Annotated in this window: 35 protein-coding genes, 1 tRNA gene and 6 pseudogenes; 28 read left to right on the plus strand and 14 right to left on the minus strand. The window is 61.7% G+C overall.

The features are described from left to right. Nucleotides 1-373: 373 nt before the first annotated feature. The 10 genes from H6851_10245 to H6851_10290 all read left to right on the plus strand — a co-directional run bounded on the left by H6851_10245 (nucleotide 374) and on the right by H6851_10290 (nucleotide 10,601). Nucleotides 374-1,633 carry an ABC transporter substrate-binding protein gene (locus H6851_10245; GenBank protein MCB9943987.1) on the plus strand — a complete coding sequence of 420 codons (1,260 nt, stop codon included), beginning with the start codon at nucleotides 374-376 and terminating at the stop codon, nucleotides 1,631-1,633. 112 nt (nucleotides 1,634-1,745) lie between these two features. After that, complete coding sequence (locus H6851_10250; GenBank protein MCB9943988.1) at nucleotides 1,746-2,681, plus strand: sugar ABC transporter permease; 936 nt, start codon at nucleotides 1,746-1,748, stop codon at nucleotides 2,679-2,681. Beyond that, nucleotides 2,681-3,511, plus strand: coding sequence for a carbohydrate ABC transporter permease (locus tag H6851_10255; protein MCB9943989.1), 831 nt, complete (start codon nucleotides 2,681-2,683; stop codon nucleotides 3,509-3,511). The genes H6851_10250 and H6851_10255 overlap by 1 nt, the downstream gene beginning before the upstream one ends. A gap of 31 nt (nucleotides 3,512-3,542) precedes the next feature. Further along, a complete protein-coding gene (locus H6851_10260) occupies nucleotides 3,543-5,168 on the plus strand; it encodes an alpha-glucosidase (GenBank protein MCB9943990.1) in 1,626 nt (541 codons plus the stop codon). Nucleotides 5,169-5,196: 28 nt separating this feature from the next. After that, nucleotides 5,197-6,297, plus strand: a complete 1,101-nt coding sequence (gene ugpC / locus H6851_10265) for a sn-glycerol-3-phosphate ABC transporter ATP-binding protein UgpC (GenBank protein MCB9943991.1) — start codon at nucleotides 5,197-5,199, stop codon at nucleotides 6,295-6,297. Between the two features lie 240 nt (nucleotides 6,298-6,537). Next, nucleotides 6,538-7,116, plus strand: coding sequence for an HNH endonuclease (locus tag H6851_10270; GenBank protein ID MCB9943992.1), 579 nt, complete (start codon nucleotides 6,538-6,540; stop codon nucleotides 7,114-7,116). Nucleotides 7,117-7,253: 137 nt separating this feature from the next. Beyond that, a complete protein-coding gene (locus H6851_10275) occupies nucleotides 7,254-8,108 on the plus strand; it encodes an ABC transporter permease (GenBank protein MCB9943993.1) in 855 nt (284 codons plus the stop codon). After that, complete coding sequence (locus H6851_10280; GenBank protein ID MCB9943994.1) at nucleotides 8,101-8,922, plus strand: ABC transporter permease; 822 nt, start codon at nucleotides 8,101-8,103, stop codon at nucleotides 8,920-8,922. Before H6851_10275 ends, H6851_10280 begins: the two co-directional genes overlap by 8 nt. Next, nucleotides 8,919-9,998, plus strand: coding sequence for an ABC transporter ATP-binding protein (locus H6851_10285; protein MCB9943995.1), 1,080 nt, complete (start codon nucleotides 8,919-8,921; stop codon nucleotides 9,996-9,998). The genes H6851_10280 and H6851_10285 overlap by 4 nt, the downstream gene beginning before the upstream one ends. Before the next feature lie 108 nt (nucleotides 9,999-10,106). Continuing rightward, entirely contained in the window at nucleotides 10,107-10,601 is a 495-nt protein-coding gene (locus H6851_10290; GenBank protein ID MCB9943996.1) for a hypothetical protein, read from the plus strand. Here the strand turns inward: H6851_10290 and H6851_10295 are convergent. From H6851_10295 to H6851_10320, 6 genes are all read right to left on the minus strand, one after another. After that, nucleotides 10,591-11,655, minus strand: a complete 1,065-nt coding sequence (locus tag H6851_10295; protein ID MCB9943997.1) for a Gfo/Idh/MocA family oxidoreductase — start codon at nucleotides 11,653-11,655, stop codon at nucleotides 10,591-10,593. The genes H6851_10290 and H6851_10295 overlap by 11 nt on opposite strands. Nucleotides 11,656-11,752: 97 nt before the next feature. Next, nucleotides 11,753-15,229, minus strand: a complete 3,477-nt coding sequence (metH, locus tag H6851_10300; protein ID MCB9943998.1) for a methionine synthase — start codon at nucleotides 15,227-15,229, stop codon at nucleotides 11,753-11,755. A 91-nt stretch (nucleotides 15,230-15,320) separates the two neighbouring features. Next, nucleotides 15,321-16,238, minus strand: coding sequence for a methylenetetrahydrofolate reductase (locus H6851_10305; protein MCB9943999.1), 918 nt, complete (start codon nucleotides 16,236-16,238; stop codon nucleotides 15,321-15,323). Continuing rightward, a complete protein-coding gene (locus tag H6851_10310; GenBank protein ID MCB9944000.1) occupies nucleotides 16,235-17,254 on the minus strand; it encodes a metalloregulator ArsR/SmtB family transcription factor in 1,020 nt (339 codons plus the stop codon). Before H6851_10310 ends, H6851_10305 begins: the two co-directional genes overlap by 4 nt. 76 nt (nucleotides 17,255-17,330) lie before the next feature. After that, nucleotides 17,331-21,020, minus strand: coding sequence for a toll/interleukin-1 receptor domain-containing protein (locus H6851_10315; GenBank protein MCB9944001.1), 3,690 nt, complete (start codon nucleotides 21,018-21,020; stop codon nucleotides 17,331-17,333). 178 nt (nucleotides 21,021-21,198) lie between these two features. Beyond that, the gene (locus H6851_10320) at nucleotides 21,199-21,669 is read right to left on the minus strand and encodes an IS630 family transposase (GenBank protein ID MCB9944002.1); all 471 of its coding nucleotides are present in this window, start codon (nucleotides 21,667-21,669) and stop codon (nucleotides 21,199-21,201) included. A 10-nt stretch (nucleotides 21,670-21,679) separates the two neighbouring features. Between H6851_10320 and H6851_10325 the strand changes: the two are divergent. Then, nucleotides 21,680-21,946, plus strand: a pseudogene (locus H6851_10325) (transposase). A gap of 24 nt (nucleotides 21,947-21,970) precedes the next feature. Here the strand turns inward: H6851_10325 and H6851_10330 are convergent. Beyond that, nucleotides 21,971-23,569 (minus strand): transposase, encoded by a 1,599-nt coding sequence (locus tag H6851_10330; GenBank protein ID MCB9944003.1) that lies wholly within the window; start codon nucleotides 23,567-23,569, stop codon nucleotides 21,971-21,973. Nucleotides 23,570-23,681: 112 nt separating this feature from the next. On the opposite strand from H6851_10330, the pseudogene H6851_10335 reads away from it, so the two are divergent. Further along, nucleotides 23,682-23,912 (plus strand): annotated as a pseudogene (locus H6851_10335) (IS630 family transposase). A gap of 533 nt (nucleotides 23,913-24,445) precedes the next feature. Here the strand turns inward: H6851_10335 and H6851_10340 are convergent. Both H6851_10340 and H6851_10345 read right to left on the minus strand, forming a co-directional pair. Then, a complete protein-coding gene (locus H6851_10340; GenBank protein MCB9944004.1) occupies nucleotides 24,446-24,877 on the minus strand; it encodes a type II toxin-antitoxin system HicB family antitoxin in 432 nt (143 codons plus the stop codon). A gap of 243 nt (nucleotides 24,878-25,120) precedes the next feature. After that, a tRNA-Pro gene (locus H6851_10345) sits at nucleotides 25,121-25,197 on the minus strand. Nucleotides 25,198-25,443: 246 nt separating this feature from the next. On the opposite strand from H6851_10345, the gene H6851_10350 reads away from it, so the two are divergent. The 3 genes and pseudogenes from H6851_10350 (at nucleotide 25,444) to H6851_10360 (ending at nucleotide 26,204) form a co-directional block, all read left to right on the plus strand. Continuing rightward, a complete protein-coding gene (locus tag H6851_10350) occupies nucleotides 25,444-25,740 on the plus strand; it encodes an IS1 family transposase (protein ID MCB9944005.1) in 297 nt (98 codons plus the stop codon). Then, nucleotides 25,677-26,003, plus strand: a complete 327-nt coding sequence (locus H6851_10355) for an IS1 family transposase (GenBank protein MCB9944006.1) — start codon at nucleotides 25,677-25,679, stop codon at nucleotides 26,001-26,003. Before H6851_10350 ends, H6851_10355 begins: the two co-directional genes overlap by 64 nt. Before the next feature lie 9 nt (nucleotides 26,004-26,012). Next, nucleotides 26,013-26,204 (plus strand): annotated as a pseudogene (locus H6851_10360) (transposase). A gap of 106 nt (nucleotides 26,205-26,310) precedes the next feature. Here H6851_10360 and H6851_10365 read toward each other — a convergent pair. Beyond that, a pseudogene (locus H6851_10365) lies at nucleotides 26,311-26,484 on the minus strand (GIY-YIG nuclease family protein). Beyond that, nucleotides 26,477-26,836, minus strand: a pseudogene (locus H6851_10370) (DEAD/DEAH box helicase). Before H6851_10370 ends, H6851_10365 begins: the two co-directional pseudogenes overlap by 8 nt. Between H6851_10370 and H6851_10375 the strand changes: the two are divergent. Continuing rightward, nucleotides 26,835-27,290 (plus strand): annotated as a pseudogene (locus H6851_10375) (IS630 family transposase). The pseudogenes H6851_10370 and H6851_10375 sit on opposite strands and share 2 nt — an antisense overlap. Before the next feature lie 410 nt (nucleotides 27,291-27,700). Here H6851_10375 and H6851_10380 read toward each other — a convergent pair. After that, a complete protein-coding gene (locus H6851_10380; GenBank protein MCB9944007.1) occupies nucleotides 27,701-30,493 on the minus strand; it encodes an AAA family ATPase in 2,793 nt (930 codons plus the stop codon). A gap of 1,121 nt (nucleotides 30,494-31,614) precedes the next feature. Between H6851_10380 and H6851_10385 the strand changes: the two genes are divergently transcribed. Further along, on the plus strand, nucleotides 31,615-31,968 hold the full coding sequence (locus tag H6851_10385) for a hypothetical protein (GenBank protein ID MCB9944008.1): 354 nt from the start codon (nucleotides 31,615-31,617) through the stop codon (nucleotides 31,966-31,968). Here the strand turns inward: H6851_10385 and H6851_10390 are convergent. Next, nucleotides 31,965-33,605: an N-6 DNA methylase gene (locus tag H6851_10390; GenBank protein ID MCB9944009.1), complete on the minus strand. Its 1,641-nt coding sequence runs from the start codon at nucleotides 33,603-33,605 to the stop codon at nucleotides 31,965-31,967. The genes H6851_10385 and H6851_10390 overlap by 4 nt on opposite strands. 585 nt (nucleotides 33,606-34,190) lie before the next feature. Between H6851_10390 and H6851_10395 the strand changes: the two genes are divergently transcribed. The 3 genes from H6851_10395 (at nucleotide 34,191) to H6851_10405 (ending at nucleotide 36,486) form a co-directional block, all read left to right on the plus strand. Then, nucleotides 34,191-34,721, plus strand: coding sequence for an antirestriction protein ArdA (locus H6851_10395; GenBank protein MCB9944010.1), 531 nt, complete (start codon nucleotides 34,191-34,193; stop codon nucleotides 34,719-34,721). A 460-nt stretch (nucleotides 34,722-35,181) separates the two neighbouring features. Further along, nucleotides 35,182-35,700, plus strand: coding sequence for a DUF2285 domain-containing protein (locus H6851_10400; protein MCB9944011.1), 519 nt, complete (start codon nucleotides 35,182-35,184; stop codon nucleotides 35,698-35,700). Nucleotides 35,701-35,937: 237 nt separating this feature from the next. Further along, nucleotides 35,938-36,486, plus strand: coding sequence for a GNAT family N-acetyltransferase (locus H6851_10405; GenBank protein ID MCB9944012.1), 549 nt, complete (start codon nucleotides 35,938-35,940; stop codon nucleotides 36,484-36,486). Between the two features lie 13 nt (nucleotides 36,487-36,499). Here H6851_10405 and H6851_10410 read toward each other — a convergent pair whose 3' ends face one another. Further along, nucleotides 36,500-36,787: a DUF2285 domain-containing protein gene (locus tag H6851_10410; protein ID MCB9944013.1), complete on the minus strand. Its 288-nt coding sequence runs from the start codon at nucleotides 36,785-36,787 to the stop codon at nucleotides 36,500-36,502. 460 nt (nucleotides 36,788-37,247) lie between these two features. Between H6851_10410 and H6851_10415 the strand changes: the two genes are divergently transcribed. The 8 genes from H6851_10415 to H6851_10450 all read left to right on the plus strand — a co-directional run. Further along, nucleotides 37,248-37,517 carry a helix-turn-helix domain-containing protein gene (locus H6851_10415; GenBank protein MCB9944014.1) on the plus strand — a complete coding sequence of 90 codons (270 nt, stop codon included), beginning with the start codon at nucleotides 37,248-37,250 and terminating at the stop codon, nucleotides 37,515-37,517. After that, nucleotides 37,518-38,594, plus strand: coding sequence for a replication initiator protein A (locus H6851_10420; GenBank protein MCB9944015.1), 1,077 nt, complete (start codon nucleotides 37,518-37,520; stop codon nucleotides 38,592-38,594). It begins immediately after the preceding gene. 58 nt (nucleotides 38,595-38,652) lie between these two features. After that, on the plus strand, nucleotides 38,653-39,171 hold the full coding sequence (locus H6851_10425) for a DUF2840 domain-containing protein (GenBank protein ID MCB9944016.1): 519 nt from the start codon (nucleotides 38,653-38,655) through the stop codon (nucleotides 39,169-39,171). Continuing rightward, a complete protein-coding gene (locus H6851_10430; protein MCB9944017.1) occupies nucleotides 39,168-39,713 on the plus strand; it encodes a S26 family signal peptidase in 546 nt (181 codons plus the stop codon). The genes H6851_10425 and H6851_10430 overlap by 4 nt, the downstream gene beginning before the upstream one ends. A 33-nt stretch (nucleotides 39,714-39,746) precedes the next feature. Continuing rightward, entirely contained in the window at nucleotides 39,747-40,082 is a 336-nt protein-coding gene (locus tag H6851_10435; GenBank protein ID MCB9944018.1) for a DUF736 domain-containing protein, read from the plus strand. Further along, entirely contained in the window at nucleotides 40,079-41,011 is a 933-nt protein-coding gene (locus H6851_10440) for a lytic transglycosylase domain-containing protein (GenBank protein MCB9944019.1), read from the plus strand. Before H6851_10435 ends, H6851_10440 begins: the two co-directional genes overlap by 4 nt. A 313-nt stretch (nucleotides 41,012-41,324) precedes the next feature. Beyond that, nucleotides 41,325-43,379 carry a relaxase/mobilization nuclease and DUF3363 domain-containing protein gene (locus H6851_10445; GenBank protein ID MCB9944020.1) on the plus strand — a complete coding sequence of 685 codons (2,055 nt, stop codon included), beginning with the start codon at nucleotides 41,325-41,327 and terminating at the stop codon, nucleotides 43,377-43,379. 216 nt (nucleotides 43,380-43,595) lie between these two features. Continuing rightward, nucleotides 43,596-43,810: chloramphenicol/florfenicol efflux MFS transporter FloR (locus tag H6851_10450; GenBank protein MCB9944021.1), on the plus strand; the 215-nt coding region annotated here is incomplete at its 3' end.

The raw sequence follows: 43,810 nt of genomic DNA on the forward strand, positions 1-43,810 counted from the left end.
TTCAAAGAAAGCAATCATAAGGTAAATATAAATAGTTTTCAATCATCTTGAGCGATTGATACCGTTTCGGTGATCGCAATTGCCTGATGTAAGAGTTTGCGACATTCGCGGTTTCGGGCGAACTTTGCCAAGGTTGAAACCTGTGTGCTTCATGGACTGCCGTCCAATGGCGAAGTGCGGCGATCGTCACATGACGTCGCGAGAGGCGGGATCCGGCTCTCCGGTCCGGGGCAGTCCGCCGGTGCGGGACGACACCCCGCAATATCCGCCAACGATCCCGAGAGTGAAAATATGGGGTGGCCAACGCGAACAAACGCTACTATGCATTCCAAAGCGCTTTGGAACATATAAACAGGTTGCGAAAGGGAGGAACATGAAAGGTTCGCTTCGCACAAGCCTTCTTGCGTTGATGGCCTTTGGTGCCGTTGCCGGATCAGCTGGCGCGGCCCAACTTTCGGTTGTCAGCGGTGCCGTCGGCAATGACATTGAGGAACTCCGGCGCCAGCTCGACATTTTCGAGGAGAAGACGGGCAACACGGTCGAAATCGTGACCATGCCCCCGTCGACCACTGACCAGTTCTCCCAGTATCGACTGTGGCTTTCCGCCCAGAATTCCGACATTGACGTCTATCGCACCGATGTCATCTGGGCGCCGCAGCTGGCCGAGCATCTTGTCGACCTGACCGAGGCGGCGGCCGATGTGACCGGCGAGCACTTCCCGGCGATCATCGAAAGCCAGACGGTCGATGGCCGTCTCGTCGCGATGCCGATCTTCACCGACGCGCCTGCCCTCTACTACCGCAAGGACCTTCTCGAAAAGCACGGCAAGGAACCGCCGAAGACCTGGGACGAGCTCGCGGAGACGGCCAAAGCCGTGGTCGAAGGCGAGGGTTCTGCCGACCTGTTCGGTTTCGTCTTTCAGGGGGCCGCCTACGAGGGGCTGACCTGCGACGCGCTGGAATGGGTGAAGTCGAACGGCGGCGGCCAGGTCGTCGAGGCCGATGGCACGATCTCGATCAACAACGAGAACGCCGCAGCCGCTCTCGATCGTGTCCGGAGCTGGATCGGGTCGGTCGCTCCCGAGGGCGTCCTCGGTTACAAGGAGGAAGACAGCCGCGGTGTCTGGCAGACCGGGAATGCGGTCTTCATGCGCAACTGGCCTTATGCCTATGCGCTCAGCAATGGCGACGACAGCGCGGTGAAGGACAAGTTCGACGTTGTGCCGCTGCCGGCGGGCGATAATGACGGCGGCAGTGCGGCGACGCTGGGCGGCTGGAACCTTGCCGTTTCGCGCTATTCCGACGAGCAGGAAGCCTCCATCGAGCTGGTCAAGTTCCTGGCCTCGGCGGAGATGCAGAAGGAACGCGCGATCAATTCGTCGCGTCTGCCGACCATCGCATCCCTGTATGAGGACAAGGATATCCTCGCCGAGCAGCCTGTCATCGGCAAGTGGTTGCCGATCTTCCAGCAGGCGGTTCCGCGTCCCTCGGCACCGACCAAGGGCAATTACAACCAGGTCAGCCAGGAGTTCTGGACAGCCGTCCACAAGACCCTTTCCGGAGAAGGTTCCGGCGCCGACAATCTCGCCGACCTGGAAAAGAAGCTGAAGCGCATCCGCCGTTCGGGCTGGTGACCGCAAGCGTCGTCCGACCGCAATAGCGCGTGACGGCGGGGCGCCGGTGCGTCCCGTCGTCACTGCCCATCATGAAATCGCCTGAGGCGGATAGCGTTGGGGAGGGTTAGTCATGGCCGGTCAATCGCAATTGACCCAAGAAAAAGTCCGGGCAGCGTGGCTGTTCCTGCTGCCGATGATGGTCATCCTGGCCGTCGTGGCAGGCTGGCCGCTGCTGCGAACGATCTACCTGGGCTTCACGGACGCGAAGCTGTCCAGCATCAACAGCGCGCAGTGGATCGGTTTCGAAAACTACCTTTTCTATCTGGACTATGGCGATGGCGAAGGTGAGTGGATCGGTCTGCTTGCCGATCCGACCTGGTGGAGATCGGTCTGGAACACGGTCTACTTCACGATCATCTCGGTCACGCTGGAGACGGCACTTGGGCTGATCGTCGCCCTTGTCCTCAATGCCCAGTTCTTCGGCCGTGGCTTCATACGGGCGGCGATCCTGGTCCCGTGGGCCATACCCACCATCGTTTCGGCCAAGATGTGGGCGTGGATGATGAACGACCAGTTCGGCATCCTCAATGACCTCCTCATGAAGATCGGCCTCATCAGCCAGCCGATCGCCTGGACGGCTTCGCCGGACACGGCAATGATCGCGGTGATCATCGTCGATGTGTGGAAGACCACGCCGTTCATGGCACTGCTCATCCTTGCCGGCCTGCAGATGGTTCCGGGCGACATCTACGAGGCGGCGAAGCTCGACGGCGTCCATCCGGTGAAGACCTTCTTCAAGGTGACACTGCCGCTCATCCGTCCCGCGGTCATGGTGGCCGTCATCTTCCGGGCGCTCGACAGCCTGCGCATCTTCGACCTGATCTACGTGCTGACGCCAGGTACCGAATCGACCAAGACGATGTCGGTCTATGCCCAGGAAAACCTCTTCGCCTTCGACAACTTCGCCTACGGCTCGGCCGCATCGACGCTGCTGTTCCTGATTATCGCGACGATCACCATCGCCTACATCAAGATCGGCCGTCTCAATCTCGGTGGAGACAAATGATGACCAGGAATCCCCTGCATTTCATCGGGTTGTGGCTGCTGATCATAGCGATAGCGCTGTTCGCGCTGTTCCCCTTCTACTATGCCGTCATCACCTCGTTCAAATCCGGCTCGCAGATCTTCAAGGTCGACTATCTGCCGGTGTCGTTCAATTGGGACAACTATTTCACGGTGATGACGCAGGGGAGCTTTGCCCGGAACCTGCTGAACTCGGTCTTCGTGGCATCGGTGACCGTCATCATCTCGCTGCTGCTGGCCGTCACGGCCTCCTATGCCCTCGCTCGGGTCCGCTTCCGTGGTCGCGCGGTGCTGCTGTTCACCATTCTCTCGGTGTCGATGTTCCCGCAGATGGCCGTGCTGGCCGGCCTGTTCGAGATGATCCGCGGCCTGGGCCTGTACAACACGCCCTTCGCCCTGATCCTCTCCTACATGATCTTCACCCTGCCATTCACCGTCTGGGTGCTGACCACCTTCATGCGCGACCTGCCGGTTGAACTGGAGGAGGCGGCGATCGTCGATGGTGCGAAACCATGGAACATCATCTTCCAGGTGTTCATGCCGCTCATGTGGCCGGCACTGGTCACGACGGGCCTGCTGGCGTTCATCGCGGCGTGGAACGAGTTCCTGTTTGCCCTGACCTTCATCTCCAACGACAGCCAGCGGACGGTTCCGGTCGCCATCGCATTGCTCTCCGGCGCATCGGATCAGGAGATTCCCTGGGGTCCCATCATGGCCGCATCGGTGATCGTGACCGTGCCTCTGATCGTTCTGGTCCTGATTTTCCAGCGAAAGATCGTTGCAGGTCTGACTGCTGGTGCCGTGAAAGGCTGAGATCTTGCTCACCTTCGAACCTTCCATTCACCTGACACCCAGGGTCGGGCCCCGGTCCGACCTCTGGTGGAAGGGGGCCGTGATCTACCAGATCTATCCACGCAGCTTCGTCGACAGCAATGGCGACGGCGTGGGCGATCTGTCCGGCATCACCTCCAGGCTGGATTATGTCGCCAGTCTCGGTGTGGATGCGATCTGGATATCCCCTTTCATGAGGAGTCCGCAGGCCGACTACGGATACGACGTGTCGGATTACCGCGACGTCGATCCGATGTTCGGCACGCTGGCGGATTTCGACGAGCTGGTGGCACGGGCCCACGGCCTCGGGCTCAAGGTGATGATCGACTTCGTGCCGAGCCACACGTCGATCCGGCACCCGTGGTTCGCCGAGAGCCGCGCCTCGCGGGACAACCCCAAATCGGACTGGTATGTCTGGGCCGATCCGAAGCCCGACGGCACGGCACCCAACAACTGGATGTCGGTGTTCGGAGGGCCCGCCTGGGAATTCGACACGAGACGTGGCCAGTACTATCTGCATAATTTTCTCAAGGAGCAGCCCGATCTCGATTTCCACAATCCGGATGTGATCGAGGCCCTGTTGGCGCAGGCGGAGTTCTGGCTCCAGCGCGGTGTCGACGGGTTTCGCATCGATGCCATCGATTTTGGCGTCCATGATCCCGAACTCCGGGACAATCCTGCCCGACCGCCGGTGACCGACCAGCACGGCGCCACCACCCCCTTCAACATGCAGTACCAGTTGTGGAACAAGGCCCGGCCCGAACTGTCGGAGATGTTCTTCAAGCCGATCTTCAGGCTTTCGCAGCGCTATGGCGCGACATGCCTGCTGGGCGAGATCAGCGGCGACACGTCGCTTGAGCGCATGGGCGACTACAGCTCGGGCGGCGGTCTCGACATGGCCTACAGCTTCCAGCTTCTTTCCTGCAAGCTCGCGGAGATCCGGGGGCACATCGAGGAGGCGGAGGCGTTTCTCGGCGATGGCTGGGCCTGCTGGTCGTTCTCGAACCACGATTGCTTCCGGTCCGCAACGCGTTTCGGGGGCGCGCATCCGGATGACCGGTTGCGCAAGATGATCCCGCAACTCCTGTGTTCCCTGCGCGGCTCCATCTGTCTGTATCAGGGCGAGGAACTGGGGCTTGAGGAAACGGAGCTCACCTATGACCAGATCCACGATCCGGTCGGCAAGACCTTCTGGCCGGCCAGCAAGGGACGCGATGGCTGCCGGACCCCCATTCCCTGGAAGGCCCAGTCCGAGCATGGCGGGTTCACGACCGGCGCACCGTGGCTGCCCGTGGGATCCGTCAACATGGCGATGGCCGTGGACCGGCAGGAGGCCGACCCGCATTCGGTCCTCGGTGTCACCAGGACATTCCTGCACTGGCGGCGGGAGCATGACGCCCTGCGCACCGGCGACATCGAGTTCGTCGATGCGGGCAGGGGTATTCTCGCCTTCATCCGCCGCACGCCGGGCGAGACGCTCCTGAGCGCCTTCAACATCACGGACACGGATCGCTGCCACGAGATCGAGCTCGTTGCAGCGGATGCCGGATGTCCGACCGCAACCGGTGAGTTCAAGGACAATCGCCTGAGCTTGCCCCCTTATGGTGTGTTTTTCGGAAGAATCACCGACGCCTCATGATGGATCGTGTGATGGGAGGGAGAGAGCCATGGCCGCAATAAAGCTCGAAAACGTCAAGAAGTCCTTTGGCAATGTGCATGTCATCAAGGGTGTCGATCTCGACATCAAGTCCAACGAGTTCATCGTGTTCGTCGGTCCGTCCGGATGCGGGAAGTCGACGCTCCTGCGGCTGGTGGCCGGACTGGAGGACATCACTTCGGGTGAGCTTTCGATCGACGGAAAGGTCGTGAACAGGCTGGCTCCGTCGGATCGTGGCATCGCCATGGTGTTCCAGTCCTATGCACTCTATCCGCATATGACGGTCTACGAGAATATGGCATTCGGTCTCAAACTGGCCAAGACAGATCCCGGTGAGGCTGACGGGAAGGTACGGAATGCCGCCCGTATCCTGCAGCTCGAACACCTGCTGGAACGCCTGCCCAAGCAGCTTTCCGGAGGCCAGCGCCAGCGTGTCGCCATCGGCCGGGCGATCACCCGCGATCCCAAGGTCTTCCTGTTCGACGAGCCGCTGTCCAATCTTGATGCCGCCTTGCGCGTGCAGATGCGTATCGAGATTGCCAAACTGCACCACTCGCTCAACGCGACGATGATCTACGTGACCCATGATCAGGTCGAGGCCATGACGCTGGCCGATCGGATCGTCGTGCTGGAGGCGGGCTACGTACAGCAGTTCGGCTCGCCTCTCGATCTCTATCATCACCCGCAGAACCGTTTCGTCGCCGGGTTCATCGGCAGCCCGAAGATGAATTTCCTCCCGGCGGAACTGGTCGCCACCGAGAGTGATCGGGCCCAGATCCGCACCCATGGCGGCGCGACGCTCTCCGCTCCGATACGCGCCCATGGCTCGGTCAAGGGGAATGGCTACGAACTGGGAATCCGGCCCGAGCATCTTGTCGAGGGCGGCGGCGGCGATGCCCAGATTTCCGGCCCGGTCGTGGCGGTCGAGCATCTCGGGGCGGAAACCTACCTTTATGTCGACATGGGGCAGGAACTGCCGCTGACGGTCAAGTCCGCCGGCAACAGCACGACGCGCCCCGGCGACACCATCCAGATCGGTATTCCCAGTGGAGCCTGCTATCTGTTCGACAAGGACGGTAAGGCGTTCGACCGGCAGGCGTATGATGGCTGAGTGGTAACCTCCCTGCCACTCGGTTAGCGGCCCCCGTGACCCCATATCCGGGGGCCGCACCATTTCAAAGGGACAGGCTTCCGGCACGGGAGGAATCTTGCCGCCCGGCTCTGTCTTGAAAGCGTCATGGAACTCGTATAGTTTTCTACCTGTCAATATCATCCATTTGGTGAATGGATAGCCTGTGGAGGGCGAGGTCTTGAGATTTCCTGTGTTCATATTCCTGAGTACGAGAGCCTGATGTACAGGCCGGAGCGTCATACGTTGTCGCTTTCGGCCTTTCCCGCACTGGTGCTCAATGCCGACTACCAGCCATTGAGCTATTTCCCGCTGTCTCTCTGGAACTGGCAGGAATCGGTCAAGGCGATCGTTCTCGATCGTGTTGATGTCGTATCATTATACGACCGGACCATTCGTTCGCCGGGGAGTGAATTGTGCCTGCCGAGTGTGGTGGCGTTGAGAGAATATATTCCACAAAGCCGCCGCCCGCCATTCACGCGCTTCAACCTGTTCCTGCGCGACCGGTTCACCTGCCAGTATTGCAGGCAGCCTTTCCATGCGACCGATCTGACCTTCGATCATCTGATCCCGCGCAGCCGTGGCGGGCGGACGTCCTGGACCAACATCGTCACGGCATGCAACCGGTGCAACCTGCGCAAGAGCAACCGGTTGCCCGGGGAATGCGGCATGCACCCGATGCACCGCCCGGAGATGCCGACAACCTGGCAATTACAGCAGAACGGCCGGGCATTCCCTCCCAATTTTTTACATGAAAGCTGGCGGGATTACCTCTACTGGGACAGCGAGCTTGAAGAGTGAAGGGGAGGCCATGCGGCTTGCCGGGCCGCATTGACAAATCCCGGTTGAACCGTTCATCTCGTCGCAGGAGACTCGCCGAGGGATAACCGGACTTGGAAAGTTGGCGTGAACAACCGTGGGTTTTTGTGGGCTTCGTGATGCCCGCCTTCATCTGGTTGTTGCTGTTCTTCCTGGTTCCTCTCGGGATGGTCTGGGTGCTGGGTTTCGGCGAGCGGACCGGACCGGTCGACATCCAGATTACCTGGACATTCGGCAATTATATCAAGGCGTTCGATTCGATCTATCTGTGGTTGTTCGCCAAGACGCTCCTGATTGCCGCAATCGCCACCATTCTTTGTCTCATTGTCAGCTTTCCCCTTGCGCTTGCCATCAGCTTCGCCACACCGGCAACCAAGTCATTATTGCTCATGTTGGTGATCCTGCCATTCTGGACCAATCTGCTGATCCGCACCTATGCGTTGATCGCCGTGTTGCGCAGCAAGGGCTATGTGAATTATGGGCTCGAATATCTGTGGCTGGGCGCAAAGTCCATCGCGGCTCCATTGGGACTGGACGCCTTTCTCGGTGCCCGCTTCCAGCCGGTCGAATTGCTTTACAGCAATACAGCCGTCGTTTTCGGTATCGTCTATGTCTACCTGCCCTTCATGGTGCTGCCGCTCTATGCCTCGCTGGAACGCCTCGACCGCTCCCTGCTCGAAGCCAGCCTCGATCTGGGCGCGAGCCAGTGGCGCACATTCTGGTCCGTCACCGTGCCGCTGGCCGCCCCGGGCATCGTTTCGGGCATCATACTGGTATTCATTCCCGCTCTGGGGACCTTCCTCATTTCCGACCTGCTTGGTGGACCCCACAGCGAGCTCATCGGCAATGTGATCGAGCGACAGTTCAAGGCGGCCAACAACCTGCCACTGGGCTCGGCCATGTCGTTCATCCTGCTCTACCTCACCTTCGCGGCGCTGATCCTCCGGGCGCGCTGGAGCGAACGCGATGGCTGAGCGCAAGGGCGTTCTCGACTATGGCCGCCAGTGGTGGGTGCGGATCTGGATGCTCTGCGTCTTCGTCTTCCTCTATGCGCCCATCGTCATCCTCGTCGTGTTCAGCTTCAACGACAGCAAGCGCAACATCGTCTGGCGCGGCTTCACCCTCGATTATTACTACAAGGCGATTTCCAACAGTTCGCTGATTGAAGCATTCACGAACAGTATCTTCATAGCGATCATCTCGACGACGGTAAGTACCGCGATGGGTGCATTGATCGCCCTGGGCTTGTGGCGCTTCCGGTTCCCCGGCCGGTCCGTGCTGGAAGGGCTCAACGCATTGCCCATCGTCATTCCGGAAATCTGCATGGGTGTGTCGTTGCTGGTTCTGTTCAACCGCATCGGCTGGCCCAACGATCTGCCCTGGCCGTTCAACCTCGGCCCCATCGTCATAGGCCATGTCGTCTTCAGCTTTCCCTTCGTCGCCGTTGTCGTCCGTGCGCGCATGGAGGGATTCGACCGCTCGCTGGAGGAGGCGTCGAAGGATCTGGGCGCATCGGAATGGCAGACCTTCCGGCGCGTCACCGTGCCCTACATGAAGCCTGGACTGGTCGCAGGCGCATTGCTGGCGATGACCCTGTCGCTGGATGATTTCGTGATCACCTTCTTCACCAGCGGTCCCGATACGCTGACATTCCCGATCAAGGTCTATTCAATGGTCCGGTTTGGTGCGACGCCGGAGGTCAATGCCGCGTCCACGGTGCTGATCCTGATCACGCTTCTGCTCACCGTGGTGGCGATGCGCCTGCAAAAGCCGGAGAAAGTCGCATGATCGTCCGGATCGAGGATCTCACCAAGAGCTTCGGCACGTTCAGGGCGGTCGATCATGTGAGTCTGGATATTCCCGAGAAGTCCTTCTTCGCCCTGCTGGGGCCGTCGGGATGCGGGAAAACGACCCTGTTGCGGATGATTGGCGGTTTCGAACATCCCACATCCGGCCGCATTCTCATTGACAGCGAGGACATGGGCAGGGTGCCACCGAACCGTCGTCCGGTGAACATGGTTTTCCAGTCCTATGCCGTGTTTCCGCATATGACCGTACGCAAGAATATCGCCTATGGTCTCGAAGTGACCGGCGTCGCCGCGGGCGAGGTGGCGCGGCGGGTCGACGAGGCGGTCGCCATGGTTCGCCTCGACGGCATGGAGGATCGGCGTCCCGACCAGTTGTCGGGCGGTCAGCGCCAGCGTGTCGCGTTGGCGCGGGCGCTGGTCAAGCGACCGAAGCTGCTGCTGCTCGACGAGCCGCTGTCGGCACTGGACAAGAAGCTGCGCGAGGAGATGCAGTTCGAACTGCGGCGGTTGCAGCAGGAAGTGGGGATCACCTTCGTCATCGTCACCCACGACCAGGAGGAAGCGCTCGGCATGGCGAACCACATCGCCGTCATGAACAAGGGGAGCATCCTGCAGATCGCTCCACCAAGGGAACTCTACGAACATCCGAGACATCGCTTCGTTGCGGAATTCATTGGTGCGTCGAACGGTTTCGAGTGCGACGTGGTGGCCATCGACGGCAATACCGCGCGGGTGACGAATGCCGATCTGGGGGAAATCACCGTCGAACGCGCCGACACCTCCACCAGAGAAGGCATTCTCATGGTGCGCCCGGAAAAGCTGCGTCTCGATTTCTCCACGCCGGCAGCGGTCGATGGCGAGGTGATGCTCGATGTGGCCATCGAGCAGATCGCCTATTATGGCGACCTTTCCTTCGTCTATCTGCGGACCGACAGCGGCAGGCGCCTGGCCTGCAGCCGCTACAACGTCAATCGCCTCGACCGCGACGACCCCGCGCCCGGCTTTCGCTGCCGTGTGGGCATTCATCCCGATGACCTTCTTCTGGTCGGGGAATGATGTGCATGGTGATTTTATCGAAAATTTGATGGGACGCCGATAATTTAACTCTAAATCAAGACTACATGGCGAGAATGGCATTCGTCTCCAACTGACGAGGCGTTCCAAATGTCAACTTACTCCGCTCATGAAATAGTCTCGCCACGTTCGTCAATGGTCTCGCGAAGTGCAGCAGCACGCGTCCTTCTGGTCTCCGACGATCCCCGTTGGCGCCAGGCGTGCTATCGCCGTTTCCCCATCAGCATGGAAACGGCCTGGGTATCGCTGCTCGACAGCGCGCTGGCCGAACTCGACGTGCAATCCTTCGATGTCGTCGTGGTCGATACCAGCCTTCCCGATGCGGCGCCCGACCGGAACCTTCCGATTCTCGAACGCATGGCCCGCCGCCTCCCGGTCATTGCCGTCGTGCATGACGACCTCATTCACGCCTGGGCGCTGGAGCGGCGCGAGAGGGTTTCCCTGCTGAGGGTGCCGCCGGAAGCTGGTATCGAGCAACAGGCGTCGATGATCGCAGGCCTGGTCGCCGAGCAGCTGCATCCGACGGTGCGGCACGCGCCGAGGACGGAGCGCCATCATTTCATGTCGAAGACTGTCAAAGGTTGACTGGCCGACCTTCCCGGATCGACCTTTCGGCGGCTTCGCCCATGGCCACCGCACGGCTGCCGTCCTCGACCGTCACTTCGGGTCTGCCCCTGCCGCGGATCATGTCGAGGAACCGCCGATGCTGGTAATAGGTGGCGCCGTGATGGTCCCCCAGTTCAAGCAGTGACGGATCGACCGCGATCGTCTCGCGCTGAAGCGGCAGGCTGGTTCCCATGCGATGGACCGGCGCACGCTTGCCGATGATGAAGCTGGATGACGGGATGCCGCATTCGATCTTGCCGAGATCGCCCGTCACCGCGATTTCCTCCTGGTCGCGACTTGCCTCGGCGAACATGCAAAGATCGAGCATGGCGCGCGAACCGTTGTCGAAATCGACGACGACGAAGGCATTGTCGATGATGTCCGGTCTCTCTCCGCCATAGTCCTCATCGAGATGGTTCACGTCCTGACCGCCCGAGGCATAGATCCGCGACGGCTCGGCCGACAGGATCAGGCGCATCAGGTCGAAGAAGTGACAGCATTTCTCCACCAGTGTGCCGCCCGTGTTGCGGGCGAAGCGGTTCCAGTTGCCGACCTTGGGCAGGAACGGGAACCGGTGTTCGCGAATGGCCACCATGTGCGGCCGGCCGGCCGTGCCCTTGCGCACTTCCTCGATGAGACGGGCGACCGGCGGCATGTAGCGGTATTCCATGGCGACCCAGACCGGAGCGGTCCGGCCGGCGACATGACGGCGGATCATCCTGCAATCGGCGGAGGTCGTGCAAAGGGGCTTTTCAACGAGAATGGGAAGATCGCTGTGCAGCACGTCCGTGAGGATGGCCGCATGGGTGTGGTTCGGGCTGGCAATGACCAGGGCATCGACCAGGCCGGAATTCAGCAGATCGTCATGGGTGGCGAACGAGGCAGCTCCGCCGGCTGCTACTGCCGCCTTCCGGCGCATGTCGTCATCCGGATCGGATACGGCGGTGACTGCCGTTCCATCGATGGCACGAAGGTTGCGGATATGCTCCTGGCCCATCATGCCCGAGCCGATGATCCCGTAGCGCACGGTCATGATGGCCTCGCCATGTCCTGTTCGTCCCCGGTTGCCGTCTTCTCATGCGCGTTCATGCGACCGCTGGCAAGGCGGAGCGCGCAGGCAGGCGGTTCGCTCAGACGTTGAAGTAACGGGCCTGCGGGTGGTGCAGGACAATGGCACTTGTGCTCTGTTCCGGATGAAGTTGCCATCCGTCGGAAATCTCCACTCCGACACGGTTGGCGCCGAGCAGGTCGAGCAGCGGAATCTGGTCGGCCAGGGTCGGGCAGGCGGGATAGCCGAAACTGTACCGCGATCCCCGGTAGCCCTGCTTGAGCAACTGGCCCATGTCGCGCGCATCGTCGCCGGCGAAACCCAGTTCGGCGCGGATGCGCGCATGGACATATTCCGCCATCGCCTCGGCCAGTTCCACACCGAGGCCATGCAGGCGCACATAGTCCTGGTAGCGGTCGGCGGCGAACCACTGGCGGGCGACTTCCGAGGCCCGCTGGCCGACGGTGACGACCTGCAGGCCGATGATGTCGCGCTCGCTGTCGTCGATGTCGCGCACGAAGTCCGCAATGCAGAGCCCGCCTTCCTTGTTCTGCCGGGGCAGCATGAAACGGCAGAGTTCGGTGTCTCCGTCCTCTTCGAACAGGATCAGCTCGTTGCCGCGTCCCGCCGCCCGGAAATAACCGTAGGCGGCCTGGGGCTCGAAGATGTCTTCCTCTTCGGCCTCGCGAACGAGATCGGTGAGGATCGGGCGCAATTCCTTCTTTGCCCAGCCGAGGAAGTCTTCGAGGCGCTTGCCGTTCTTCTTGTAGCCCCAGTGGAACTGGTAGAGCATGTTGTCGTTGAGATAGGGCAGCAGGGCCTTCACCTCGACATGCTCGATGACCCGTGCACCGAGGAACGGCGGTTCGGGCGACCTGATGCCGACCTGGAGTTCGTTGCGGCGCAGGCGCGTCCCCTCGACATCCACGGGGCGCATCAGGCTCTGCGGGTCGAGATGTTCGAGCGTGCGCTGCTTGCGCCGCGATGCGGGCTTGCGCGATGCCAGATGCTCGTCGAGCTTGCCGCGCGCCACAAGGTCCATCAGGTGCAGGCCGTCGAAGGCATCGCGGGCATAGGCGACCTTGCCTGTCCCGTACGCTTTCGCGCAATCGTCCTCGACATAGCCGCGGGTAAGTGCGGCTCCGCCGAGAACGACCGGAATGTCCAGTCGTTCTCGCGTCATTTCCTCAAGGTTCTCACGCATGACCACTGTGGATTTGACCAGCAGGCCGGACATGCCGATGGCATCGGCGCCGTGTTCCCTTGCCGCCTCGATGATGTTCGACAGTGGCTGCTTGATGCCGAGGTTGATGCAGCGATAGCCGTTGTTGGTGAGGATGATGTCGACGAGGTTCTTGCCGATATCGTGGACGTCGCCCTTGACCGTGGCCAGCACGATCGTGCCCTTGGTCGAGCCTTCCACCTTTTCCATGTGGGGTTCGAGGTGGGCCACGGCCTTCTTCATGGTCTCCGCCGACTGGAGCACGAAGGGCAGCTGCATCTTCCCGGCTCCGAACAGCTCGCCGACGGTCTTCATGCCGGAAAGCAGATGCTCGTTGATGATCGTCAGCGGCGGGATCGTCTGCATGGCTTCGTCGAGATCGGCTTCGAGTCCGTCCTTGTCGCCATCGACGATGCGCTGGGCGAGCCGTTCCTCGACCTTGTCGCTGCGGACCCTGGCCGTGGACGCGGCCGCCTTGCGGTCGGCAAACAGGGCCATGAAGGCCTGCAGCGGGTTCCTGCCGTCGCGCCAGTTGTCGAAGATGAGGTCTTCGGCGGCCTGAACCTCATCCTGGGGAATGGCATGTAGTGGCAGAATTTTCGATGAGTGGACAATGGCGCCGGTCATGCCCCGCCGCGTCGCATGGTCGAGCATCACCGAATTGAGAACATGCCGGGCAGCAGCATTCAAGCCAAAGGAGATATTCGATAAACCCAGGATGATCTGGATATCGGGAAATTCCTTCGAGATCGCCTCGATGGCATCCAGCGTCCACAGGCCAAGCTTGCGATCGTCCTCGTTGCCGGTGCAGATGGTGAAGGTCAGCGGGTCGATGAGCAGGTCGCTCGGTGGCAGGCCATGCTCCCCGCAGGCGAAATCCACCAGCCGCCGGGCGATGCGCACCTTGTCCTCGGCCGTCTTGGCCATGCCGGCTTCTTCGATGGTGAGCGCGATCACGGCCGCGCCATGCTTGCGCGCCAGCTTCATGCGCGCGGTGGGAGCATCCAGCCCGTCCTCGAAATTGATCGAATTGATGACGCCCTTGCCACCATAGAGCTCAAGGCCGGCTTCGAGCACCTCGATCTCGGTGGAATCGAACACGATGGGTGCGTCGACGAGGCCGCGCATGCGCTCGGTGACGGCGATCAGTTCGGCCTTTTCGTCGCGGCCGACAAAGGCCGTGCACAGGTCGAGCGCGTGTGCGCCTTCGCGTACCTGTTCCTTGCCCATGGCGACACAGCCATCCCAGTCCCCGGCCTCCTGCAACTGGCGGAACTTCTTCGAGCCGTTGGCGTTGCATCGTTCACCGATGGCGAGCCAGGCGTTCTCCTGACGGAGGTCGACCGCCGAGAACAGCGAGGCGAGTTGCGGTTCACGCATCACCTCGCGCGAACGCGGAGTCGGCCTGAAACCGTCATCGGCGAGGTCGCGCAGCATCGTGTCCAGGGCGGCGATATGGTCGGTGCCGGTGCCACAGCAGCCGCCCACCATGTTCACCCCGTCCTCTTCGACGAAACGGCGAAGCCAGATCGCGAGTTCGTCCGGGCCCAACGGGTAATGGGTGTGACCGCAGCGCAGTTCGGGCAATCCGGCATTGGGCTGGACCGAGAGGAATCCGTTCCATCCATGGGAAAGCTGCCTCAGGTGTTCGGCCATCTCCTTGGGGCCGGTCGCACAATTGAGACCGATGCCATCCACGCCAAGCGCGCCGATGATGGTCAGTGCCGCCCCGATATCGGTGCCAACCAGCATCGTCCCCGTTGTCTCGATGGTCACCTGAACGAGAATGGGCACCTCGTTCCCGCCTGCCATCGCGATGCGCGCGCCGTTGACTGCCGCCTTCACCTGCAGGGGGTCCTGACAGGTCTCGATCAGCAGGGCATCGACACCTCCCTCGACGAGACCGGCGGCCTGCACGGCGATCGCCTGCTCGATCTCGCGATAGGCGATGTGGCCGAGCGTGGGCAGTTTCGTGCCGGGACCGATGGAGCCGACCACGAAGCGCGGGCGGCCGTTGGCAAGGCGTCCGGCAGCCTCGCGGGCAAGGCGGGCGGCGGCAAGATTGATCTCGTGTGCCCGTTCGCTCAGTTCGAATTCGCCAAGGGTGATGGGCGAACCGCCGAAACTGTTGGTCTGGACGACATCGGCTCCGGCTTCGAGATAGCCTTGATGAATTTCGCGAACGATATCCGGGCGGGAGATGTTCAATATCTCCGAGCAATTCTCCTGGCCGAGAAAATCCTCGTGGAGGTCCAGGTCCCGATTCTGAATCTGGGTTCCCATGCCGCCGTCACACAAGAGGACATGATGCCTGGCGGCATCGAGAAATTCCGACATGGTTTCCTCGTCTTTCGTCGTAGTGAACATGGTCCCCGGTCGCGGCACCGGGGTTTGTCGATCGCCGCCGTCCGTCCCGTCCGCGCGCGGATCAGGCGGCCATGGGACGGGTCTCGCTGCGGCCGAGCAGGCGAGCCGTGGCGACCGTCAGCCCGGCCCTGTTGAGCGCATAGATGTGCAGGTGATCGAACCCTTCGGCCACGAGGCGCCGGCACTGTTCGGCGGCCACACTGGCGGCGACCATCTGGTGCAGGGATGTGTCCGGCTCGACCCCGTCGAACAATTTCTCCAGCCATGCGGGGATGGAAGCTCCGCAACGCTTCGAGAAGTTGCTCACCTGGCGAAAATTGTGGATAGGCATCACGCCCGGTACGAACGGCGCCGCGATACCGCGTCCGGCCATGGCATCGCGAAAGCGCAGGATCGCATCGAGATCGTAGCAATACTGGCCGATAACCCGTGCGGCACCGGCGTCGACCTTGCGGGCGAGGTTGTCGAGGTCGGCCTCGCTGCTGGCGGCTTCCGGATGAACCTCGGGATAGCAGGCCACCGAGATGTCGAATCGGTGGCGTTTCATCAGGCCCGCCACCAGATCGCCGGCGAAGGCGTAACCGCCGGGCGTGGGTTTGTAGTATTGTGCATCCTTGGGCTTGTCGCCACGCAGGGCGACGATCCGGTCGATTCCCGCTTCCCAGTAGATGTCGGCCTGCTTGTCGATTTCCGCCGCCTTGCGTCCGACGCAGGTCATGTGGGCGGCGACCGGCAGGCTGGTCGCCTTGCGGACCCGCTGGACCACGTCGAAGGTGCGGTCGTTGTCCGTACCACCCGCACCGCAGGTCACGGTGTAGAAGCTCGGATCGATGGCCCCGAGCTGATGCAACTCGTCTTCCAGGTCGATATCGGCGCTCGATGTGCGCGGCGGGAACAGTTCCACCGAAATGCGGGTGTCGGGCAGCGTCCGGTCGAGCGACCATTCCTGCTCGGAGCGTTCAGGCGAAGGGGTGGTCATGCGGCGTTCTCCTCGAGAATACGCAAAACATTGGTCTCGTGGCGGTCCCGGCTGCCACGGCCGGCATCATCCGGCAGCCGTCCGATCCAGACGCAAGTGGTGAATTTCGACCCGTCGATAACGATTGGTGGGGCCATCTCGATGCCGAGCTCATCGAACCATGCCGCCATCTCGTCATCGCTGAAGCCCAGCCGGCGGTGCGCCTTTTCGCTGCGCAGCCACTCGGCATCATGGCGGGCGAGGTCGATCACCACGAGGCGGCCATCGGGTTGCAGGACACGTGCGGCCTCGCTCAGGGCTGCGAACGGATCGTCGGCGAAGTGCAGGACCTGATGCAGTGTCACGCCATTGACGCTCCGATCCCGCACGGGCAGGGCGTACATGTCGCCATGGCGGACCTGGCAGTTGCGGGCTTCCAGGCGGTCCAGATTGGCCCGGGCCACCCGCAGCATGTCGTGGCTGGAATCGATCCCCAGGCCGGTAGTGATCTGCCCCGCGAGGATCTGCAGCACGCGGCCGGTGCCGGTGCCGACGTCGAGCAGGCGGTCGCAGCGCCGTTCGGAAAAGATGCGTCCCAGGGCAGCCTCGACGCGTGCGACGTCGATGGTCAGGTCGGCGTCATGATCCCAGCTTTCGGCACGCGAACTGAAATAGCGCGCGGCCTCCTCGCGGCGGGTGGCGCGGATGGCGGCCAGCCTTTGCCGGTCCTGCACCAGCAGTTCGTCGCCCTCGGGGAGAAGACGGCACAGGCTGCGCGCAACCCGGCCGCCGGCACCCGACTGCGCCCGGCGATAGAACACCCAGCTTCCCTCGCGAAAGCGCTCCAGCAGCCCCGCCTCCGCCAGCAGCTTCAGGTGACGGGAAATGCGCGGCTGGGACTGGCCCATGACCTGACAGAGCTCGCTGACCGTCCATTCGCCCTGGGCGCAGATGGCCAGCAGCCGAAGCCGCGATTCCTCTCCCGCGGCACGAAGGCCGGCGAGAAGCTGGTCGAGGCTGAATGGCGTATCGGGCATGACGCTGCATCTGTCACATGACTTCAGGATATGCAGAATTCTTTATATCGTTATGTCGACAAATGCAAGGTCCTTGTCATGCGCCATCCTTGTCGAAGCTGTCGATGAGTTCGGTGACGAGGGCGCATTGCGTGTCGGCGTCGGGCGCCATGGCCTGTGACGGTCCTTCGCCGGCACCCGCCGGACGGAGTATTCCCGCCAGTCCCGGTTCCTGACCGAGGCGTGTCATGGTCTTCCAGAAGCGATGGTAATACGTTTCATTGTCGTCATTCTCGATGCCGAGACAGTCCTCGATTGCGTCAAGAAACATGACGGTCGTGGCTTCGTCACCGCACAGGGGCTGGCGCAACAGGATGATGCAGATCTGTAGAAAGATCTGGCGAGGCAGATGCCCTTTAAGGGCTATAACGCCGCCGGCCGCCGACCGCAGGGTTTCCGTGTCTGCCGCGAGGATGCCCCGGATGACGAGCTTGCCGAGCAGGAGGCGCGGCAGCGGTTCGATGCCGTGGCGGCTCGTCCCGGCGGACAAGCCGTCAACGACGAAGGTCAGAGCGGCCAGCTTGGCGGCATCGTCGCTCCGCTCGACGACATCGCCGATCATTTCCGTCCATTCCCGGATTTCGGCTTCGTTACATTCCGCCTGGGCAAGAAACTGGCCGATGACCCGGCACCATGTCAGGATCGAACTCGCGGAAGTGATCCGCTCGCAGACCCGCGCCGCCCGGCCGGCGATGACGCGGCCAGCTTCGGCGTCGATCAGGAAGGCCACGGCCATGACGGCATTCGCGCAGGCGCTCTGCAGGGGCGCCAGTTCGATCCTTTCGGCGAGGTCGATCGCACGCAGGGCAATGGTGCCGGCGAATTCCCGCGGACTGTCGTCGACCGCATGACCGCTCAAAGAGCGTACCGTGCGGGCCAGCGAAAGCAGCTCCACGGGCTCGCGCGTCACCGAGAGTGCGGGGGCCACCTGCTGCAGCATCATCCGGGCGGTTTCGCGAACATCTGCGCCGGTAACCAGTCCGGCCAGAAGGTCCAGCGCCGCCGCAGTCGCCCGGCGCGAGGCGATTTCCTGTGGCCGGCGGGCATGGCGTTCCAGCTGTGCCAGGCCTTCACCCGCGGCGACCGGGCTCATGCAGGGCGCCAAACCGCGAAGGATCTGCACCCTTGAGCGAAGGCGGGCCGGTGCGTCTTCGCGCGGAATGGCGGCGATCAGCGCGTCGGCTATACCGTCGATGGCGCCTGGCGACATGCGGCTGGCCAGCCTGACGATGGCCTGGACCGAGTTCGGCATCGGCGGCGACGGCAGGGATCGGCTGAAATCGTCGAATACCCGGCGCGCGACCCGGTCGGCGGTGGGTGTGTCGATGAATCGGGCGAGGCGGCCGATGACCGCGCCAAGCGAATTGGCGAGCGGCTTCGAGCCGGCTCCATTCAGCAACGAAACCGAATGTTCGACAACGCGCACCGCCAGATCGTCCAGCTCCGGGTTCGGTATGTGGTTGGCCAGCCCTTCGATCGCCACGGCGCAGGCCGCGAGATTCTGCGGTGCATTGGACTGCCCCACGATGGAACGGAGCTGATGAAGGGCCGGCTGGACCATTCGCCCATCGAAGGGAGCGGACCAGCTTGCCAGAACGAGACGGGATTTCGCCAGGCAGCGCACCTCGGAGAGCGAGGTCGCGCACTCATCGAGCCGATCCAGCAGGTCTCGTGCTCCATCGATGTCGAGCCCGCCCAGCACACGCAGCAGGATCGCCGGCTCGTGCTGGAACTTGCGCGAACGGTCGACATTGGTGAGTGCGGCCCTGAGCATGGCTGCGCGCTGGACCGCCGGTGCGCCGGCAATGGCCCTCAGGGTGACCAGTTCGTGCGGATCGGGTTGCCGTCCCCGCCAGTTCAGTTCCAGCGACAGCCAGTAGGAGGTCGAGGCGACATCGGCGGCATGCGCGCTGTGCTGGCGGGTACTGGCCTCGATGAACAGGCTCTGGTCGCGATTGAGCATGCCCCGCCCGTGCAGTTCGAGGGCGCGCTCGGTATCCGAAGCCGGCCATGCATAATCGTCGTGGCGGTCATGCTCGATCCAGTCGCGTCGGCGTGCCTCGATGGCCTGGATGAGGATCAGGTCATCCTGGTGGTCCTCGATCCAGCTCCGCAGCCGTGGCCAGCGGCGAAACAGCGATTCGTGGGTAATGTCGACCGACGGATCCTGCGGATTGGTACCGTCTATGGCGATCAGGCGGGAAGCTCGCAGGCGCTCGGCCGTCTGCCAGAGACTTTCCCCCAGTTCGCTGCGGTGGCGCGGGTGGCGGGTTGCGTGCCGGACCCCGGCACTCTCGCTCCGGAGATGGACGAGCCTCAGGAACAGCTCGCGGCCATCCCTCTCGTCGATGCCGCATTGCTGCATCGCCCGGTCGGCCTGGGCCGCGAGCGCTCCGGCAACGCCGCCGATGGCCTCAAGGTCGCCAGAACCGATCCGGTCATGGCGACGATGCTGCCAGAGCTCCTCCAGCGCCACTTCGACGAGTGGCAGCGCATCGGGATTGGCTTCGATCTCGGCGATGATCTGCGCGGTCACCGCGATGTCGATTTCGACCCCGCGCCGGGCCGCGGGCCCGGTGATCGCCTGGGTCAGTTCGGTGGGCGTCATGCGCCGCACCTTCAGTTCCGCCGACTGGATCGCATCGACGAACTCGGGATCGTCCTCGATCAGGGCCGTGAGGAAATCGGAGCGGAAGGCGACGAGGACGCGATAGGGTGCGTCGACCGTCGTGCGGGCCATGTGGTTCAGGGCGCGGATCAGTGCACGGTGCTGTTCCGGTGCTTCCTGACGGGCAAGGTTGAAGCTCTCTTCCATCTGATCGACGATCAGGAACAGTTTCTTTCCGGTCGCGTCGAAATGGCCCAGGGCGTGCTCCGAGAGGCGGGAAGGGGCCACGATCAGTCGTTCGCACACGGTCTGCGCCCGTTCGGGGATGTCGAGGCGCGGCGTCATGGGCTCGAACAGGGTCACCAGGGCCTTGGCCAATTCGTGCATAGGTTGCGCGCGTGGCGAGAAGCGGGCGATGCACCAATTGCCGTCATCGGTCAGCCGCGGCTCGATTCCAGCGTGGATCAGCGATGATTTGCCCGACCCCGAGGGTCCGGTCAGCAGGACCAGCGGGTGATCGCTGAGGCGCTGCCAGAGTTGATCGACGAGTTGTTCGCGACCGAAGAAGTCGTCGGCATGCTGGCGGTCGAACGATGACAGGCCGCGATAGGGCGCGCCGAGCGGGATCTCCGTCTGCGGCCGGCTGCTCTGGACGGACCAGCTCCGGTGCAGGTCGCGGATCTTCCTCGAGATGTCGCCAAGTGCCTGATGCGGGCGCTCCCATTCCTCCAGCGGTAGTACCGAGCCACCGGTCTTGGGCAGGGCGTCGACCCGCGCCCAACGCTTGTATTGCCAGTCGCACGCCTTGACGATGATCGGCAGGATGCGCAACTCGCCGCGGTCGCGCTTGTCGCAGGCCAGTGCCACTTCCGTGTGCGAGATGTAGGGCGATGCATTGAAACTGGGGCTGACGAGGAAGATGGCGAGATCGGCACCGGTCAGCCGGTCGCGGATGGTCTCGTCCCAGTCGGCGCTGACCTCGAACATGCCGTCCTCGAACAACTCGACGATGCCGTCCTGGACGAGCGATCGGAGCATGGTGGCGACCTGCGTTTTCCATTGGCCGTCGGTTTCGTCGGCGTGGGCATAGGAGAGAAATACCTTGAGTGGCCTGTCCATCGATTCGCTCCGGGGAAGGGATCCGCAACGAATCTATCATAGGAATAAAATCTTTTCAAGAATTGAGACAACTTCGCACCATCCTCATTGCGCTTTCGAAGTTCGGCATGCGATGCCCCCTCCTGCTACGGGGATATCGCGAAAATCATAGCTGTGTTCTTATTAGAGCGCTTCCCGATCAGGTGGAATAGCCCGAATTTCGGATGTAGTTAGCACATTCGGCTGGAGAGAAGAGGTTGAGGCCAGTTGCGATGGCGTCTTCGAGGGCATCGAGAGTTTGCGCGGAGGTTTTGCGCAGGAAGTTCTTGAGCTTGGCGAAGACCTGCTCGATGGGGTTGAGATCAGGGCTGTAGGGCGGGAGATATTCAAGTTTCGCGCCTCGTGCCTCGATGGCATCGCGGACGCCGGCAACCTTGTGGCTGGAGAGGTTGTCGAGAATGACGATGTCACCCTTGTTCAGGGTGGGTGCGAGAGCCTGCTCGACCCAGGCCTTGAAGGCGGCGCCGTTGGTGGGCCCGTCGAAGACGCAAGGGGCGGTGATGCGGTCATGCCGCAGGGCGGCGATGAAGGTCGTTGTTTTCCAGTGTCCGTGCGGGGCAATGCCTTCGACGCGCTCGCCTCTGGGGGCCCTGCCATAGCGGGGCGCCATGTTCGTCGAGACCATGACGCATGACTACAAGCGCAACGGCCCCACGACCACGCTCTTTGCCGCACTGAATGTGCTGACCGGCGAGGTGTTCGGGCAGAACATGGCGCGCCACCGGCACCAGGAGTTCCTCCGCTTCCTGAACACGCTGGAACAGGAAATCCCGACCGGAAAGACCGTGCATGTCGTGCTCGACAATGTCTCGTCGCACAAGACACAAGAAGTCAGGCGCTGGCTCGAACGCCACCCCCGCTGGACCTTTCATTTCACGCCAACATCGTAACCGGTGCAAAAGTCCGGGCGATCAGACCTTGGCGGCGGTGACGAGCTGGGCGAGTGGTGGGATTTCTGTCGTGTATGGTACGGCGAGTCGGTGGCCGAGGAGCTGGAAGAAGGAGACGTCGAGTTTCTGGCAGGTTTTCATGCAGCCGAGCAGGGTATCGCGTGCCTGACGGCCGGCATCGGACCAGGTGCCGCCGGAGATCTTGCGTTTGGTGACGTGGCAGCGGATGTCGTTTTCCGAGCCGTTGGTGTGCAGGGGGATTTCGGGTCGGTCGAGGACCAGGAGGAGTTCCGGTTTGCGGGCATGCAGGCGTGCGAGCAGGCGATCGAGGGTGGCGAAACCGGTCTTGCGCTTGAAGATGCGGTCGAAGCGGGCACGGAGCTGGGCAGCTCGCGACCTTTGCGGGGCTTGTTTGTAAGCCTTGAGATCGGCGTAGAACCACCAGACGAGCTGGCGGAGGAGATCGATGGCACGTCTTTGGCTTTCATTGAAGCCGACGAGCTTGTGGATCAGGCGCTCGGCATGAACCCAACAGAGTGCATGTTGGCCGACGCGGAACTGTCCGGCGCCATCGGAGACGATGACGGTATCGTTCAGCAGACCGTGGTGGTGGATGCTGCCCCACAGTGCGGCCTCGGTGGCGATTTTGACCGGGTCGGGGTGAACATCGAGTTGATCGATACCGAGTTCGCCCAGATGGGCCGAGAAGGCGCCGCGATCGGCGAATGTCCTGGTGTCATGCGCCTCCAGCCGGGCGATCACGGAGCCTGCCAGCGCATGTTTGCGCATGTAGCTGAAGGCGTCGTCATTGAGGACATAACCGCCATGACCGGCGCGCAGCAGTTCGAGAAAATTCACCCGGCTCTTGGAAAACGTCGTCGCGAAGTGGGTGAAGCGGTCATCGCCGATCTGGGTGGTGAAGCCGTTTTTGGCGCCATGCCGGGCGCCGGTGTCATCGACGGTGATCCATTTCGCGCTCTCGAGACCGGCGCGGAACAGCTCCGTGGCCTCGTCATGCAAATCGCCTGGATCATTGTTCAACAGCCGGATGACCTGGCACTTGGAAATGACGATGCCGATCTCGTTCAGCATCGCCGTCAAGCGTTCCGTCGTGACCTGGCCCTGGACGTGCTGCAGAATGATGAACCGCACCAGTTCAGGCCCGAAATGCCCGCACAAGCCCTGGGGCAACGGCGCTGTCACCGTTCGCCCGTCCGGCGTCATCCAGCGCTCCTGGCGATAGCGGATCACCCGGCTCTCCAGCCGCAGATCCTGCACGACAAAATCCTCATACCCCTTGAACCGCGAGCCGGGCGGCGCCTCAACCCCGAGCTTCTGCTCCTCGCTCACCACAGGAACCCGCCGGCTGGCCTTCGACGAACCACCCCGCTTGCCCTTGCCGCCTCGCTTGCCTGTGGCCGTCGATGTTCCGGCCTTCGCTGCCATCCCCGACGGTTTGATCTTCGGCCGCCCTTTCAGCCCCTTGAGCCGGGCAATCTCATCCCGCAATGCTGCATTCTCCGCCTCCAGCAAAGCGACGCGCTCCAGCAGCGCCGCAACCAAATCGCGGAGATCATCAAGGCCGAGTGTGGCGAGGTTGGTGGCATTGGGCTTGGACATAACAAACTTGAATCACGTCCCATCGCTCTTGGGAATCGAGAACATATTCTTATTCCATGCGCGCAGATCAAGCCTCAAAAATCCAGTCCGCCCGGACTTTTGCACCGGTTACCCAACATCGGCGTCATGGTTGAACGCCGTCGAGGGCTTCTTCGCCAAGCTGACAAAGCGCAGGCTGAAATACGGGGCCTTCAGTTCCGTCGCCGACCTGCAAGCCGCAATCCAGCGCTTCATAACAGAGCACAACGACACCGAGGCAAAGCCATTCACATGGCGCGCCGACCCAAACGAAATCATCGCTGCTCGAAATCGCGGGTTCCAAATGTTGGAATCATTCCACTAGCGTGCATCCTGTCATCCATGGATGAACATGGTATCGCGTCGCCGCGCAACGCCAGTCCTGTAACAATGTCCGGGAGAAGCCGGGAGAATGGCCCCGATGGAGCGGGAGGGGTGAGCCCTCACCGCCCTATGCACCGGTTCCCCTCGTTTCGGCGAAAAGGTGGGAGCGGGGCCATTCGACGGCGGTTCCGGTGGCGCGGGCCAGTAGTCGCCAGCCCGGCCTACGCGCTCGATCCTCGCGGCTTCGATGACCGAGCGGGAGCGGAATCGCTAAGAGGCAACCCCGGTGAAACGGGAGGGTGTAACCCTGCGCCGCCCTACGCACTGCCCCTGTTGTTTTCAGAAAGACAGAGGGAGTGGGGTTGCTCGGTTGCGGCTTCGGTGAAGCGGGCCAGTAACTGCCGACCCGCCCTACGCACCCGGCCCCCGCGATATCGATGACCGGGTGGGAGCGAAACCGCGAGCACGCAACCTAGCCAAGGACAAGTTGCCGGGCAAGTGTAGGTCCGAATGCGGCTCGGCAGCCCACTACGTTCACGCCCTCGTCACCTGCACGTCAACCGCCATTCCGAACAGCGACAGTGCTCGTTCGAGTTCTCCGGTTTTCGTCGTGCGGCGTAGGCTGAGCAGTCGCCGGGCGGGGTTCTTTGAGCCGTAACCCATGCGGCGGGCCAGTTCGGCGACAGGCATCCGCTCTTGCGCGACGAGGCGGGCGAGTTCGAGTTTCAGGGTGGTCACGGTGTCCAGTGTGGCCATGCGCTCGCCTTCGCGGGCACTCGATGCAGTCGGCCAATCGCTGCCATCCGCCGCATAGATCGCGAATGCGCTTACCAGCGCGTCTGCGGCATTGGCCAGCGCCTTATTCTCGTCGTCGCCTTGGGTGATGGCTTCGGGAACGTCGCGGAACGTGACGGTGAAACCGCCTTCCTCGCAGGGCTCGAAATGGGCGGGGTAGCGTAGTGTCATGGCTCGTCACGCCGCCTTGGTGAGCATGAAATCCACCCGCACTGCGTCATAGGCAATCCACCGGCCTGAAGCCGATCACCCCGCAACCACCAACAGAATCCCGACATTCAAGCCTTCAAAGAGGAGGTGGGGTGCGACCGGCAAAAGAGCAGAATTTTTGTCAGTTTGCTCACCATACGCTTACCAGCTCGAAAATCTGGTGAGCAACACGGCAGAGAAACGCTCATAACTCACTGATTCCATTGGTCGGGGCGGAGAGATTTGAACTCCCGACCCTCTGCTCCCAAAGCAGATGCGCTACCAGGCTGCGCTACGCCCCGACGCCTGCATGTCTAGGCGAAGCAATGCCGTTATGCAATAAGTGCGGAAGGGTCGGATTTGATAACATTATAGCCTTCCGGCTGATTTTTTGCTACATCTCGCGTAGAGTGGCTGAGCGGGGGAATATGATGCATTGTCCGAAATGCGGTTCGGAGGTCCGGACGAAGGCGGGGTTTATCGGTGAGGTTCAGCGTTGGCTGTGCAAGTCGTGCGGCTGCAAATATACGCGCAGTACGAGGCACGGGATGGGTGACGAGATCAGACGTCGGGCGTTGCAGCTCTATCTCGAGGGCATGGGCTTTCGCGCGATCGGGCGGGTTCTGGGTGTTTCAAATGTCGCCGTTCTCAAATGGATCCGGGCTTTTGGCGAGGAGGTCGAGCGGATGCGCAGGCCCGGTCCGCCGCCGAAGATCGCGATGATCGACGAGATGTGGCACTTCGTTCATGCAAAAAAAACGAATGCTGGCTGTGGATATCGATGTGTTATCTCACAAGATGCATCCTCGGCGTTCATGTGGGCGGACGAAGCGCCGACGACCTGAAGAGCTTTCTCAAATCATTTCCCCAAGCCCAGGGGCGCATCACCTTCACCGACGATCTCGCCGCCTACGCGGCCGTGCTGCCGAAAGGCGCACATTTCACCGGCAAGATGCACACGCAACGGCTCGAAAGCCTCAACGCCAACGTCCGTCATCATCTCGCCCGATTCCGCCGCAAAACACGATGCACCACCAAATGTCCGCGCATGGCCTACCTCTCCGCGCTGCTCTTCATGCAGGCGCATAATAAAAAGCTATTTGGTTAGCATATCCTCATCAAAGGGAAGAGCGCCATTCACTTAGCCCGTGTTTATGGCGAACGCCGACGCAATTTCGTTGGCCAACATTTCTGGGCAAGAGGATATTTTGTCAGCACGATCGGGCGAGACGAAACGGTCATCCGCGACTACATTCGCAATCAGGAGAAGGAAGATCGCCGGCTCGATCAACTCGCGCTGTTACCCTGAACATGCCGCCTTCAGGCGGCGAACAGATTGCGGCCGCGCAGCGCCGCAAACCGCCGCTTTGAGCGGCTCTCAACCAAAGCCCCCGGCTCTGCCGGGGGATATTTACTATGTCGCGATCCTCACCATGTTGCGGCGCACGCCCGTGCTTCTCGGTGAAGCGTTGGATTTCCTCGAAGCCCGCGATGACGCGCTCCTCACTGGCTGGCCGTCCGCCCTTCGCCTCGGGCGGTGCGAACTCGGCAAGCTCCGCAGCGAGTTCGTCAAGATCGGAGTTACTCATACCGCCCCTCCGCCTTGAATCGCATAAAGGCGGCCGCGCCTTTGGCCATGCGTCGCTCCCAGGCATCCTGGGAATCGAGTGCCGGAATGCGTCCGCACTCCTTCTTGAACTGAACGGCGCGAACAGCCATCTCCTTCGCCTCGTCCGGCGTCAGGCTCGTGCGCTTGGCCGAGATGGCCGCCGCAACCTGCTTCAAGCTGTCCTCGCTCATAGTCTTGGCGAGGATGGCGTAGGCTTCGCCGAAGGGGTTGATGCGGTCGATGAGGTCGATGTCCAGCTCGCGCACGTCCATCACGAAGCGGCGCACGCCGTCGATCAGGGCGGTGTTGGGTGACCCGTCGCTCTCACCTTCGACCACGCTCTTTGCCGCACTGAATGTGCTGACCGGCGAGGTGTTCGGGCAGAACATGGCGCGCCACCGGCACCAGGAGTTCCTCCGCTTCCTGAACACGCTGGAACAGGAAATCCCGACCGGAAAGACCGTGCATGTCGTGCTCGACAATGTCTCGTCGCACAAGACACAAGAAGTCAGGCGCTGGCTCGAACGCCACCCCCGCTGGACCTTTCATTTTACGCCAACATCGGCGTCATGGTTGAACGCCGTCGAGGGCTTCTTCGCCAAGCTGACAAAGCGCAGGCTGAAATACGGGGTCTTCAGTTCCGTCGCCGACCTGCAAGCCGCAATCCAGCGCTTCATAACAGAGCACAACGACACCGAGGCAAAGCCATTCACATGGCGCGCCGACCCAAACGAAATCATCGCTACTCGAAATCGCGGGTTCCAAATGTTGGAATCATTCCACTAGGTGCCAGCCAGTGCCGGACGCTGGATCACTCCCACTCCATTATTTTGAGACGACTTAGCGCATTGAAAATAATGCAAAAATATTTTTTTGCATATCGAGATACCGTCAAGCCTACCGTCAGAAAAGTTCGATCTTGAAATCATTGAGCTTTTCGCGCTGGCGATGAAGCTCGACATTTCCCCATCTATCGCTGGAGACAGCAACTGGTGCAGTTTGGTATCGACTCGGTAAAGTGCTCGATGAAAGCCGACGAACAGAGAACTGCATCTACGCTATAGCCCTACAAAATGACACTTGATCGCCATTAGAAGCCTAGGAAAGCCTGTAGCGAATTCCTAGGCAAGCGACCCTACAACGCTTCCGCCCTTGACCCGCTGACTTCAAGCTGTCCGCTAGCAGGTCATTATTTGTTAAAAGCCATACTTTTCTCGTCGGAGGTTGAAGGCGGCCTCGCCGCCTTCCATAATGCGTTTGATAGCCTCACGAACCTCGGGCACGTCGATGGCACCTTCGCCTGCGATCTTGCCGCCGGATTGGTCGCCGGCCTTTCTGTAGTCGCACCATGCGACCAGTTCGGCATCGCCGTTGACGACAAGATTGGCGTTGTGGCTGACGAAGATGATTTGGCGCTTCTGCTTCGCACTCCAAATTTGCTCGACGATTTCCTGCATAACTGGATTGTCTAGGTCTTCTTCGGGCTGGTCGATGAGCAGAGGCGGCCCTGGCTGATTGAGCAATGTCTTTAAGAGTGCCGTCGCCTGCTGCCCCGCCGACGCGTTCTTGAACGGAATATAGTCGCTTTCGCGAGCGCGGTACTCAAAGAATGGCTCGCTCTTGATATCGATAAGCGATAGTGCCAGCCAGTCATCTGCTGATAGCTTCCGTGCAATCCGGTCAAGATCACCAGCAGTGAGTCCTGCTGCCGACAATGCTGGTGTTTCCGGACGGCGATCACTGCCCTCTTGGTCAGATTCGAACGCAGCAAGCATTTCAAGATCATCGAGAATGCGCGACCAGCGTTCTTGCGGGTTTTCGGCCGTGATGATGGCCTCACCAAGCGCCTCGACGCGCTCTCGCCGCACATTGGAGCCGGAAAGAGATTCACGGAGTCGTTCCACAAATTCGTTAGCATCGGCGTAGCGTTTGACGTGAGCGCGGATAGCGCCGCTCGCGCTCTCGGTCAGTTTCTGACATTGAACATCGAAAAGCCTGTCGCGCTCGGCTTTGAGCTCATGCCAGCCTTGTCGTTCGGCGGCATAGACGTCGCCTGCTGTCTTTAACGATTTTTGCTCGTCGCCGAGGCGTGCTGTCTCTTTCTGGAAGGCGGACAGCCGACCTTCAATGGTCTGCAATTGTTCCATACGTTCACGGTGCGCGGATGAACGCTTGACGGCTGCCTCATATGCTTCCCTGAAAGCCTGCAATTTCTGCTGCCAATCTGCCCACGGCGTGCCGGGGCCTGCCTCGGCAGGCTTGCGCAGCTGCGCAAGCAGGGTGTCAATCACTTGGCTCGCCTGCGTCATCAACTGAGTGTATTCGCCGTGCGCATTCTTCAAGAGGTCGCCGTCCGGGACCTCGGGCGGCGGAGCCGCCTGCTCAAGGCTGGCCGCAATTTCCGCAGACAAGTCGGACAGACTATTGGCAACCGACCGAAGGTCGTTCTGCCAGCCGTCAACGGCTTCCTCGGCGGCGTCGTAGGACTTCCCCTGATTGAGAAGGGCACGGTCTTCATCCGACAAGCCGGTCAGGGAATTGCGGATGGCGTCCGCTTGCTCTTGCAGCGAACGCGCTTCCAGCGTGCGGCGTGCGATATCGGCCGCAAGCGCCTGTTGCCGGCGGCGATTGGCATAAGTCTGCCTGATACGTTCCGCTTTTTCCGAAATACGGCGGTCCAGTTGTGCAAGCTCCATGCGTATGGGCGCGGTGATGAAGCGGGCAAGCTCGTCGGTGCGCACGCTCACGTCGCTCAGTTGCTTCTGGCTATACGCCTGCACAGGCAGGAGCGCGCGCACTTCCGCCTCGTTGCAGACTCGCATCTCGTCGGGGCCTACCTTGATGAGCAGGCTTCCGTCCTTGCTATCGCGCCGAACGACATGGATCACGTCGTTGACAATGAAAGTCACATCGACCGTCGCGCCCAACGGCTTGAGCGTGTTTTCGATGAGCCGGCTGCGGCGCGACTGATAATTAGGCGCGTCCGGGTCGTCCGTTGCCGGTGGCTGATCGCATAGCGCCCAACGGAGATATTCGAGAATAGTGGATTTTCCCGTCCCCCGCCCGCCGATGAGGGCGTTATATTGCGGATTGAATGCAAGGTCGATGGGGCCGAGAAACTGACTATTGCTTACGCTGATCCCCGAAATGATTACGGACGGCAGCTTAGGTTCGTCGTGCGAAATACGTGACTCTTGCGCGAGACACGCCTGCCGCAGAGCCTCCGCCGTCGGCTTCGCCCATTTGATCCAAGATGCATGCTTGCCAAGATCGTCATGGTCTTCGCGGCGATTGTCAGAAGTCTGTATGCAGGCGATGCGCTTGTTGCCCCAAGCCTTGTCCTTGCCCGCAAGGATGCTCATAGGCCCCGCCTTGAGGTCATTGATACTTCCGTCGACGTAACCGCCAACAAAAGGCATTTCCTTGTATTTGGCCATCATACCGTTGCGAAGAAGCGAAAACTTCCCTTCGCCGGTAACATTCGGAAAAACGATGTAGCGGTCGCGCAGCCACGTATGCTCGTCGAGTTTCTCCTTCAAGATCCTGAGTGACTGGATGTTTTCTAGACGCTCGGTCTGCGCGGTCTTTGCATCGTCGTCAGGCGCGGGATTTATGGCGAGCGCCGTTAGCACGGCTGGGAACCGGTTTTCCTCGAAATCAGCATCCAAAATGAGGATGGCCTGACAGGGCACGGCGAGTGTCAATTCGATGCCGGGGAAAACAGAGAGGCGCTTATCCTCAGGTAATAGCGCGCCGTTGGCATCGGTTTCGGCGAGCGCGGCGCGCTTCACGAACGGAACGAAAGCCATATCGTGATGATCGGTGACGGCTATCGCGTTCAAGCCCTTCTCCCGACACGCTTCGACCAGCCTAGCCGCGTAAGCCATGCGCTCCGCTTCCGTCACATGGTTCCCGCCATTCCATTGCAGATCGCGCGGCGAATGAACCTGAAAGTCGCAGCAGTGGTAATGTGCTCCCCTGTCAGCCATCTAAATCTCCCCCCAGATACGAATGTTACTTCTTACTTCCCCCGAGGGCACGAAATTTCTGTATGAGACGGCGGTGTTGCTCCAGCGTTAACTTTTCTGATTATCGCCATCCACAACGGGCTACGCACCAGCAACCTGATAAGCCCTGCTCGCCAGCCGCGCCGGTCTCTAGCCTATGATTACGATTCCTTTGATGAGCGGTTAGGGGGCGCTTTTAGGCACCGGTCGCGATGACTCGGCGACCAACCGCCGGTATCGTCTATAGAAAGCGAATCGGTGGGGGCGAGATGGGAAGCAGGTTACTCTTTCAGGGAATTACTCCCGAAAATCACCTTGCCGCCGTGCGGTATGTGCTTTCGATTGATGAGCCCGATGAGATTATCTTCAGCACGGCGTTTATGAATCGGGGTGGCCTCCAGCAAATCCGCGAGGCTCTTGAACCTGCCGCAGCCGTGACAACTATCATTGCGGGCATCCGCAACGGGATAACCTCAGCACAAGGACTTCTCGCCGCGCTCGAGTTTGGCTGTACGGTGCTTGCAGTTGATACCGGCTCGCGCAACGTGATCTTTCACCCAAAAATCTACTTTGCTAGGAATGCCACGACCGCACGGCTCGTGCTGGGCAGCGCTAACCTGACGATTGGCGGCCTTAACTCTAATATCGAGGCAAGTGTTACCATGACGCTTGATCTCGGCATGAAGGACGACGCGGATTTTGTGGCCGACATTCTGGCGAAAATCGCTGGAATGCGGGCCGACTATCCGGAACATGTTTTCAGCATCGCGGACGCAGCGGCAGTGGCAGCACTGCTGGAAGCCGGGCGCGTGGTCGATGAAAGTATAGTGGCAGCCCCGACGCCGGGCGGCTCGTCCGGCAATCGTGATCTCGACACTATCCCGAAAATGAAGCTAAAAACACAGCCCGTTAAACGCCCAGCTATGCCGCCAGCGGCTGCGGCTCCTGCTGCTGCGCCAGCGGCACCGGCCGCTGCCCCGGTCGTTGCTTCAGTACCGGCCGCGCCTGTGCGGGACCAACTCGCCCTTGTATGGGAAAGCCGCCCCCTGACGCGGCGATACCTGACGATTCCGACTGGTGAGAACACGAACCCCACCGGCTCGATGCTGTTCACCAAGGGCGCAATGGACGATATCGACCAGCGCCATTATTTCCGGGACGAGGTCTTTAGCGGGCTGGATTGGCACCACGACACAGCGCCCGGCAAGGAACACATGGAACGCGCTGAAGCGCAGTTCCGCCTAATCATCCGCGACGTTGATTATGGGGTGTTCACGCTGCGGCTTTCGCACAACACGCGGACGGACACGGCCGCCTATGAGCAAAGCAACAGCATGACCCAACTGCATTGGGGCGAAGCGCGGCCCCTCGTAGCCCGCGAGGATCTGCTAGACCGCACGATGTATCTTTACCGGGACGAAACGGACCCGGACTCGTTCGTGCTGGAAATCGACTAATCAGCTTCAGCATCGGCGGACACGCGGTGCCGCCGGTCGCGCAGCCGCTTCCATCCGTTCAGCAATTCCGATTGATCGGCCGCCGACAGGCCAAGGCCGCCAAGGGTGCGCCGCGTCTGCTGCTCAAGAACAGCGTCCATCGGCATTGTCCGCACGGCCTTGTCAAGCTCGGCAACCTTCGGCCGAACCTTCAGCGGCGGAGGGACTAGCAGCTTTTCAATCTCGGACGGCACCAATTCGAGGACGCCGCCGCCGTAGTGGCGGCCCTCAAGCTCCGCGCTAAGGGCCGTCAGCGCATTGAGGAAGCCATAAACGAATTGCTCGGCCGTGCCTTCCTTGAGGCTGACGCGGTAAGCCGTGTCCGTGGTGTAGGCGCGTAGCCGGTTGAGAATTAGCCGGGGCGTATCGTGGGACCGCTTCAGCATTCCGATTTCAGTCGCATAGACTGACGGCACAGAATACCACGGGGACCGGATGCGGCACTTGTAACGGGTATGCAGGCTCTCTTTTTCGCCCTGCTCGATGTAGCGCTTGCCGGTGCGGCTTTTCTCAACGCCCCGGTCCTGAAACCATATGAAGTTGGTCGGCTTACCCTTGGTCGCATTTGCCCGGTGCTGGCGCTCGTCATAGACGACGCCGGGGCAATGCTCGCTGCGGCCGAACATCGGGTGCGCCCATTGCTGCAAGCCAAATTGCTCTACTGTTTCATCCTCGACCAGAAAGAACTTGTTGGCCCCGGTGACGATTCCAACGTCAACCTCTGCCACGTCATCGAAGCGGCGAACCTCGCCGCTGTCTATCAGGCCGTCCAGCAGCGAACGGGTGGACGGCGACAATAGCGCCCGCGTCCATTTCCCGGCGACGGTCTTCCCGTTGATAGACTGCGGCGCTCTGAAAACGTCCTCGGGGTCCAGCTTCAGGAAGTTCCGGCCCTTCACGGGGTACATGCCAAGCCCTTCGGCGTGTTCGTCCGGGTGCGCCTTCTTCTCGACCATGAGCAGGACCGCGCCCTGAAGGGTGCCTTCAAACCACAATTCTTCTGGGTCGATGACGACTAGGCGGCTGGCGTTCGCGCCAAGATATGAGCGCAGCGATTGCGCATGTGTAACGTGGATGATCTCGGCCGGGACCACCATTGCAAGCCGTCCGCCCGGCCGCAGCAGGGCGAAGGACGCCAGAATGAACGGCACCCATGCGTTTGTGTGCTTCGTGAATTTACAACCAAGGGCAGAAAAGATGGTTTCGGCGCGACCTTGAAAAAGCGGCGGCAAATACTGATAGCGAATGAAGGGCGGATTGCCAAGAACGGCGTCGAACTGCTCCCGCTTGCCCTCAAGGGCTTCGCCAGCCCAACCTAGAAAATCGTCGCTACGGATTCCTACCTCGCGCAAGCCCGCTTGACGGGCGGCCTTGCTAGCCTTCTTCGCCTCGGCCGGGTCGATCTCGAAGCCGGTCACATGGGCGGTCGGAATCAGGTCCGCTATTGGCTTGAAAAAAACGCCGTCGCCGCAACTCGGTTCTAGAATGTCGGTGGGGTCGTTGTGGCGCACCCACCGGACAAGGAAGGTTGCAAGGTCGGCGGGGGTGTAGTAGCCGCCGCGTAATTTTTGCTCGGTCTGAAACTCTTTGAAATTCATTGCCGAGGCTCCGCCTTCTGATTCTTAACGTCCGTTTTCCCGGCGGCCCTGTCCTTAACGTAGCTCTCCGCACACTGAATGAACCAGCGCTTGAGAGTCGAACTGTCCATTGCCAACGTGCTGTAGAGTCGCCGCTTCAGGTCTGGCTCGATCTCGATAACGACGCGGCCGGAATCGCCTTTGGTCATGTGACGGGCCTTTGTGCTTTATGTAACATAGGTGACATGATTTGCCCGGCTTGTCCACGCCATTCATAATGCGATTAGGCGCTTTATATCACTAACGACCCTCCGGCTCTCTACAGCGCAATGTGGAAGCGCGTTCGCCTCCGGGCCGGCGCGGCTGCCGCCGCGTCTCACCTGATCGTTAGGAAGAAGATTGCTAAGGGCGTCGCCCTCGCGCGGCGCAAGAAAACTCTCCGGCCTTTCGCGGCATAAACGGTCCGCTCCCCGCAAGCGGGTCCCCTCCATTTATTCCACGGTGCCAGAGACTTTTCCTGCGCCTTGCTACCCGTGGCTCGCCGCCGGGCAAGGGTTCAGGAGCGGCGCTTCGCTGCTCTGAACCCCAAACCCGAGGATCAGAGACATGACCAACCTTTCCGACAGCAATCCCCGCATCTATGTCGCCTGCCTTGCCGCCTACAATAGAGGGTATCTGCATGGAGCTTGGATCGACGCAGATCAGGACGCGGACGAAATCAGGGACGAGATTGCGGCCATGCTCGCACGGTCCCCCATCGAGCACGCGGAGGAGTATGCCATCCACGACTATGACGGTTTCGAGGGCGTCACCATCAAGGAATATGCCGGCATCGACACCGTGGCGCGCATGGGCGCTTTCATCGCCGAGCATGGCGGGCTAGGCGCTGGCCTGCTGGACCAGTGCGACGATGATATTGACCAAGCCGAAGCCGCCTTGCAGGACTGCTATCACGGCCAGTTCGCCAGCCTTGCCGACTTCATGGAGGACTTGACCGCTGAAAGCGGCATCACGACCCCCGAGGCGCTATGCTACTACATTGATTGGAAAGCAATGGCCCGTGACGCTGAAATGAACGGCGAGTTTTTCACAGTCGAAACCGCACATGGCGAGGTGCATGTGTTTTCCAGCCAGTGAACGCTGGAGCGCCTTGCCCGCACTTTTGCGGGCGGGCGTCTCGCAGAATCATCAAAATATTGTTAAGCAGACAATAACCACGAATGATCGTGTTAGCCGCTCAAGGTATCTGCTTTAAGCGGCTTCTATATTTCTAGCGATCTTTGAACCTCTAAGGGCTGGGCTGCCTTGCGCGCCCCAGCTTTGGGAGGTGACGCCATGCTAAGCATCGACTGGCGTTCGCCGGCGGCATACAGGCACGCGAAGCATATTCCGGCCGCCGGTTTCGCTTGGGAATATTTGCGCCGGAATGACGATTATCGTCATGAGTTCCAGACTATCGCACTGACCGGGGAACCATCCGGCCGTGACCTTGAAGCGTTTGCGGATCGCTGGGGTTTGCGATTTCCCATGCGATCCCGACGCGCCGCATGATCGGCTGCCGCCAATCTGGAGCCCGAGCCTTCATCCTCAAGCGGTGATGCTCTCGCCGGTCGAGCATAAGGGTGGCGACACCGAACCAATATTGACGCTGGCCCATCTCTCCGACCTCGACATGCGCCGTGCTGCCGATGGCTGGCACGGCATCTGGCAGGTGGATGGTGTCTCACATCAATTCTGGCTGCCCGAGGCGGTGTCGGACTCGGGTGCCTTCGCCGCCACGCTACCGATGGATAATTTTCTGGAGCTTCGCGCTCACGCCGCCCGCCGTTTCTGGCGATCCCTCAATGGTCGCGCACCCGGCCCCGACTTCCGGGCCGTTCCCGCCCAGCTCCGGCAATGGCATATCCTGTCCCTGCGCGCGCTCGACGCGCGGTTGCACGGCGAAAGCTATCGCACGATCGCCGAAGTCCTTCTCGGCTTTCGCGGCAGCAAGGAGGATTTCGAGAATGACCCGCGCAAAAACAAGGCCCGCCGCCTAGTCGCTCACGGTATTAAAATGATGCTCGGCGGCTATCGCCTGTTGCTCCACTATCCAATCAGGCCCAACAAGCGTTGATCATTCCGAGCACCATCTTGTTGTATGTCGCAAATTTTCTGCCAACTGCAACAATGACGTGCGACACGAAAAAGGCTGGAAAATCGGCCTTCCGAGAAGTGAATTTACGCGACAACTTCGGTAGAGATTGGTTAGAAAGCTAACATAATACAAAGCCGACGTACGACTGACTAAAATTGTTGGGCAATCCACGATTTCGCACCGACCAACTCGAAATTTCTTTTGAGAACATTTGCTATGGCTTTACTAAAGACGGCGCGTTTGACGCTCAGTCCTTGCACCCCGGTGGATCGCATCGACTTCATCCAGCTAGAGCTTGACCCAGAAGTGATGCGGTTTCTCAACAATGGCGCGGTTGATCATGACAGGGCCGATCCGGCGACCGCGCCGTTTCTCATGCCAAGAGGGACCGAGCCGAACGTCTGGACGGCGCGACGCAATGTGGATGACGAGTTCGTCGGCTGGTTCTGCTTGTTGCCGAAAGTGAAGACGGTAGCTGAAATTGGATATCGACTACGCCGGGAAGCTTGGGGTCAGGGGCTGGCATCTGAAGGCGCGTCGGCTCTCATCAGTTGGGGCTTCGAGGTCGCCGGGTATGATAAAATTGTGGCCAATACAATGGCGGTCAACCAAGGGTCGCGCCGTGTAATGGAGAAGATTGGCATGAAACACACGCGGACGGATTTCTTGGATTTTCCCGACCCTATACCTGGCACTGAGCACGGCGAGGTAACGTATGAGCTGACCTGTTCAGAGTCCCGAAACTTGCGACACAAAGCAAACTGAAAACCGCCGATGCTCACGCCTTGTTAGCTGCCGCCTGTTCCAGAATCTTCCTATAGCCCTCATGCGAAAGCCATTGCGCGCGTTCGAGATGGCTTTGCCAGCAACGATAGGTCCGAAGTTCCTCGGCAACCGGATCGCGGTGCAGCACGATCCGCGCGACTTCCATCCAGTCCGCACCTTCTGCCTTCGCATCCAGTAAGCGCAGATAGGTCACGAAATGCCGTTCGTCATAGACGGTTATGGTGTCGCCGGTCGGCGCTTCATCGTCCACATCGGGATCGAGTTCGACGGGAACCCGCATCGCCATCCCCTTCATCTGGAGAGAGCCTTGCTTGCGGTGCGCCCCCGCAAATGGCCCCTCTACCTGGTGATCGGGGAGTTAGTAACCGTGACTAGACGGCCCTATGACCTTTGGGCGGGTAGCCTTGGACATACGCCATAGGCTCCCCGACCATAGGTTCGAGGATCGTGGTGCCGTCACGGCCGACACCAACCGCTAGTCAGGGGTTACTACGCCCCAGAGCAGCGCGTCTGCTCCACCCACAATCTTAGCCGAGCTGCGCGCGAATGTCTTTGCCTTTTCGGCGCATCGCGGCACGGGATGCTGAAATCCCTCATCTATTGGCCGCGCACCGCCCCTTGAGGGGGTGCCGCCAGCGCATAGACGCAAATGCGGCACGCTACGCGCCGCCGGTCTCTCGCCATGTTTCGCCACAGTCCGCTGCCGCCCTCGGCAGCCCAATCCCGACTGGAGGTGATCCATGCCCAACCCACTTGCGGGCCTGCCGCCGCGCCTGTTGCGCACCAAGGAAGCCGCGCGCTTCCTCGGCATATCCATCCGCACCCTTGAGAAGCATCGCACCTATGGCACCGGGCCGACCTATCGCAAAGTCGGCGGTCGCGTCCTCTACACCGTCCGCGATCTGGAAGACTGGAGCGCGGCGGGCGAGCGCAAATCCACCCGCGACAAGACCGCCGGCACCGTCTTTCCCGCGCGTCCGCTTACGCCCGAAGAACGGGGCGACTGCTAGATGCTGCGCGAGGACGACCACGACCCCGCACAGCCGACCGAGGACAGCGAGCGCAGCCGCCTAGACCCCTTCGTGGTCGCAACCGGCGACGCGCCGCCGCGCGACCAGCGCGACTTGATGGAACGGCCGTTCTTCTCGCTGGCGAAGACCCCGCGCACCAAGCCGATTCTTTACAAGGCCGCCGACATAGAGGTGCAGGTGTTCGGGATGCCCGAGCACGGCATGGCGACCATATGGGACGCCGATGTGCTGATATGGGCGGCCTCGCAGATCGTTGCGGCCGAGAACAACGGCCTCACCACTTCGCGCTTTGTCCGGTTTACGCCTTACCATCTGTTGCGCGCCATCGGGCGGCCGACCGGCAATCATCAATACCGGCTTCTGAAAGCCGCGCTCGCACGGCTGCAATCGACCGTCATCGCCACCACCATCCGCAACGGCCCGCATTGGCGTCGCCGGCAATTCTCATGGATCAACGAGTGGGAGGAAATGACGACGCGCGCCGGCCGCGTCGAGGGCATGGAGTTCGTCCTGCCCGAATGGTTCTACAACAGCGTCATCGACCGTTCGCTGGTCCTGACCATCGACCCGGCCTATTTCCGCCTGACTGGCGGCATCGAGCGATGGCTTTACCGCGTCGCCCGAAAGCACGCCGGGCACCAGCGCCACGGCTGGGTTTTCGAGGTCGCGCACCTCCACCAGAAATCCGGCAGCCTCGCCCGGCCGTCCGACTTCGCGCTCGACCTGCGCCGGATCGCGGCCCGCCAGCAACTTCCCGGCTACCTGCTCCAGATCGAGCGGGAAGACGGCCGCGAACTGCTGCGCATCCGCCCCGAAAGCTCATCAACAGGCACTGTTGATAACCCTGTTAATGCCATCGGCAGATCAGGCGCACGGGGTATCGGCACATCAGGCGCAGCACTATCGGCAGATCAGGCGCACGAACCGCAGCTAACGCTTTGGCCTGAAACGCGGAATCCGACCGCTAACTTATCTAACAGAGAATCTAACTCTTTTTCTTTGACGCGCGCGCAGGCGAAGCGTGGTGCCGGTTCTGCTCGAAGGGGCGAGCCATGACGGCCGCGCTCGACGCGCTGTGCCCGCGCAGCCCCCAGCACATCCCCGGAGACGAACAATGACCCGTCGCGCCCACCGCAGCGCGCACGGCCGTCCGCTGCCGGACGGGCCTGCGCCCTTCACCACATTGGTCGAGCTGACCTTCGAGAAACGCAAGGTCGAGCACTGGATACGCTTCGGCCGCAAGAGCTACGAGCATATCATCGACCGCCGCCGCAGCGTCGTCGGCTTCGCGCCGGGCAGCGTCTTCGCCTTCGTCCGTTGGGCATCTGGCGAGCACGGCACTGTCGTTTCGCGCATCGATATTGTGCGCGCCATCGGGCGCGGCGAGCCGTTCCAGACATTGCCCTTCGTGCGCCCCGGTGGCGAAATCCTGTTGCGCCTCGACGGCTGGCCCAAGGTGCAGCGTGCGCTTGTAGCTATCGACGCCGTGGATGCGCTCGGCCTCGATCCGGCCGACGCCTCGCCGGATCACTGGCGGCACGTCCACAACCGTTTGACCGCCAATCTGGAACCGCACGCCTACACGCCCGAGCGACATGCCGCTTGGCTTCACCGTCGAAGGATCGAGCCATGACGCGCCGCCGCACCCTTACGGTGACGGCGCTGGCGGTGATCGGCATCGCCGCCGCAAGCGCGGTCAAGACGCCGACGAAACTCATATGGAACGCCACCGCCAGCGCGCCAGTCGGGTTCTACACCGTCGAGCCGGCAGACCGGATTGACGTGCCCGAGCTGGTCGCCATCATGCCGCCCGAACCGCTCGCCAGCTTCATGGTCGAGCGCGGCTATATCGCGCGAGGCGTCCCGCTCTTGAAGCGCGTCTTGGGCCTGCCCGGACAGCGGGTTTGCCGAGCCGGCCGCACGATCACGGTTGACGGGATCGAGATGGGCGAGGCGCTGGAGCGCGACAGCCTCGGCCGCGATCTGCCCGTCTGGCAGGGCTGCCGCGTCATCGGCGGCGACCAGCTTTTCCTCATGAATTGGGAAGTCCGCGACAGCCTCGACGGCCGTTATTTCGGACCCATCCCCGCAGATTCCGTCATCGGCCGAGCGGTTCCGCTCTGGACCGATGAGGAAGGCGTCGGCCGCTACGAGTGGCGCGCGCCGACGCACTGACCCCCCCCGAGAACCAACCGCAGGAGATTTCCCATGGCAGAAATAGGCACCTTCACCCGCACCGAAACCGGCTATGCGGGAGAGCTTCATTCGTTCGGCCTCCACGAAAAGCTGTTCATCGTCCCGGCCAAGCCCAGCGACGTGAAAAACGCGCCCGATTATCGCCTGCGCCTCGACAGCGAGGACGGGCCGGACGCAGGCCCCGCATGGAAAGACTCCAGTGAGAACGCTGGCGAGTTCGTGTCGATGCGATTGGAGGGACCGATCTTTCCGTTCCCGATCCGCGCCAAACTGTTCCAGTCCAACGACGACCCTTCGGTCTGGACCCTGCGTTGGAAGCACGCCCGGAAGATCGAGGATGAGGAATGACGGCCGCGCGCGTCCGGCCCGCCATCCGGTCAAAGATCGGCATCCCTTTGTTCGCGGAAAAGCCGTCTCATCCCTTCGTCCCGCTCGGCGACCAGACGGCCGGCGCGCGCAGCAAAGGTCAGGGGCGGCCATCGGCCGGCGCTTGCGCCTTGCCCTTGACCGCAGCGAGCACGCTGGCAGGCTGGCGGCAAAGCGGAGACAGGCCGGCATGGCATTATGCCGTTCTGTTGCTGGCGGGGGCGCTTTCCGTCTGCGCCGGATCGGGCGTCGCGGTCGCGCAATCCGCGCCTGTCGAGCGCCCGGCCGCAGTCCATCCTTATGCGGCGCACATTGCCGAGGCGTCGCAGCGGTTCGGCATCCCCGAGCACTGGATTCGCGCCGTGCTGCGCGCCGAAAGCGCGGGCGATGTGCGGGCGGTTTCGTCGGCCGGCGCGATGGGATTGATGCAGGTGATGCCCGACACATGGGCGGGCCTGCGCGTCCGCCATGGCCTCGGACGCGATCCCTACGACCCGCGCGACAACATCCTCGCAGGCACGGCCTATCTGCGCGAGATGTTCGACCGCTACGGCAATGTCGGCGCGATGCTTGCGGCCTACAATGCCGGTCCCGGCCGCTACGACGAGCACCGCGCGACGGGCCGCCTGCTTCCCGCCGAGACGCGCGCCTATGTCACCGCGCTCTCCCCGATCCTTGGCGGCGCAGCCCCATCGGATATGCGGTCCCCACAGCCGGCACCGCCGCCTGATTGGCGCGAGGCACCGCTGTTCGTCATGCGCCCGGCCGACACGCAGGCTGCCGCCGCGCCGCCGTCCGAGGCGCAATCAGGCGACGGTCGCGCTGCCGTTCCGGCGCGCGATCCCGCCATTGCGGAGCCACAGGACGGCAGCATTTTCGTGGCGAGCGCGAGCGACGGAGGAACGCCATGAAGGTGGCATTCCCGTGCTCGGCGACGCCGGTTTCAGCATCCGGTCGGGCAGGTTTGCGCCCGGCAGGATTCCCTGCAGGAGGGGCAGAAAGGGCAGAAAGGGCGGAGGGCAAGATTAAAGAAGACGGCACCATATGGGGCCGCTTCTGGAAATTGTTGTTGTCTGCACACTGGTTAGGTGGCCGGTTCCGGCACCATGGTTTTGAGGGGCCGCGTGCCGCGATTTTGCGCAAAGCCTTGGCTTTGCAGGGTTTCGAGCGGCACCATAGGCGCAGATCGGCCGTTTTTCGGCGATTTGGGCTGGAGTCGCGCCCTTGAGCGCCGACGACGAAAACCGCTTCCGTCCGAAGCCCGGCCGCATCCGATCCGACACGCCGAAGGCCGGCAAGACCAAGAGCTTTTTCACGCAGGTCAGGAAGATCACCCGCCAGCATCAGGCGGCAGCCTCACGCGATCCTTCCATGCCGTCATCCGCGCGCCCGTCATCGCCGGGGCGGTCTCGCGCCATGGCCGCCAGCGGCAAGGGCGTGAAGCGCGGCCGGGGCGCGAGCTTCGTGCGCGCCCGGAACATATCCGGCAACTGGCATCATCGCCAGCCGGGCAGCCGCCGCGTGATCGTCAAGCAGCGCAGCGTCCGGGCCGCATGGAAGGGCGGCCGTGCCCGCGCGCATCTGCGCTATGTCCAGCGTGACGGAACCTCGCGCGACGGCGAACGCGGCCAGCTCTATTCGGCGCATGAAGACCGCGCCGATGGCGACGCCTTCCTTGATCGTGGTCAGGATGACCGCCATCAGTTCAGATTCATCGTCTCGCCCGAGGATGGCGCGGAGCTGTCGGACCTCACGGCCTACACCCGCGATTTCATGAAACAGGTGGAAGGCGACCTCGGCACGAAGCTGGATTGGGTTGCCGTCAATCACTACAACACCGGCCATCCCCATGTGCATGTCATCGTCAACGGCCGCGATGATACGGGCGGGGATCTAGTCATCAACGGCGACTATCTCGCCAACGGCCTGCGCGAGCGCGCCAGCGAGCTTGCCAGTCTGGAACTCGGCCCCGTTACCGAGATTGAGCAGACCCGCAAGCTGTCCGCCGAAATCGACCAGGACCGTTTCGCCCGCATCGATCGCGCCATGGCCGAGGAAGCCGATGCCCGTTTCGTCGACCTGCGCCACGAGCCGGCAGCGCCGAGGCGGCAGTTCGAGCGAACGCTACGCCTGCGCAGGCTCGCCAAGCTGGAGAAGATGGGGCTGGCGACCGAGCACGCGCCCGGTGTTTGGGAATTGAGCAAGGACATGGAACCGGTCTTGCGCGAGTTGGGCGAGCGGGGCGACATTATCCGCACCATGCACAAGGCGCTTGGGCCGCAGGGCGGCGAACGCGATCCCATGAGCTTCCAAATCCATGACGGAGCGCCCGAGACGCCCATCGTCGGCCGCGTCGTGGACAAGCACCTGTCCGACGAGCTGGGCGAGAACCTGACAATCGTGGTGGACGGGATCGACGGCCGCGCACACCACATTGCCGGCATCGCGCCCGAGCGGCTGGAGGACGCCCGCATCGGCAGCGTCGTCCAGATCGGCCCGGCCGAGGCGGCAGCCCGACCGTCCGACCGCACCATCACCGCCATCGCCGAGGACGGCATCTATCGGCCGAGCCGTCATCTGGAGCAGGCGAAATTCGAGGGCCGCGTTCCCGGCGGCGACTATGAGGGCTATATCGATGCCCATGTCCGGCGGCTGGAGGCGCTGCGCCGGGCCGGCATCGTCGAGCGCATCGACGCCGACCAATGGCGCATCCCAGATGATCTGGTCAGCCGCGCGGCTGATTACGATGCCGGCCGCGACCGGCAGGCAAGCGTTCGCGTGCTTTCCCCGGTTGATCTGCAAAGGCAGATACGTTCGGACGGCGCGACATGGCTGGACCGGCGATTGGTCCATGGCGAAACGGCCGACCTTGCGCCGACCGGCTTCGGGCAACAGGTCCGCGAAGCCATGGACCAGCGCCGCGAGCATCATATCGAACAGCGCGACGCCACGCGCAACAGGGACGGCCGCATCTTCTACCGGCGCAATCTTCTCGCCACCCTGCGCGAGCGGGAAGTTGCGCGCGCCGGTGCGGAGATGGCCGAGGGCAAGGCGCTGCCGTTCCGCGCCGCCAAGGATGGTGAGAGTGTCAGCGGCAAGTTCACCGGGACTGTCCAGCTAACGAGCGGCAAGTTCGCCATCGTGGAAAAGAGCCACGAGTTCACCCTTGTCCCGTGGCGGCCGATCATCGACCGCCAGCTCGGCCGCGAGGTCGCGGGTATCATGCAGGGCGGTTCGGTGTCGTGGCAGGTAGGGCGGCAGCGGGGGTTGGGGCTATAGGAGTCAACGATACCGCATTGCAACGCAACAACTAATTCGATAAGAGCTGCTATTCAATTTCGTAATCGTGGAGCCATCAGCATGGGAAATTCCAAGTCAGCAGACAAGTAAGCCGCAACATCAGAATTGTTGTTGCGGCGCTCTGTAAGACCAATCCCATCTGATTGCTGACGAGCAGACGCTGCCCGGTATCCTTAATCGAGCGGTTGATTCGTCATGACCACCACACGCCCCGCGTGGGCCTATACGCTGCCGGCAGCCTTGCTGCTTATGGCTCCCTTCGACATCCTCGCGTCGCTGGCGATGGATATTTATCTTCCAGTCGTTCCGGCGATGCCGGGCGTCCTGAACACGACTCCATCCATAATCCAACTCACGTTGAGCTTCTACATGGTGATGCTCGGTGTGGGCCAAGTGATCTTTGGGCCACT

It is taken from the genome of Geminicoccaceae bacterium (genome assembly GCA_020638465.1).
Taxonomy (GTDB): domain Bacteria; phylum Pseudomonadota; class Alphaproteobacteria; order Geminicoccales; family Geminicoccaceae; genus JAGREO01.

Excerpts from the sequence above, each read along its gene's own strand:
- H6851_10245 (MCB9943987.1), top strand. The coding sequence starts at position 374 with ATGAAAGGTTCGCTTCGCACAAGCCTTCTTGCGTTGATGGCCTTTGGT.
- H6851_10250 (MCB9943988.1), top strand. The coding sequence starts at position 1,746 with ATGGCCGGTCAATCGCAATTGACCCAAGAAAAAGTCCGGGCAGCGTGG.
- H6851_10255 (MCB9943989.1), top strand. The coding sequence starts at position 2,681 with ATGACCAGGAATCCCCTGCATTTCATCGGGTTGTGGCTGCTGATCATA.
- ugpC (MCB9943991.1), top strand. The coding sequence starts at position 5,197 with ATGGCCGCAATAAAGCTCGAAAACGTCAAGAAGTCCTTTGGCAATGTG.
- H6851_10270 (MCB9943992.1), top strand. The coding sequence starts at position 6,538 with ATGTACAGGCCGGAGCGTCATACGTTGTCGCTTTCGGCCTTTCCCGCA.
- H6851_10275 (MCB9943993.1), top strand. The coding sequence starts at position 7,254 with ATGCCCGCCTTCATCTGGTTGTTGCTGTTCTTCCTGGTTCCTCTCGGG.
- H6851_10280 (MCB9943994.1), top strand. The coding sequence starts at position 8,101 with ATGGCTGAGCGCAAGGGCGTTCTCGACTATGGCCGCCAGTGGTGGGTG.
- H6851_10285 (MCB9943995.1), top strand. The coding sequence starts at position 8,919 with ATGATCGTCCGGATCGAGGATCTCACCAAGAGCTTCGGCACGTTCAGG.
- H6851_10290 (MCB9943996.1), top strand. The coding sequence starts at position 10,107 with ATGTCAACTTACTCCGCTCATGAAATAGTCTCGCCACGTTCGTCAATG.
- H6851_10295 (MCB9943997.1), bottom strand. The coding sequence starts at position 11,655 with ATGACCGTGCGCTACGGGATCATCGGCTCGGGCATGATGGGCCAGGAG.
- metH (MCB9943998.1), bottom strand. The coding sequence starts at position 15,229 with ATGTCGGAATTTCTCGATGCCGCCAGGCATCATGTCCTCTTGTGTGAC.
- H6851_10305 (MCB9943999.1), bottom strand. The coding sequence starts at position 16,238 with ATGACCACCCCTTCGCCTGAACGCTCCGAGCAGGAATGGTCGCTCGAC.
- H6851_10310 (MCB9944000.1), bottom strand. The coding sequence starts at position 17,254 with ATGCCCGATACGCCATTCAGCCTCGACCAGCTTCTCGCCGGCCTTCGT.
- H6851_10315 (MCB9944001.1), bottom strand. The coding sequence starts at position 21,020 with ATGGACAGGCCACTCAAGGTATTTCTCTCCTATGCCCACGCCGACGAA.
- H6851_10320 (MCB9944002.1), bottom strand. The coding sequence starts at position 21,669 with ATGGCGCCCCGCTATGGCAGGGCCCCCAGAGGCGAGCGCGTCGAAGGC.
- H6851_10330 (MCB9944003.1), bottom strand. The coding sequence starts at position 23,569 with ATGTCCAAGCCCAATGCCACCAACCTCGCCACACTCGGCCTTGATGAT.
- H6851_10340 (MCB9944004.1), bottom strand. The coding sequence starts at position 24,877 with ATGACACTACGCTACCCCGCCCATTTCGAGCCCTGCGAGGAAGGCGGT.
- H6851_10350 (MCB9944005.1), top strand. The coding sequence starts at position 25,444 with ATGGGTGACGAGATCAGACGTCGGGCGTTGCAGCTCTATCTCGAGGGC.
- H6851_10355 (MCB9944006.1), top strand. The coding sequence starts at position 25,677 with ATGTGTTATCTCACAAGATGCATCCTCGGCGTTCATGTGGGCGGACGA.
- H6851_10380 (MCB9944007.1), bottom strand. The coding sequence starts at position 30,493 with ATGGCTGACAGGGGAGCACATTACCACTGCTGCGACTTTCAGGTTCAT.
- H6851_10385 (MCB9944008.1), top strand. The coding sequence starts at position 31,615 with ATGCTGTTCACCAAGGGCGCAATGGACGATATCGACCAGCGCCATTAT.
- H6851_10390 (MCB9944009.1), bottom strand. The coding sequence starts at position 33,605 with ATGAATTTCAAAGAGTTTCAGACCGAGCAAAAATTACGCGGCGGCTAC.
- H6851_10395 (MCB9944010.1), top strand. The coding sequence starts at position 34,191 with ATGACCAACCTTTCCGACAGCAATCCCCGCATCTATGTCGCCTGCCTT.
- H6851_10400 (MCB9944011.1), top strand. The coding sequence starts at position 35,182 with ATGCTCTCGCCGGTCGAGCATAAGGGTGGCGACACCGAACCAATATTG.
- H6851_10405 (MCB9944012.1), top strand. The coding sequence starts at position 35,938 with ATGGCTTTACTAAAGACGGCGCGTTTGACGCTCAGTCCTTGCACCCCG.
- H6851_10410 (MCB9944013.1), bottom strand. The coding sequence starts at position 36,787 with ATGCGGGTTCCCGTCGAACTCGATCCCGATGTGGACGATGAAGCGCCG.
- H6851_10415 (MCB9944014.1), top strand. The coding sequence starts at position 37,248 with ATGCCCAACCCACTTGCGGGCCTGCCGCCGCGCCTGTTGCGCACCAAG.
- H6851_10420 (MCB9944015.1), top strand. The coding sequence starts at position 37,518 with ATGCTGCGCGAGGACGACCACGACCCCGCACAGCCGACCGAGGACAGC.
- H6851_10425 (MCB9944016.1), top strand. The coding sequence starts at position 38,653 with ATGACCCGTCGCGCCCACCGCAGCGCGCACGGCCGTCCGCTGCCGGAC.
- H6851_10430 (MCB9944017.1), top strand. The coding sequence starts at position 39,168 with ATGACGCGCCGCCGCACCCTTACGGTGACGGCGCTGGCGGTGATCGGC.
- H6851_10435 (MCB9944018.1), top strand. The coding sequence starts at position 39,747 with ATGGCAGAAATAGGCACCTTCACCCGCACCGAAACCGGCTATGCGGGA.
- H6851_10440 (MCB9944019.1), top strand. The coding sequence starts at position 40,079 with ATGACGGCCGCGCGCGTCCGGCCCGCCATCCGGTCAAAGATCGGCATC.